The sequence below is a fragment of the Pseudomonas aphyarum genome (assembly GCF_028657055.1).
In the GTDB taxonomy this organism is placed as follows: Bacteria; Pseudomonadota; Gammaproteobacteria; order Pseudomonadales; family Pseudomonadaceae; genus Aquipseudomonas; species Aquipseudomonas aphyarum.
On sequence record NZ_JAMDGS010000017.1, the window covers coordinates 167,504 to 219,157 of the forward strand.

At 61.7% G+C, this 51,654-nt stretch carries 47 protein-coding genes (1 of these 47 running past the window's edge); 19 read left to right on the plus strand and 28 right to left on the minus strand.

Features of this window, described 5'->3' with window-relative positions; all coding sequences use genetic code 11:
• Nucleotides 1-434 carry the 3' portion of a zinc metalloprotease gene (locus tag M5G18_RS26015; RefSeq protein WP_273896377.1) on the plus strand. Its footprint begins 295 nt before the window's first position, so only the last 434 of its 729 coding nucleotides appear in the window; its start codon lies beyond the left edge, outside the window; it ends in the stop codon at nucleotides 432-434.
• A 7-nt stretch (nucleotides 435-441) separates the two neighbouring features.
• Here the strand turns inward: M5G18_RS26015 and M5G18_RS26020 are convergent, their stop codons facing one another.
• Nucleotides 442-2,073, minus strand: a complete 1,632-nt coding sequence (locus M5G18_RS26020) for a Na+/H+ antiporter (protein WP_273896376.1) — start codon at nucleotides 2,071-2,073, stop codon at nucleotides 442-444.
• A 182-nt stretch (nucleotides 2,074-2,255) separates the two neighbouring features.
• On the opposite strand from M5G18_RS26020, the gene M5G18_RS26025 reads away from it, so the two are divergent.
• From M5G18_RS26025 to M5G18_RS26040, 4 genes are all read left to right on the plus strand, one after another.
• Complete coding sequence (locus M5G18_RS26025) at nucleotides 2,256-2,618, plus strand: ArsC family reductase (protein WP_003222107.1); 363 nt, start codon at nucleotides 2,256-2,258, stop codon at nucleotides 2,616-2,618.
• 31 nt (nucleotides 2,619-2,649) lie between these two features.
• Nucleotides 2,650-3,684: a 2,3,4,5-tetrahydropyridine-2,6-dicarboxylate N-succinyltransferase gene (gene dapD, locus M5G18_RS26030; protein ID WP_007954762.1), complete on the plus strand. Its 1,035-nt coding sequence runs from the start codon at nucleotides 2,650-2,652 to the stop codon at nucleotides 3,682-3,684.
• A gap of 148 nt (nucleotides 3,685-3,832) precedes the next feature.
• Nucleotides 3,833-5,038 (plus strand): aminotransferase class V-fold PLP-dependent enzyme, encoded by a 1,206-nt coding sequence (locus M5G18_RS26035; RefSeq protein ID WP_273896375.1) that lies wholly within the window; start codon nucleotides 3,833-3,835, stop codon nucleotides 5,036-5,038.
• Nucleotides 5,035-5,439, plus strand: a complete 405-nt coding sequence (locus M5G18_RS26040) for a SufE family protein (RefSeq protein WP_273896374.1) — start codon at nucleotides 5,035-5,037, stop codon at nucleotides 5,437-5,439. Before M5G18_RS26035 ends, M5G18_RS26040 begins: the two co-directional genes overlap by 4 nt.
• 25 nt (nucleotides 5,440-5,464) lie before the next feature.
• Here the strand turns inward: M5G18_RS26040 and tcdA are convergent, their stop codons facing one another.
• Nucleotides 5,465-6,283, minus strand: a complete 819-nt coding sequence (gene tcdA, locus M5G18_RS26045) for a tRNA cyclic N6-threonylcarbamoyladenosine(37) synthase TcdA (protein WP_039769652.1) — start codon at nucleotides 6,281-6,283, stop codon at nucleotides 5,465-5,467.
• A gap of 274 nt (nucleotides 6,284-6,557) precedes the next feature.
• Between tcdA and M5G18_RS26050 the strand changes: the two genes are divergently transcribed.
• The 4 genes from M5G18_RS26050 to M5G18_RS26065 all read left to right on the plus strand — a co-directional run bounded on the left by M5G18_RS26050 (nucleotide 6,558) and on the right by M5G18_RS26065 (nucleotide 11,661).
• Nucleotides 6,558-9,149 (plus strand): glycosyltransferase, encoded by a 2,592-nt coding sequence (locus tag M5G18_RS26050; protein ID WP_273896373.1) that lies wholly within the window; start codon nucleotides 6,558-6,560, stop codon nucleotides 9,147-9,149.
• 98 nt (nucleotides 9,150-9,247) lie between these two features.
• A complete protein-coding gene (gene dapE, locus M5G18_RS26055; RefSeq protein ID WP_007954755.1) occupies nucleotides 9,248-10,399 on the plus strand; it encodes a succinyl-diaminopimelate desuccinylase in 1,152 nt (383 codons plus the stop codon).
• A complete protein-coding gene (locus M5G18_RS26060; RefSeq protein WP_007954754.1) occupies nucleotides 10,399-11,208 on the plus strand; it encodes a putative RNA methyltransferase in 810 nt (269 codons plus the stop codon). Before dapE ends, M5G18_RS26060 begins: the two co-directional genes overlap by 1 nt.
• Nucleotides 11,209-11,283: 75 nt before the next feature.
• Entirely contained in the window at nucleotides 11,284-11,661 is a 378-nt protein-coding gene (locus tag M5G18_RS26065) for a hypothetical protein (protein ID WP_085729795.1), read from the plus strand.
• Between the two features lie 137 nt (nucleotides 11,662-11,798).
• On the opposite strand, the gene M5G18_RS26070 is transcribed toward M5G18_RS26065, so the two are convergent.
• Nucleotides 11,799-12,008 carry a cold shock domain-containing protein gene (locus M5G18_RS26070; protein WP_007954750.1) on the minus strand — a complete coding sequence of 70 codons (210 nt, stop codon included), beginning with the start codon at nucleotides 12,006-12,008 and terminating at the stop codon, nucleotides 11,799-11,801.
• Nucleotides 12,009-12,245: 237 nt separating this feature from the next.
• Here M5G18_RS26070 and plsB point away from each other — a divergent pair, with 237 nt between their 5' ends.
• Genes plsB through M5G18_RS26085 form a run of 3 tightly spaced genes read left to right on the plus strand, consistent with a single transcriptional unit; the run spans nucleotide 12,246 to nucleotide 15,914 of the window.
• Complete coding sequence (gene plsB, locus M5G18_RS26075; protein WP_273896372.1) at nucleotides 12,246-14,750, plus strand: glycerol-3-phosphate 1-O-acyltransferase PlsB; 2,505 nt, start codon at nucleotides 12,246-12,248, stop codon at nucleotides 14,748-14,750.
• Between the two features lie 51 nt (nucleotides 14,751-14,801).
• Nucleotides 14,802-15,200 carry a YbaY family lipoprotein gene (locus M5G18_RS26080; RefSeq protein WP_273896371.1) on the plus strand — a complete coding sequence of 133 codons (399 nt, stop codon included), beginning with the start codon at nucleotides 14,802-14,804 and terminating at the stop codon, nucleotides 15,198-15,200.
• Nucleotides 15,201-15,224: 24 nt separating this feature from the next.
• Nucleotides 15,225-15,914: a DUF4197 domain-containing protein gene (locus tag M5G18_RS26085; RefSeq protein WP_273896370.1), complete on the plus strand. Its 690-nt coding sequence runs from the start codon at nucleotides 15,225-15,227 to the stop codon at nucleotides 15,912-15,914.
• Here the strand turns inward: M5G18_RS26085 and M5G18_RS26090 are convergent.
• The 3 genes from M5G18_RS26090 to M5G18_RS26100 all read right to left on the minus strand — a co-directional run bounded on the left by M5G18_RS26090 (nucleotide 15,911) and on the right by M5G18_RS26100 (nucleotide 21,958).
• Nucleotides 15,911-17,305: a Fic family protein gene (locus M5G18_RS26090; protein WP_273896369.1), complete on the minus strand. Its 1,395-nt coding sequence runs from the start codon at nucleotides 17,303-17,305 to the stop codon at nucleotides 15,911-15,913. The two genes, M5G18_RS26085 and M5G18_RS26090, sit on opposite strands and share 4 nt — an antisense overlap.
• A gap of 477 nt (nucleotides 17,306-17,782) precedes the next feature.
• A complete protein-coding gene (locus M5G18_RS26095) occupies nucleotides 17,783-20,851 on the minus strand; it encodes an efflux RND transporter permease subunit (protein ID WP_273896368.1) in 3,069 nt (1,022 codons plus the stop codon).
• A gap of 6 nt (nucleotides 20,852-20,857) precedes the next feature.
• Nucleotides 20,858-21,958 (minus strand): efflux RND transporter periplasmic adaptor subunit, encoded by a 1,101-nt coding sequence (locus tag M5G18_RS26100; protein ID WP_007954740.1) that lies wholly within the window; start codon nucleotides 21,956-21,958, stop codon nucleotides 20,858-20,860.
• A gap of 94 nt (nucleotides 21,959-22,052) precedes the next feature.
• On the opposite strand from M5G18_RS26100, the gene M5G18_RS26105 reads away from it, so the two are divergent.
• The gene (locus tag M5G18_RS26105) at nucleotides 22,053-22,688 is read left to right on the plus strand and encodes a TetR/AcrR family transcriptional regulator (protein WP_273896367.1); all 636 of its coding nucleotides are present in this window, start codon (nucleotides 22,053-22,055) and stop codon (nucleotides 22,686-22,688) included.
• Nucleotides 22,689-22,733: 45 nt separating this feature from the next.
• Here the strand turns inward: M5G18_RS26105 and M5G18_RS26110 are convergent, their stop codons facing one another.
• Complete coding sequence (locus M5G18_RS26110; protein WP_420793298.1) at nucleotides 22,734-23,516, minus strand: class I SAM-dependent methyltransferase; 783 nt, start codon at nucleotides 23,514-23,516, stop codon at nucleotides 22,734-22,736.
• 93 nt (nucleotides 23,517-23,609) lie between these two features.
• On the opposite strand from M5G18_RS26110, the gene M5G18_RS26115 reads away from it, so the two are divergent.
• Nucleotides 23,610-24,224 carry a hypothetical protein gene (locus M5G18_RS26115; protein ID WP_007954734.1) on the plus strand — a complete coding sequence of 205 codons (615 nt, stop codon included), beginning with the start codon at nucleotides 23,610-23,612 and terminating at the stop codon, nucleotides 24,222-24,224.
• A 4-nt stretch (nucleotides 24,225-24,228) separates the two neighbouring features.
• On the opposite strand, the gene M5G18_RS26120 is transcribed toward M5G18_RS26115, so the two are convergent.
• The 7 genes from M5G18_RS26120 to ppc all read right to left on the minus strand — a co-directional run bounded on the left by M5G18_RS26120 (nucleotide 24,229) and on the right by ppc (nucleotide 31,457).
• Complete coding sequence (locus M5G18_RS26120) at nucleotides 24,229-24,921, minus strand: extensin-like domain-containing protein (RefSeq protein ID WP_273896366.1); 693 nt, start codon at nucleotides 24,919-24,921, stop codon at nucleotides 24,229-24,231.
• A gap of 2 nt (nucleotides 24,922-24,923) precedes the next feature.
• On the minus strand, nucleotides 24,924-25,745 hold the full coding sequence (locus M5G18_RS26125) for an isocitrate lyase/PEP mutase family protein (RefSeq protein ID WP_273896365.1): 822 nt from the start codon (nucleotides 25,743-25,745) through the stop codon (nucleotides 24,924-24,926).
• A gap of 32 nt (nucleotides 25,746-25,777) precedes the next feature.
• Nucleotides 25,778-26,638 carry a DUF72 domain-containing protein gene (locus M5G18_RS26130; protein ID WP_134021768.1) on the minus strand — a complete coding sequence of 287 codons (861 nt, stop codon included), beginning with the start codon at nucleotides 26,636-26,638 and terminating at the stop codon, nucleotides 25,778-25,780.
• On the minus strand, nucleotides 26,638-26,946 hold the full coding sequence (locus M5G18_RS26135) for a hypothetical protein (RefSeq protein WP_273896362.1): 309 nt from the start codon (nucleotides 26,944-26,946) through the stop codon (nucleotides 26,638-26,640). Before M5G18_RS26135 ends, M5G18_RS26130 begins: the two co-directional genes overlap by 1 nt.
• Before the next feature lie 172 nt (nucleotides 26,947-27,118).
• Nucleotides 27,119-27,793, minus strand: a complete 675-nt coding sequence (gene tsaB / locus M5G18_RS26140; protein ID WP_273896360.1) for a tRNA (adenosine(37)-N6)-threonylcarbamoyltransferase complex dimerization subunit type 1 TsaB — start codon at nucleotides 27,791-27,793, stop codon at nucleotides 27,119-27,121.
• A gap of 94 nt (nucleotides 27,794-27,887) precedes the next feature.
• The gene (gene adk / locus M5G18_RS26145; RefSeq protein ID WP_007954716.1) at nucleotides 27,888-28,538 is read right to left on the minus strand and encodes an adenylate kinase; all 651 of its coding nucleotides are present in this window, start codon (nucleotides 28,536-28,538) and stop codon (nucleotides 27,888-27,890) included.
• 288 nt (nucleotides 28,539-28,826) lie between these two features.
• Nucleotides 28,827-31,457 carry a phosphoenolpyruvate carboxylase gene (gene ppc / locus M5G18_RS26150; RefSeq protein ID WP_273896359.1) on the minus strand — a complete coding sequence of 877 codons (2,631 nt, stop codon included), beginning with the start codon at nucleotides 31,455-31,457 and terminating at the stop codon, nucleotides 28,827-28,829.
• Nucleotides 31,458-31,671: 214 nt separating this feature from the next.
• On the opposite strand from ppc, the gene M5G18_RS26155 reads away from it, so the two are divergent.
• The 3 genes from M5G18_RS26155 to lptF all read left to right on the plus strand — a co-directional run bounded on the left by M5G18_RS26155 (nucleotide 31,672) and on the right by lptF (nucleotide 33,631).
• Nucleotides 31,672-32,016 carry a hypothetical protein gene (locus M5G18_RS26155; protein WP_011332654.1) on the plus strand — a complete coding sequence of 115 codons (345 nt, stop codon included), beginning with the start codon at nucleotides 31,672-31,674 and terminating at the stop codon, nucleotides 32,014-32,016.
• Between the two features lie 366 nt (nucleotides 32,017-32,382).
• Nucleotides 32,383-32,787 (plus strand): DUF4398 domain-containing protein, encoded by a 405-nt coding sequence (locus tag M5G18_RS26160; RefSeq protein WP_007954708.1) that lies wholly within the window; start codon nucleotides 32,383-32,385, stop codon nucleotides 32,785-32,787.
• 55 nt (nucleotides 32,788-32,842) lie between these two features.
• Nucleotides 32,843-33,631, plus strand: coding sequence for a lipotoxin F family OmpA-related lipoprotein LptF (gene lptF / locus M5G18_RS26165; RefSeq protein ID WP_273896357.1), 789 nt, complete (start codon nucleotides 32,843-32,845; stop codon nucleotides 33,629-33,631).
• A gap of 423 nt (nucleotides 33,632-34,054) precedes the next feature.
• On the opposite strand, the gene M5G18_RS26170 is transcribed toward lptF, so the two are convergent.
• The 14 genes from M5G18_RS26170 to M5G18_RS26235 all read right to left on the minus strand — a co-directional run bounded on the left by M5G18_RS26170 (nucleotide 34,055) and on the right by M5G18_RS26235 (nucleotide 49,504).
• Nucleotides 34,055-34,384, minus strand: coding sequence for a PA3694 family proteiin (locus M5G18_RS26170; RefSeq protein ID WP_007954703.1), 330 nt, complete (start codon nucleotides 34,382-34,384; stop codon nucleotides 34,055-34,057).
• Nucleotides 34,381-35,295, minus strand: coding sequence for an alpha/beta hydrolase (locus M5G18_RS26175; protein WP_273896356.1), 915 nt, complete (start codon nucleotides 35,293-35,295; stop codon nucleotides 34,381-34,383). The genes M5G18_RS26170 and M5G18_RS26175 overlap by 4 nt, the downstream gene beginning before the upstream one ends.
• Before the next feature lie 150 nt (nucleotides 35,296-35,445).
• Complete coding sequence (locus M5G18_RS26180; RefSeq protein WP_007954701.1) at nucleotides 35,446-36,723, minus strand: flavohemoglobin expression-modulating QEGLA motif protein; 1,278 nt, start codon at nucleotides 36,721-36,723, stop codon at nucleotides 35,446-35,448.
• Nucleotides 36,724-36,756: 33 nt separating this feature from the next.
• Nucleotides 36,757-37,311, minus strand: a complete 555-nt coding sequence (locus M5G18_RS26185) for a hypothetical protein (RefSeq protein WP_273896355.1) — start codon at nucleotides 37,309-37,311, stop codon at nucleotides 36,757-36,759.
• Between the two features lie 135 nt (nucleotides 37,312-37,446).
• Complete coding sequence (locus M5G18_RS26190; protein ID WP_045121751.1) at nucleotides 37,447-38,151, minus strand: TetR/AcrR family transcriptional regulator; 705 nt, start codon at nucleotides 38,149-38,151, stop codon at nucleotides 37,447-37,449.
• A 118-nt stretch (nucleotides 38,152-38,269) separates the two neighbouring features.
• Complete coding sequence (gene lysS / locus M5G18_RS26195; protein ID WP_007954693.1) at nucleotides 38,270-39,772, minus strand: lysine--tRNA ligase; 1,503 nt, start codon at nucleotides 39,770-39,772, stop codon at nucleotides 38,270-38,272.
• 69 nt (nucleotides 39,773-39,841) lie between these two features.
• Nucleotides 39,842-40,937 (minus strand): peptide chain release factor 2 gene (gene prfB, locus M5G18_RS26200; protein WP_102621447.1). Its coding sequence is split into 2 segments (ribosomal slippage): nucleotides 39,842-40,864 and nucleotides 40,866-40,937, totalling 1,095 coding nucleotides; the frame shifts between segments, so codons are not numbered across the junction.
• 106 nt (nucleotides 40,938-41,043) lie between these two features.
• Nucleotides 41,044-42,045: a response regulator gene (locus M5G18_RS26205; protein ID WP_039769610.1), complete on the minus strand. Its 1,002-nt coding sequence runs from the start codon at nucleotides 42,043-42,045 to the stop codon at nucleotides 41,044-41,046.
• Between the two features lie 48 nt (nucleotides 42,046-42,093).
• Entirely contained in the window at nucleotides 42,094-43,104 is a 1,011-nt protein-coding gene (gene cheB, locus M5G18_RS26210; protein WP_007954689.1) for a chemotaxis response regulator protein-glutamate methylesterase, read from the minus strand.
• Complete coding sequence (locus M5G18_RS26215) at nucleotides 43,101-45,395, minus strand: hybrid sensor histidine kinase/response regulator (RefSeq protein ID WP_273896354.1); 2,295 nt, start codon at nucleotides 45,393-45,395, stop codon at nucleotides 43,101-43,103. The genes cheB and M5G18_RS26215 overlap by 4 nt, the downstream gene beginning before the upstream one ends.
• Nucleotides 45,392-46,075, minus strand: a complete 684-nt coding sequence (locus tag M5G18_RS26220) for a chemotaxis protein CheW (RefSeq protein WP_007954679.1) — start codon at nucleotides 46,073-46,075, stop codon at nucleotides 45,392-45,394. The genes M5G18_RS26215 and M5G18_RS26220 overlap by 4 nt, the downstream gene beginning before the upstream one ends.
• Entirely contained in the window at nucleotides 46,072-47,349 is a 1,278-nt protein-coding gene (locus M5G18_RS26225) for a CheR family methyltransferase (protein WP_273896353.1), read from the minus strand. The genes M5G18_RS26220 and M5G18_RS26225 overlap by 4 nt, the downstream gene beginning before the upstream one ends.
• Nucleotides 47,346-47,882, minus strand: a complete 537-nt coding sequence (locus tag M5G18_RS26230; protein ID WP_273896352.1) for a chemotaxis protein CheW — start codon at nucleotides 47,880-47,882, stop codon at nucleotides 47,346-47,348. The genes M5G18_RS26225 and M5G18_RS26230 overlap by 4 nt, the downstream gene beginning before the upstream one ends.
• A complete protein-coding gene (locus M5G18_RS26235; protein WP_273896351.1) occupies nucleotides 47,882-49,504 on the minus strand; it encodes a methyl-accepting chemotaxis protein in 1,623 nt (540 codons plus the stop codon). Before M5G18_RS26235 ends, M5G18_RS26230 begins: the two co-directional genes overlap by 1 nt.
• Before the next feature lie 525 nt (nucleotides 49,505-50,029).
• Here M5G18_RS26235 and M5G18_RS26240 point away from each other — a divergent pair.
• Together M5G18_RS26240 and tssI are read left to right on the plus strand one after the other, a co-directional pair.
• The gene (locus M5G18_RS26240) at nucleotides 50,030-50,545 is read left to right on the plus strand and encodes an Hcp family type VI secretion system effector (protein WP_007949952.1); all 516 of its coding nucleotides are present in this window, start codon (nucleotides 50,030-50,032) and stop codon (nucleotides 50,543-50,545) included.
• Between the two features lie 126 nt (nucleotides 50,546-50,671).
• The coding region (gene tssI, locus M5G18_RS26245; RefSeq protein ID WP_273926200.1) for a type VI secretion system tip protein TssI/VgrG at nucleotides 50,672-51,654 on the plus strand (983 nt) is incomplete at its 3' end.

Genomic DNA, 51,654 nt, shown 5'->3' on the forward strand with positions numbered 1-51,654 from the left:
CCACTAAAAACAACGACAACAGCTCGATGCTCGGCACCGATGCGCTGCTGATTCATCCGGACTATCCGACCATGAACCTGGGCGTAAAGCCGGATCACCAGGACTTTGAAGTGATCGTGATGCACGAGTTCGGGCATGCGCTGGGCGCGCTGCATGAACATCAGCACCCACAGGCAAAAATTCCGTGGGATAAACCGAAGGTGTATGAGTTCTACAAAAATCGCGAGATGAACCCTCTGACCGAGGCGCAGGTCGACAGAAACCTGTTCGCCTCCTTCGACACGCTGGACGCGATCTACACCGCCTACGACCGCAGGTCGATCATGCACCACCCCGTGGCAAACACCTTGACGGTGGGCAACTGGGAGGTGCCGATCAACCGCAAGATCAGCAAGAAAGACAAACGCCTGATGAGACTGCTCTATCCCAAGTAGCGTTTTCCTATTTGACCTGCCCCAGGTTGGCCTCACTCAAGTCCAGCTCGCCCAAAACTTCCCTCAGCACGTCATCACCGATCTGGTGCTGACGACTGAGGCTGTACAACTCGAGGCGTTGCGCACGCAGCGCCTTGAGCCGCAGACGGCGCTCCAGCAGATCCATCTGGAACGCCAACGCCTGGGCTTCGGCCGAATCGTTGAAGACCTCAAGCTGATGACGATATTCAGACATGATCCGCGCCTTGAGCTCCGCTGCCAGTGCGGCCTGCGCGGCGTCCTGCGGGTTGACCTCTTCGGTTTCCAGCGCATGAATCGCCGCTTCGGCCGTCTTGCGCCAGGCGTCGCGTACTTCCTGGCGGCGTTTGTCGTCCGGGCTCTTTTCGATGCCGCGCAACAGCAACGGCAGCGCAATACAGGCCGCCACCAGCGACAACAGGATCACTCCGGCGGCGATGAAGATCAGCAGGTCGCGCTCGGGGAACGCCTCACTGCCCATCAGCATCGGCACCGACATCACGCCTGCCAGGGTCACCGCCCCGCGCACGCCACCGACGGTCAGCAGCCAGCAGGAACGGGCGGTCGGTACTTGCGTCAGATCACCCTTGCCGCGCAGACGGCGCAGCAACACTGACAGACGCCAGATGCTTTGCACCCAGATGAAGCGCAACAGCACCAGCGCCAGGAAGATCGCCACCACATCGAGACAGCGATAGAACAGGGTCGGCCACAACGAGGTCTCGTGGCTGACCACCGCTTTGATGATGTCCGGAAGTTGCAGCCCCAGCAGCAGGAAGATCAGGCCGTTAAAGGCAAACTCGAGCAACGACCAGACGCTGCGGTTGAGCAATCGGGTGCTGGTCTGGCGCGGCAGCAGATCGAGCCAGCTCTGCATCATCCCCGCCGCCACGGCCGAAAGAATGCCCGAGGCACCGAGCCGCTCGGCCAGTACGTAAGCGGCGAATGGCAGCAACAACATGAACACCACGTGCGTCGCCGGATCGTCCCAGCCCCGGGCGATCATCCAGGCGCGCAACCTTCCGACCAGCCAGCTCAGTGCCACACCCACCGTCAGTCCGCCGACCGCGACCAGCACGAAGGTCAGGCTCGCGTTGGCCAATGAGAATGCCCCGGTGATCGCCGCAACCAGCGCGAACTTGAACGTCACCAGACCCGACGCATCGTTCATCAGCGCCTCGCCTTGCAACATATGCATCAGCGGCGTCGGCAAACGGTTTTGCGCGATGGCCGAGACCGCCACGGCATCGGTCGGCGACAGCACCGCCGCCAGCGCAAAGGCCACCGGCAATGGAATTGTCGGCAGCAACCAATGAATGAAGTAACCGGCGCCGACCACGGTAAACAGCACCAACCCCACCGCTAGCGTCAGCACCGGCCCGCGCAGACGCCACAATTCGCGCTTGGGCATGCGCCAGCCATCGGAAAACAGCAGCGGCGGCAGGAACAAAAACAGGAACAGTTCGGGATCAAGGGCCACGTGCAGGCCGAGGGTCGGCCAGGCCAGCAAGGCGCCGGCGGCGATCTGCACCAGTGGCAATGGCAGCGGAATCACCCGTCCCACCAGGCGCGAGACACTGACCAGCATCAGCAGGATCAGGACGGTATAAGCAGTTTGCATAAAGCGGAAATCCCGGACAATCGACAGCGTTGAACTGCCATATTAGCCGCTTAGGCTGTGGCTGACCGTTGCACCTATGTCGCAGGCGTCCACCGCAAAAGCAACCTCGGCGCCGCGAAACCGTCTGGTCATGGCATAATCCGACACCATTTTTTTCCAGCACCTGTAAAGGGGGCGATTCCTTGACCGTTTCAAGCAAAACGTTGCACCTTTTCGGCATCAAAGCCTGCGACACCATGAAAAAGGCGCGCACCTGGCTCGATGAACACGCTGTCAGCTATGACTTCCACGATTACAAGACCGCCGGCATTGACCGTGAGCACCTGACCCAATGGTGCGACGAGCATGGCTGGCAAACGGTGTTGAACCGCGCAGGCACGACCTTTCGCAAACTCGACGACGAACGCAAAGCCGATCTCGACCAGTCGAAAGCCATCGAACTGATGCTCGCTCAACCCTCGATGATCAAGCGCCCGGTGCTCGATCTCGGTGACCGAACCCTGATTGGCTTCAAGCCAGATATCTACGCGGCCGCGCTCAAGTAAGCAGCCCGTCACTTTTTGTAGAGGTATTCACATGTCCAACTCCCTGTTCAGTATTGCCTTCGGCGTCGGCACCCAGAACCGTCAAGGCGCTTGGCTGGAAGTGTTTTACGCTCAGCCGCTGCTTAACCCTTCGGCCGAACTGGTCGCCGCTGTTGCACCGATCCTCGGCTACACCGAAGGCAACCAGGCCATCACCTTCACCACCGCACAGGCTGCGCAACTGGCTGAAGCCGTGAAAGGCATTGACGCGGTACAAGGCAAGCTGCTGACCCGTCTGGCTGAAAGCCACAAGCCACTGGTCGCCACCCTGCTGGCCGAAGACGCTCAGCTGACCTCGACTCCTGAGGCTTATCTGAAGCTGCATCTGCTGTCCCATCGTCTGGTCAAGCCGCACGGCGTGAGCCTGGCCGGGATCTTCCCGCTGCTGCCAAACGTGGCCTGGACCAGCCAGGGCGCGATCGACCTGAGCGAACTGGCCGAGCTGCAACTCGAAGCTCGTCTGCGCGGCGAGTTGCTGGAAGTGTTCTCGGTGGACAAGTTCCCGAAAATGACCGACTACGTGGTACCGGCCGGCGTGCGTATCGCTGACGCTGCACGTCTGCGTCTGGGCGCCTACGTGGGCGAAGGCACCACCGTGATGCACGAAGGTTTCATCAACTTCAACGCCGGCACCGAAGGCCCGGGCATGATCGAAGGCCGCGTCTCCGCTGGCGTCTTCGTCGGCAAGGGTTCGGACCTGGGCGGCGGCTGCTCGACCATGGGCACCCTGTCGGGCGGCGGCAACATCGTGATCAAGGTCGGCGAAGGCTGCCTGATCGGCGCAAACGCCGGTATCGGTATCCCGCTGGGCGACCGCAACACCGTCGAGTCGGGCCTGTACGTGACCGCCGGCACCAAAGTCGCGCTGCTGGACGAGCACAATAATCTGGTCAAAGTGGTGAAAGCCCGTGAACTGGCTGGTCAGACTGACCTGCTGTTCCGTCGCAATTCGGAAACCGGCGCTGTGGAATGCAAAACCCACAAATCGGCGATCGAACTGAACGAAGCACTGCACGCTCACAACTAAGCGCCGCTGTGACCTCCTGTGGGAGCGGGCTTGCTCGCGAAGACGGTATGTCAGTCACCCTTGATTTCGACTGACACGACGCTTTCGCGAGCAAGCCCGCTCCCACAAGGTTCGGTGTATACCCGCCCAAGTTCACAGGGCTGAACAGATGATGATTCCCTCCCCCTGGCGCGCCGATTTCCCGGCCATCGCCGCCCTGCAACGGCAAGACCAGACTTACCTGGACAACGCCGCCACCACGCAAAAACCCCAGGCCCTGCTCGACGCGCTGGCGCATTACTACGCCAATGGCGCGGCCAACGTGCATCGTGCCCAGCATCTGCCCGGCGCCCATGCCACGCAGGCGTTCGAGGACAGCCGCCTGAAGGTTGCCCAGTGGCTGAATGCCGGTGACAGCGGGCAGATCATCTTCACCCACGGCGCCACCAGTGCGCTGAATCTCCTGGCCTATGGCCTGGAACATCTTTTCCATCCGGGCGATGAAATTGTCATCAGCGCCCTGGAGCATCACGCCAACCTGCTGCCGTGGCAGCAATTGGCACAACGTCGCGACCTGAAGCTGGTAATCCTGCCGCTGGACGAGGACGGCGTGATCGACCTCGCCGCTGCCGTTCACCTGATCGGGCCGCGCACCCGTCTGCTGGCGGTCAGCCAGTTGTCCAACGTGCTTGGCGCCTGGCAACCGTTGCCGGCGTTGCTGGCGATGGCCAAGGCGCACAACGCGCTGACCGTGGTCGATGGCGCTCAAGGCGTGGTCCACGGCCGGCATGACGTGCAGGCGCTGGGTTGCGACTTTTACGTGTTTTCCAGCCACAAGCTGTACGGCCCCGATGGCCTTGGCGTGTTGTTCGGGCGCAACGCAGCGCTCGAACAGCTGCGCCCGTGGCAGTTCGGTGGTGAGATGGTGCTGGAAGCCAATTATCACGACGCGCGTTTCCGCCCTGCCCCACTGGGCTTCGAAGCCGGAACGCCGCCGATTGCCAGCGTGATCGGCCTTGGCGCGACCCTCGACTACCTCGCTGGTCTGGATCAGGACGCGGTGTCTGCCCACGAAGCGGCGCTGCACGACTATCTGTTGCGCGGCCTCGCTGCCCGCAATGGCATCCGTCTGCTGGGCAAACCGCAACTGGCGCTGGCCAGTTTTGTCGTGGAAGGTGTGCACAACGCCGATCTGGCGCACTTGCTGACCGAACAGGGCATCGCCGTACGTGCCGGTCACCACTGCGCGATGCCGCTGCTCAAGCGTTTCGAACTGGCCGGGGCGATTCGCGTGTCGCTGGCGCTGTACAACGATTCCGAGGATCTGGAACGGTTCTTTGAAGCGTTGGATCAGGCGCTGGAGTTGTTGCGATGAGCCTGCCGGTCGAGGCCGCCGAGGCGCTGCAAACGTTTCAGAACGCCGCTGGTTGGGAACAACGGGCGCGGCTGTTGATGCAGTTCGGTGATCGTCTGCCGCCGTTGAGCGATGCGGACAAATGCGACGCCAATCGGGTGCATGGCTGTGAAAGCCAGGTGTGGCTGGTTGGCGAATTGCGCGATGGCCACTGGCAATTCGCAGCCAGCAGCGATGCGCGGATGATTCGCGGGTTGGTGGCGTTGTTGCTGCTGCGGGTCAACGGCTTGACCGCTGGCGAGTTGCAGCAGGTTGATCTGCCGGACTGGTTCAATCAGCTGGGACTGTCGCGGCAATTGTCGCCTTCGCGCAGCAATGGCTTGAATGCCGTGCTCAAGCGGATGAACGAGTTGGCGCAGTAAAAGGGCTGCTGCGCAGCCCTGTACTTCAGGCCTGAGGCTTGACCCGATCCGCCGGGCGCCGGACGCCCGCCACAATCTTGTCCACGGCCTTGGTCGCCGCGACCATGCCGAACGTCGCCGTCACCATCATCACCGCGCCAAATCCACCAGCGCAGTCCAGCTTCACACCGTCGCCGACAAAACTCTTCTGCAAGCAGATGCTGCCGTCCGGTTTCGGATAGCGCAGTTGCTCAGTGGAGAACACGCACGGCACGCTGTAATGGCGAGTCACGGTACGCGAGAAGCCGTAGTCGCGGCGTAACGTAGAGCGCACTTTCGAGGCCAGTGGATCGTTGAAGGTGCGGTTGAGGTCGCAGACCTGAATCAACGTCGGATCGATCTGCCCGCCCGCCCCACCGGTGGTGATGATCTGGATCTTGCGGCGCTTGCACCAGGCGATCAGCGCGGCCTTGGCGTTGACCGCATCGATGCAGTCGATCACGCAGTCGATGTTCGGCGTGATGTATTCGGCCATGGTGTCGCGGGTGACGAAGTCCGCCACGGCGTGCACCTTGCAGTCCGGGTTGATCCCGCGCAGACGCTCGGCCATGACCTCGACCTTGGGTTTGCCGACGGTGCTGTCCAGCGCGTGCAGCTGGCGGTTGGCGTTGCTGACGCAGACGTCGTCGAGGTCGAACAGCGAAATCTCGCCCACCCCGCAACGGGCCATGGCTTCCGCCGCCCAGGAACCAACGCCGCCAACGCCGACAATCGCCACGTGGGCTGCGCGCAGGCGCTCGAGGCCCTCGATGCCATACAAACGGGCGATGCCTGCAAACCGCGGATCTTCTGTACTCATGACCATTACCCTAAAAACCGGCGCGCATTATAGGGCCGTCGGCGGCCAAGAGCATCTTTGCGCTATGAACGGCGAACGCGCCTGCTTTAATTAAAGCTGCACGTAACAAAGATTTGTCTTACACGCTGAAACGAAAGAACTTAAGTCAGGTTGGATTGCCCAACGTCCGGCATTTCCCTGTCTCTTGTAGGACTAGGCGAACTGCCGGTGTAGGATGCGCGCCCTCTTGGCGTCAACCAGCCGACCCTTCGTTCCACAGCCTTTGGAACCCGACACAGCTATGTCATCGCGTAAATTTGGACTCAACCTGGTGGTGGTTCTGGCAATCGCCGCCCTGTTCACCGGTTTCTGGGCGCTGATCAACCGCCCCGTCTCCGCGCCGAACTGGCCGGAGCAGATCTCCGGTTTCTCCTATTCACCGTTCCAGCAGGGACAGTTCCCACAGAAGGATCAGTATCCGTCCGACGATGAAATGCGCCGCGACCTGGAGATCATGAGCAAGCTGACGGACAACATCCGCATCTACTCGGTCGACGGTTCCCTGCAGGACATCCCGAAACTGGCGGAAGAATTCGGTCTTCGCGTGACCCTGGGGATCTGGATCAGCCCCGACCAGGAGCGCAACGAGCGGGAAATCACCCGCGCCATCGAACTGGCCAACACTTCGCGCAGCGTGGTTCGGGTAGTGGTCGGTAACGAAGCGATCTTCCGCAAGGAAATCACCGCCGAACAACTCAGCGTGTTGCTCGACCGCGTGCGCGCGGCCGTAAAAGTGCCGGTGACCACCTCCGAACAGTGGCACGTCTGGGAAGAGCACCCGGAACTGGCCAAGCACGTCGACCTGATCGCCGCGCACGTGCTGCCGTACTGGGAATTCATTCCGGTGGACAAGGCCGGGCAGTTCGTTTTCGACCGCGCCCGCGACCTGAAAAAGATGTTCCCGAAAAAGCCGCTGCTGCTGTCCGAAGTGGGCTGGCCGAGCAACGGTCGCATGCGTGGTGGCGCCGATGCGTCGCCGGCGGATCAGGCGATCTACCTGCGCACGCTGGTCAACAAACTCAACCGTCAGGGCTTCAACTACTTCGTGATCGAAGCGTTTGACCAGCCGTGGAAAGCCAGCGACGAAGGCTCGGTCGGCGCTTACTGGGGCGTGTTCAACGCCGCGCGCCAGCAGAAATTCAACTTCGAAGGCCCGGTGGTGGCGATCCCGCAATGGCGTGTGCTGGCCATCGGCTCGGTGGTGCTGGCGCTGTTGTCGCTGACCCTGCTGATGATCGACGGCTCGGCCCTGCGTCAGCGCGGCCGTACCTTCCTGACCTTTATCGCGTTCCTGTGCGGTTCGGTGCTGGTGTGGATCGGTTATGACTACAGCCAGCAATACAGCACGTGGTTCAGCCTGACGGTGGGTTTCCTGCTGGCGCTCGGTGCGCTCGGGGTGTTCATCGTATTGTTGACCGAGGCCCACGAACTGGCCGAAGCGGTGTGGATTCACAAGCGTCGCCGTGAATTCCTGCCGGTGGTCGGCGATTCCGACTACCGGCCGAAAGTCTCGATCCACGTGCCCTGCTACAACGAGCCGCCGGAGATGGTCAAACAGACCCTCAACGCCCTGGCCAACCTCGATTATCCGGACTTCGAAGTCCTGATCATCGACAACAACACCAAGGATCCGGCGGTCTGGGAACCGGTGCGCGACTACTGCGAAACCCTCGGCCCGCGCTTCAAGTTCTTCCACGTCTCGCCCCTGGCCGGTTTCAAGGGCGGCGCGCTGAACTACCTGATCCCGCACACCGCCAAGGACGCCGAAGTGATCGCGGTGATCGACTCCGACTACTGCGTGCACCCGAACTGGCTCAAGCACATGGTGCCGCACTTCGCCGACCCGAAAATCGCCGTGGTGCAGTCGCCGCAGGACTATCGCGACCAGAACGAAAGCACCTTCAAGAAGCTCTGCTACGCCGAATACAAAGGCTTCTTCCACATCGGCATGGTCACCCGCAACGACCGCGACGCGATCATCCAGCACGGCACCATGACCATGACCCGCCGTTCGGTTCTGGAAGAACTGGGCTGGGCCGACTGGTGCATCTGTGAAGACGCCGAACTCGGCCTGCGGGTATTCGAGAAAGGCCTGTCGGCGGCGTATTACCACGACAGTTACGGCAAGGGTCTGATGCCGGACACCTTCATCGACTTCAAGAAACAGCGTTTCCGCTGGGCCTACGGTGCGATCCAGATCATCAAGCGTCACACCCGCAGCCTGCTGCGCGGCAAGGACACCGAACTGACGCGCGGCCAGCGTTACCACTTCCTCGCGGGCTGGCTGCCGTGGGTCGCGGACGGCATGAACATCTTCTTCACCGTCGGCGCGCTGTTGTGGTCGGCGGCGATGATCATCGTGCCGCAACGGGTCGACCCACCGCTGCTGATTTTCGCGATCCCGCCGCTGGCGCTGTTCGTGTTCAAGGTCGGCAAGATCATCTTCCTCTACCGTCGCGCCGTGGGCGTGAACCTGAAGGATGCGTTCTGCGCGGCACTGGCCGGCCTGGCGTTGTCGCACACCATCGCCAAAGCGGTGCTGTACGGCTTCTTCACCAGCAGCATTCCGTTCTTCCGCACCCCGAAAAACGCCGACAACCATGGCTTCTGGGTGGCGATTTCCGAGGCCCGGGAAGAGCTGTTCATCATGCTGCTGTTGTGGGGCGCGGCGTTGGGGATCTTCCTGGTACAGGGGATTCCGAGCAACGACATGCGCTTCTGGGTGGCCATGCTGCTGGTGCAGTCGCTGCCGTACGTGGCGGCGCTGATCATGGCGTTCCTGTCGTCGCTGCCAAAACCAACGGCTGCGCCTGAACCGGCACCGGTGGTCTAAATCCTTCCGGATGCACTAAACGGCGGCCAATGGTCGCCGTTTTGCTTTAAGATAACCGCCATTTTGCGCGCCTTGCCCCCCAGCTTTCGGAGTTTTCCATGACGGCCCACGCCGACCTTTCGCCGACCCTTCAACTCGCCATCGACCTGATCCGCCGTCCGTCCGTGACGCCGGTCGACGCCGATTGCCAGAAGCAGATGATGCAGCGCCTGGGCGATGCCGGTTTCCAGCTGGAACCGATGCGCATCGAAGATGTGGATAACTTCTGGGCGACTCACGGTAAAGGCGACGGCCCGGTGCTGTGCTTCGCCGGCCACACCGACGTGGTGCCGACCGGCCCGGTGACCGCCTGGCAGATCGACCCGTTCAACGCAGTGATCGACGAGCACGGCATGCTTTGCGGCCGTGGCGCGGCGGACATGAAAGGCAGCCTGGCCTCGATGACTGTGGCAGCCGAGCGTTTTGTCGCCGACTACCCGGATCACAAGGGCAAGGTCGCGTTCCTGATCACCAGCGACGAAGAAGGCCCGGCGCATCACGGCACCAAGGCCGTGGTCGAGCGTCTGGCAGCCCGTAACGAGCGTCTGGACTGGTGCATCGTCGGCGAACCGTCGAGCACCACGCTGGTGGGCGACGTGGTGAAGAACGGTCGTCGCGGCTCCCTCGGTGCCAAACTGACCGTGCGCGGCGTGCAGGGCCACGTGGCCTATCCGCACCTGGCGAAGAACCCGATCCACCTCGCCGCCCCGGCCTTGGCCGAACTGGCCGCCGAACATTGGGATCACGGTAACGATTTCTTCCCGCCAACCAGTTTCCAGATTTCCAACGTCAACTCCGGCACCGGCGCGACCAACGTGATTCCGGGCGATCTGGTGGCGTTGTTCAACTTCCGTTTCTCCACCGAATCGACCGTTGAAGGTCTGCAGAAGCGCGTCGCCGACATCCTCGACAAGCACGGCCTGGACTGGCACATCGACTGGGCGCTGTCCGGTCTGCCGTTCCTCACCGAGCCGGGCGCGCTGCTCGACGCGGTGTCGTCGAGCATCAAGCAGATCACCGGCCGCGAGACCAAGGCGTCCACCAGCGGCGGCACCTCCGATGGCCGTTTCATCGCGACCATGGGCACCCAGGTTGTTGAACTGGGCCCGGTCAACGCGACCATCCACCAGGTCAACGAGCGCGTGCTGGCGGCCGATCTCGACGTGCTGACCGAGATCTACTACCAGACCCTGATCAAGTTGCTCGCCTGATGCTCGCGTGCCCGATCTGCAGTGAACCGCTGAACGCGGTGGACAACGGCGTGGTCTGCCCTGCCGGCCACCGCTTCGACCGCGCGCGTCAGGGTTATCTGAACCTGCTGCCGGTGCAGCACAAGAACAGCCGCGATCCCGGCGACAATCAGGCGATGGTCGAGGCCCGCCGAGACTTCCTGAACGCCGGGCATTACGCGCCAGTGGCCAAACGTCTGGCGGAACTGGCGGCGGGTTATGCGCCGGCGCGCTGGGTCGATATCGGTTGTGGCGAGGGTTACTACACCGCGCAGATCGCCGAGGCTTTGCCCGACGCTGACGGTTACGCACTGGACATCTCGAAGGAAGCGGTCAAACGCGCCTGCAAACGCAATCCGGCGCTGACGTGGTTGATTGCGAGCATGGCCCGGGTGCCACTGGCTTCCGGCAGCTGTCAGTTTCTGGCCAGCGTTTTCAGTCCACTGGACTGGGAAGAAGCCAAGCGTCTGCTCAGTGTTGGCGGCGGCCTGATGAAAGTCGGCCCGACCAGCGGCCACCTGATGGAACTGCGCGAACGTCTGTACGACGAAGTGCGCGAGTACACCGACGACAAGCACCTGGCCCTGGTGCCGGAAGGCATGGCGCTGGCGCACAGTGAAACCCTGGAATTCAAGCTGACGCTGGACAAGCCCGAGGATCGCGCCAACCTGCTGGCGATGACACCCCACGGCTGGCGCGCCAGTGCCGAGCGCCGCGCGGCGGTGATCGAACAGCCCGAGCCGTTCGTGACCACTGTCTCGATGCGCTACGATTATTTCGTTCTTCAATAACTTTTGGTCTCGGGCAACGACCCGGGGCCGGCTAAATCCGCGAATGGATTTTTCAGACCCGCAGTGAGGACATCCATGCGCCAACCGGACATCGAGATTTACCTGAAAGACGCCGACGTCGACCACAAGGCCATTTCCGCCTGGCTGGGCGCCGCCCTCGGCCCGTGCAGCGACTGGGTACAGAAAGGCCAGACTTACAAGTGCAAGGCCGGCAACATCCCGGTGACCTGGCTGCCGAAAGCCGTGGGCAAGTGGAACAGCCTGTACCTGGAAAGCGACCAGACGCCGTGGGACGACGACATCGCCTGCGCCCGCGCAGCCTTTGCCGCGCTGAACGTCGAGGTGCGCTGCGCGCCGGGGACGTGGGTTGAAGAAGAAGGCGAAGAGACGGCAGATCGCTGGATTCGCATCAGCGAAGACGGTGAAGAAGAGATCACCTGGAAAACTGCATAACAAAGCAGTACACAAAACCTGTGGGAGCGGGCTTGCCCGCGAAGGCGGCGGCACATCCAAAATAGAGATGGCTGACAAACCGCATTCGCGGGCAAGCCCGCTCCCACAGTGTTTTTTGGGGATCCGAAGAGTGCGGTTTACAACCCGACCACGTCTTCAGCCTGCAACCCCTTCTGCCCTTCCACCACCGCGTATTCAACCTGCTGACCCTCGGTCAGCGAACGGTGGCCTTCGCCGCGGATCGCGCGGTAGTGCACGAACACGTCCACCCCGTCTTCGCGCTGAATGAAGCCGTAGCCCTTGGCGTCGTTGAACCACTTCACGTTGCCGGTTTCACGTGTTGCCATCTGTTCATACTCCTTTTTTATTATTGAACAGGCTTTTCGCAGGAAAGCCTTTGAGGAACGTCAGCCTGCGTCCGACGTCCATAAAAGGGCCCCGGCGACAGATCGCCGAGTATATGACAGGCGGCAAAACTCTCAACAGGAGATTACTTCGCCGCTTTTTTGCCGATTTTCGAGTAATCCGGCAAACTGTCGACCGCCCGAGCAAACGCTCGGTTTATCCACTCACGCAGAAGCCGTATGACCCGTTCCCCGTTCCGCCGTCTTGTGTTTGGCACCTTGCGCCGACTGTTGTATCTCTGGGTTCGCTCCGAGACGATCAACCAGTCGTCGTTCACCCTCAACCTCGACCGCAGTCGTCCGGTGTTCTACGTCCTGCAAAATCCATCGCTGACTGATCTGGCGGTGGTCGACACCGAGTGCACCAAGGCCGGTCTGCCGCGCCCGGTGCTGCCGGTGTCCGTGGGTTCGCTGATCGAACCGGCGGCGTTCTTCTACCTGACGCCGGACCCGGACTGGCTCGGTCGCCAGGACAAGCGCGGTGCGCCGCCGACCCTGACCCGACTGGTCAGCGCCCTGACCCAGAATGCTGCCGAAGACGCGCAGATCATTCCGGTCAGCGTGTTCTGGGGCCAGTCGCCGGACAGCGAAAACAGCCCGTGGAAATTGCTGTTCGCCGACAGCTGGGCCGTCACCGGGCGCCTGCGTCGCCTGCTGAGCATCATGATTCTGGGGCGCAAGACTCGCGTGCAATTCTCCGCACCGATCCACCTGCGCGAACTGATCGAACACAACAAGGGCCACGAACGCACCGTGCGCATGGCCCAGCGGATCCTGCGGGTGCACTTCCGCAATCTGAAAGCTGCGGTGATCGGCCCGGACATTTCCCACCGCCGCAACCTGGTCAAAGGCCTGCTCAACCAGCCGCTGGTCAAGCAAGCGATCCTCGATGAAGCCGAGCGCGAAAACATTTCCCCGGAAAAAGCCAAGGCCCAGGCCCTGCGCTACGGCAACGAGATCGCCTCGGACTACACCTACACCGCGATCCGTTTTCTGGAAGTGGTGCTGAGCTGGTTCTGGAACAAGATCTACGACGGGATCAAGGTCAACCACATCGAAGGCGTGCAGAAGGTCGCCCAAGGTCACGAAGTGATCTACGTGCCGTGCCACCGCAGCCACATCGACTACCTGCTGCTGTCGTACTTGCTGTTTCGCAACGGCCTGACCCCGCCGCACATCGCCGCCGGCATCAACCTCAACATGCCGGTGATCGGCAGCCTGCTGCGCCGTGGCGGCGCGTTCTTCATGCGCCGCACGTTCAAGGGCAATCCACTGTACACCTCGGTGTTCAACGAATACCTGCACACCCTGTTCACCAAAGGTTTCCCGGTCGAATACTTCGTCGAAGGCGGTCGCTCGCGTACCGGGCGCATGCTGCAACCGAAAACCGGGATGCTCGCGATCACGATGCGCAGCTTCCTGCGTTCGTCGCGGATGCCGATCGTGTTCGTGCCGGTGTACATCGGTTACGAGCGCGTGCTCGAAGGCCGCACCTACCTCGGCGAACTGCGCGGTGCGAGCAAGAAGAAAGAATCGATCTTCGACATCTTCAAAGTCATCGGCGCGCTCAAGCAGCGTTTCGGCCAGGTGGCGGTGAACTTCGGCGAGCCGATCAAACTCGCCGAATTCCTCGACAGCGAACAGCCGGACTGGCGCCAGCAGGAACTCGGCCCGCAGTACAAACCGGCCTGGCTCAACGAAACCACCAACCGCCTCGGCGAGAAGGTCGCACAACACCTGAACGAAGCGGCAGCGATCAATCCGGTCAACCTGGTGGCGCTGGCGCTGCTGTCGACCACTCGCCTGGCACTCGATGATCGGGCCATGGCGCGGGTGCTGGATCTGTACCTGGCGCTGCTGCGCAAAGTCCCGTACTCGCCGCACACCACCTTGCCGGAAGGCGATGGCCGCGCGCTGATCGAACACGTGAAGGACATGGATCTGCTGTCCGAGCAGAACGATGCGCTGGGCAAGATTCTGTATCTGGACGAGCAGAACGCCGTCCTGATGACCTACTACCGCAACAACGTGCTGCATATCTTCGCGTTGCCGGCGCTGCTGGCGAGCTTCTTCCAGAGTGCCTCGCGCATGAGCCGCGAACAGATCCTGCGCTACACCCGCGCGCTGTATCCGTACCTGCAATCAGAGCTGTTCATCCGCTGGACCCTGGACGAACTGGATGCAGTGATCGATCAGTGGCTGGAAGCGTTCGTCGAACAAGGCCTGCTGCGTTTCGAGAAAGACGTTTACCTACGCCCGGCGCCAAGCTCGCGGCATTTCGTGCTGCTAACCCTGCTGTCGAAGAGCATCGCCCAGACCCTGCAACGCTTCTACATGACCGTTTCCCTGCTGCTCAACGCAGGCCAGAACACCATCAGCGCCGAAGAACTGGAAGACCTGTGCACGGTCATGGCCCAGCGCCTGTCGATCCTGCATGGCCTCAACGCCCCGGAGTTCTTCGACAAGAGCCTGTTCCGCCACTTCATTCAGACCATGCTCGACCTCGACGTGCTGCGTCGCGACGAAGCCGGCAAGTTGAGCTACCACGAACTGCTCGGCGAACTGGCCGAAGGCGCAGCCAAAAGGGTGTTGCCGGCGGAGATTCGCTTGTCGATCCGTCAGGTGGCACTGCATCGCAGCGAAGATGCAGCCGATCAGGTCGCCGCCCCTGTGCAAAGCGACTAAATTCCTACAGGCGCCAGGCTTCTTCTGGCGCCGTCGATACGGAGATCTCCGATGAAAAAACTTTCCCTTCTCGCCGCCGCCACGCTGATCAGCGCCTGCCAGTCGACCTCACCGGCCGGCAAAGTCAGCCTCGACGGCGAAGTGTTCTACCTGCAACGCATCGCCCTGCCGCCAAGCGCGACCTTGAGCGTGAGCCTGCAGGATGTTTCGCTGGCCGACGCTCCGGCCGTGGTACTCGACGAACAGAAAGGCCCGGTCAAAGGCCAGGTGCCGCTGCCGTTCCACTTGAGCTACGATCCGGCCCAGGTCAAACCCGGCCACCGCTATTCGGTCAGCGCACGCATTGAAGTCAACGGCGAGCTGATGTTCATCACCACCGAAAACCATGCCGTGCAGCTTGATGGCAAGGATCCGCAGCCACTGAAGATCCGCGTCGACGCTGCCCGCTAACTCTCTCCGAACAAGGAAGCCGCCATGCTCCGCCCTACCCTTCGCTTCGCCGGCCTGTGCGCGGGCCTGATGATCTCCGCCAATGCACTGGCCCTGTCCCTCAGCGACCTGTCGCAAGGCGACGCCACCGGCGGCCTCAAGGACGCCCTGACCCAGGGCGCACAACTGGCCGTCAAACAACTCGGCACCCCGGGCGGCTTCAGCAACAACCCGGACGTGAAAATCGAACTGCCGGGCAAACTCGGCAAAGTCGCCGGCAAGATGAAAGCCTTCGGCATGGGCGCCCAGGTCGACGAACTCGAAACCGCCATGAACAAGGCCGCGGAAACCGCCGTCACCCAGGCCCAGCCGATCCTCGTCGACGCCGTGAAGAAAATGAGCGTGGAAGACGCCAAAAGCATCCTCAGCGGCGGCAACGATTCCGCCACCCAATACCTGGACAAATCCAGCCGCGAACAGATCCGCACCAAGTTCCTGCCCATCGTCAAACAGGCGACCGACAAGGTAGGCGTAGCCCAGAAATACAACGCCTTCGCAGGCCAAGCCGCGACCTTCGGCGTGGTGGATGCGAAGAGCGCCAATATCGAAAGCTACGTGACCGAACAAGCGCTCAACGGCCTGTTCGAAATGATCGGCAAACAGGAAGAAACCATCCGCAAGAACCCGGCCGCTGCGGCGACGAGTCTGGCGAAAAAAGTGTTTGGTACGCTCTAAGCCAACACGACACGGGAGTGAGCTGTCTCACTCCCGTTGTTTAATCCGCCACCAGCAGATACACGTAAAAAGTACACCCACTCGCGCCCCATTTTCTTCTTCTCGAAAACCTGCAGCTCAACTAACCCGCTCAACGCCGACACCGCTGTGTTGTAGGCACAACCAAGGTGCTCCTTGACGTTCCCCGCCGTGAACTCCTTCGCCACCCCGCTTCTGGCCACCTGATAAATCGCTCGCTGCCGCTCTGTCAGCCGATCAAAAAAACCCGAACAGGTCAGCCAGTGCTCGAAGTCTTCGCTGTACGCCACACTCTTGCGATACACATCGGTAAACCCCTCCACCGCCCGCAGAATCACCGAGCACTGAAACTCGATGAAGTACGTCAGATCGAGCTCATCGGCTTCGCTGTGCAAATACGACCGCCCGTACTTCACCGGCGCGTTGCGCAGTAAAAGACTGATCGCGATATAACGGAACGCCGAAAACTCATGCTTGAACATGAACCAGTAAAACAGAGCCCTGGCGACCCGCCCGTTGCCGTCGCGAAACGGATGTTCGTAACCCAGGGCAAAGTGCAGCGTGATCGCCTTGATCAGCGGATGCAGGTAGTTTTTTTGCCGAGGTGAACCCTGTGGTTGATTGATCCACTGCGAGAGCAAATCCAGTCGCCTCACCAATCCGGCGGCAGGCGGTGGCGAGTGCACGGTATTCCCTTCGCCGTCCTGCACTACCACTTCATCGTTGATCCTGAAAAGCCCGGGGTCATACTGCTCGTCATCAATGCCTTCGACACCAACTCGATGGATCGACGCAATCAACTCCACGCTCAATGGCTCGTAACGCTTTTCCCAGGCGAAATTCATCATCCGGTAATTACCCATGACCATCCGCTCATCCGGCGTCCGCGGCTGACGCCGTTGCTTGAGCATGTCCTTGGCAACACGGGTAGTGGTCGCGGCGCCCTCAAGCTGACTGCTGCTGATCGCCTCATCCTCGATCAGATCGTTGAGCAAATAACTGAAATGCGCCCGCTCGCCTATCTGGCTGGTCATGTACTCCAGCGACGCCGTCGTGGTTTGCCGATCAACCACTGAAAGGGCCTTCTGCGCGGTGGGCGTCGGCACAAACTTCCCCCACTGCGCCGGTTCCCCCAGCGGCAGAAGATGAATGTACTGAGCGACCCGCGCCTTCTTGACCAACGCCCAACACAAACGCGAATCCAGCCCGCTGGCCCAGCGATACCGCAAGTCCTCAAAAGGCAGATAACGCCCCTGATCATCCAGCGGCTTGAGCAACGCAAGATAATCCGCCAGACGCTGCTTGTGAGGCGCGCGCATCAACAACTCAAAGACCGGATCGGCCCGACCCTTCAATACCGGCGGTTTCTTCATCAAAGCGGACTCAAACAAGGCTAAAAAACAGCCTCGAGTACAGCACCGCCAACACAGCGACTCAATATCGGAGGCGTCTGAAAAACTTGTAGGAGACAACACCCCCTCCTACACCAAAACCAATAATCAGTATCGGCCAACAAAAACCACGATGAGCGTTAGCTCGAGTAACGCTTTTGACGTGCCGGCCCCTTCGGCCGGCTGAGTGGAGGGATTTATCCGGGGGTAGGCGCGCAGCGCCGTTCGACGAAGTCGAACACATCGAGAGGAGGTGCAGCGAAGCAAACCGGATGAAGGAAACCCCGAGCCCCAGCGAGGGGCAGAACGCCGGGGCCCAGCGTTTTGGTTCCTTTTGGGCGTTTGCAAAAGGGACTCGCCGTAAGGGCGAAACCGCCAGCCGCAACACCCAAAGAAACGGATATTCACAAAGAACCCCCAGAGCATGGTCGGCCCGAAGGCCGCCAAGCTCAAACAGCCTCAAGCCTCCTTGCGAACCCTGAACCAAGCCGCATACAACGCCGGCAAAAACAAAAGCGTCAAAGCAGTAGCCACAATCAACCCCCCCATAATCGCCACCGCCATCGGCCCAAAAAACACACTGCGAGAAAGCGGAATCATCGCCAGCACCGCCGCCAAAGCCGTCAACACAATCGGCCTGAACCGCCGCACGGTCGCCTCGATAATCGCCTGCCAGGGCTTGAGCCCCGCCGCAATATCCTGCTCGATCTGATCCACCAGAATCACCGAGTTACGCATGATCATCCCCGACAGCGCGATCGTCCCGAGCATCGCCACAAACCCGAACGGCTGACGGAACACCAGCAGAAACAGCGTCACCCCGATCAACCCCAGCGGCGCCGTCAGAAACACCATCGCCGTGCGCGAAAAACTGCGCAACTGCACCATCAGCAACGTCAGCACCACGACAATGAACATCGGCACCCCGGCGTTCACCGACTTCTGCCCACGCTCCGAATCCTCCACCGTACCGCCGACATCCAGCAGATAGCCGTCCGGCAATTCGGCACGGATCGGATCAAGCGTCGGCATGATCTGCTTCACCAGCGTCGCCGGCTGCTCCTTGCCATAGATGTCCGCGCGTACGGTCACGTTCGGCAGACGATTGCGGTGCCAGATGATGCCTTCCTCGAAGCCATATTCCAGCGTGGCAATCTGCGACAGCGCAACGCTGCGACCGTTGTCGGTCGGCACCGCCAGACTCGGCAGCAACGACAGTTCGGTGCGCTCGTGCACGGTGCCGCGCAGGAGGATTTCGATCAGCTCGTTGTCCTCGCGGTACTGGCTGACGCTGGAGCCGGTCAGCGAACTCTGGAGGAATTTCGCCAGATTCGCCGTGCTCACGCCCAACGCCCGGGCGCGATCCTGATCAATGTTCAGGTACACGACCTTGCTCGGCTCTTCCCAGTCCAGATGCACGTTCACCACATGCGGGTTCTCACGCACCTTGGCCGCGACCTTGCGCGCCAGAGCCCGGACTTCTTCGATGTGCTCGCCAGTGACGCGGAACTGCACCGGGTAACCGACCGGAGGACCGTTCTCCAGACGCGTGACCCGCGAGCGCAGGGACGGGAACTGCTCGTTCAACGTGTCGATCAGCCACGTACGCAGCGCTTCGCGCTCCTCAATGGTTTTCGCCAGCACGACAAACTGGGCGAAACTCGCCGCCGGCAGCTGTTGATCCAGCGGCAGGTAGAAACGCGGCGAACCGGTGCCGACGTAAGCGACATAGTTGTCGATGCCGGCGTGATCCTTGAGCATCGCTTCCAGCCGTTTGACCTCACCCGTGGTATTGGCCAGCGAGGCGCCCTCGGCAAGCTTCAGATCGACCATCAGCTCCAGTCGCCCGGAGGCCGGGAAGAACTGCTGCGGCACGAACCGGAACAACGCCACTGACGCCACGAACAGCAGCACGGTGAGCACGATCACGGTTTTGCGCCGACGCACGCACCACTCCACCAGACGCCGCACCCGCTGGTAGAACGGCGTGCCATAGGGATCGGTCTGGCCGTCAGCCGTACCGTGTTTGGCTGCATGAATTTTCGCCAGATCCGGCAGGAGTTTTTCCCCCAGATACGGCACGAACACCACGGCCGCTACCCACGATGCAAGCAAGGCGATGGTCACCACCTGGAAGATCGAGCGGGTGTATTCGCCAGTGCCGGACTGCGCCGTGGCAATCGGCAGAAAGCCTGCCGCAGTGATCAGCGTACCGGTGAGCATCGGGAACGCGGTGCTGGTCCAGGCGTAACTGGCGGCCTTGATCCGGTCGAAACCCTGCTCCATTTTGATCGCCATCATTTCCACGGCGATGATCGCGTCGTCCACCAGCAAGCCCAGCGCCAGCACCAGCGCACCGAGGGAGATCTTGTGCAGGCCGATGCCGAGGTAATACATGCAGGCGAAGGTCATCGCCAGCACCAGCGGAATGGTCAGCGCCACCACCATGCCGGTGCGCACGCCGAGGGAGAAGAAGCTCACCAGCAACACGATGGCCAACGCTTCGACCAGCACCTGGACGAACTCTCCGACGCCGGTTTTCACGGCGGCGGGCTGATCGGAGACCTTGCGCAACTGCATGCCGGCCGGCAGGTTTTTCTGGATCCGGGCGAACTCGATTTCCAGGGCCTTGCCCAGCACCAGAATGTCGCCGCCATCCTTCATCGCCACCGCAAGACCGATGGCGTCTTCGGCCATAAAGCGCATGCGCGGTGCCGGAGGATCGTTGAAACCGCGCCGCACGTCGGCGACATCGGAGATGCGGAACGTACGATCACCGACCCGGATCGGGAAGTTCTTGATCTCGTCGACTGTCTGAAAATTCCCCGAAACCCGTAGCTGCAATCGCTCGCTGCCGGTTTCGAAGAAGCCGGCGGTGGACACCGCGTTCTGTTCTTCCAGCGCCTGCTGAACCGCCGCCAATGGCAAACCGAGGGTGGCGAGTTTGACGTTGGACAGTTCGACCCAGATCTTCTCGTCCTGCAAACCAAGCAGATCAACCTTGCCCACATCCTTGACCCGTTGCAGCTGGATCTGGATGCGGTCGGCGTAATCCTTGAGCACCGCGTAGTCGAAACCGTCGCCGGTCAGCGCATAGATATTGCCGAAGGTGGTGCCGAACTCATCGTTGAAAAACGGCCCCTGAATGCCCGGCGGCAGGGTCTGGCGAATGTCGCTGACCTTCTTGCGCACCTGATACCAGAGATCCGGAATCTCCACCGAATGCATGGAGTCGCGGGCAATGAACGTGACCTGGGATTCACCGGGGCGCGAGAACGAAACAATCCGCTCGTACTCGCCGGTTTCCATCAGTTTCTTTTCGATGCGCTCGGTGACCTGGCGCGAGACTTCCTGCGCCGTGGCGCCGGGCCATCGGGTCTGAATGACCATCGCCTTGAAGGTGAACGGCGGGTCTTCACTCTGGCCGAGCTTGGTGTAGGACAAGGCGCCGACGATCGCCAGCAAAAGCATCAGGAACAGTACGATCTGGCGATTGCGCAGCGCCCAGGCGGAAAGATTGAAACCCATCGGGGATTACTCCTTGTCCGCCAGATTGACCACGCGGTTGGAGCGATCCACCGGACGCACTTGCTGCCCTTCCAGCAGCACGTGAACGCCGGCGGCGACCACCCAGTCGCTGGCGTTCAGGCCTTCGAGCACCGGCACGGTTTTCTCACCGAACGGGCCGGTGCGCACCGGAGTCTTTTTCAGAGTGTTGTTGGCGCTGACGACCCAGACGTAGGTCGCGCCGTTTTCGGCCGTCAGCGCCGAGAGCGGCACCGACAGCGGGATGACATCGGCGGTCTGCACGAAGACCCGGGCGCTCTGGCCCAGTTCTGCCGGGACCTTGCCGGAGGTGAACGAAATGCGTGCGGCGAAGGTGCGGGATTTCGGGTCGGCGGCCGGCGACAGCTCGCGGATCTGCCCGGCGAAGCGCTGGTTCTGTTGCGTCCACAGCTCCACCGAGACCGGCTGGCCGACCTTGAAGCGGCCGAAGCTCTGCTCCGGCAGGCTGATCAGCACTTCCCGTTCGCCATCAGTGGCGAGGGTGAAAACGGTCTGCCCGGCGGCGACCACTTGCCCGACTTCCACCGAACGCTTGGCCACCACGCCATCCTGCGGCGCGCGCAACACGGCGTAACTGGCCTGATTGGTCGAGACGTTGAATTCGGCTTTGATCTGTTTGAGGCGCGCTTCGCCGGAGCGGTAGAGGTTCTCGGCATTGTCGTAGGCCGAGCGGCTGACCATCTGCCGTTCCATCAGGGTCTTGTAGCGGTCTCGCTCGGCGCGCACCAGATTCAGGTTGGCTTCGGCGGCCGCGACCTGGGCCCGGGTCGCTTCCAGTTGCAGGCGTACATCCTGCGGATCGAGTTCGGCCAGCGGTTGATCGGCCTTCACGCGCTGGCCTTCCTCGACCAGTCGTCGGCTGACTTTGCCGCCGATGCGGAACGCCAGATCGGGTTCGTAGCGGGCGCGAACCTCGCCCGGATAACTTTCCATCGCCTGCGCCGAAGGCTCTGGCTGCACCACCATGGCCGGTCGCACGCTGACTTGCGTCACCTCTTCCTTGCCACATGCCGACAATAAAAACGCCAGACTGACTGGCACCGCAAAGGACAACGCATGGCGGAACATGGTGAAGGACCTTTCGCTAAGGAGGCTTGGAATAATTATACTGGCCGGTATGTTATTAATAGCAAACTCACCAGTCCAGTATTAAAAGCGAAGAATGTCGAACAATCTTTCAGCTCCAAACGGCCCCGGCCGCCCGAAGGATCCGGCCAAGCGCCAGGCGATTCTCGAGGCGGCGAAAATCCTGTTTCTGAGTCATGGCTATGCCAACACCAGCATGGACGCGGTGGCCGCCGAGGCTGGCGTGTCGAAGCTGACGGTCTACAGCCATTTCAACGACAAGGAGACGCTGTTCTCTGCCGCCGTAGTAGCCAAATGCGAGGAGCAATTACCGCCGCTGTTCTTCGAATTGCCCGACGGCATCGCAGTGGAAAATGTGTTGCTGAACATTGCGCGAGGCTTTCACCACCTGATCAACAGCGATGAATCGGTGAACCTGCATCGCCTGATCATGGCGCTGGGCAGTCAGGATCCGAAGCTGTCGCTGATCTTCTTCGAGGCCGGCCCTCAACGCATGGTGCAGGGGATGGAACGTTTGCTGCGGCGGATTCACGAAACCGGCGTGCTGAGCATCGACAACCCGCACAACGCCGCCGAGCACTTCTTTTGCCTGATCAAGGGTGCAGGGAATTTCCGCCTGTTGTACGGCTGCGGTGAGCCGCTGACCGGTGAGGCGGCGGAAAGTCATGTGCAGGAAGTGGTCGGGTTGTTCATGCGGGCCTTTCGACCCTGAAAACAAAAATCCCACGCCATGCGTGGGATTTTCTTATGGGACGGCTCAGGCCTTGAGCGCTTTCTTCGGGTAGATGTCATAGCGACTGGATTTGCCATCCAGCGCATGACTCGGCTTCGGCCCTTCGATGCACGGCGCCTTGCGCGGACGCTTGACCACCACCCGGTGCGTGGCCAGTGCCAACGCCGCTTCCAGAAGGGCCGGCGCATCCGGATCATCGCCTACCAGCGGGCGGAACAGGCGCATTTCCTTCTTCACCAGTGCGGTTTTCTCACGATGCGGGAACATCGGGTCGAGGTAGATCACCTGCGGCGGCTCGCCCTCCCAGTTGCGCATCACCTCGATGGAGTTGCCCTTTAGCAGCTTCATCCGCGCCACAATCGGCGCCACATCGAAGTCTTCCGCCGCACGGGCCAGACCATCCTCCAGCAACGCGCCGATCAATGGCTGACGTTCGATCAGGCTCATCTCGCAGCCCAGACTCGCCAGCACGAACGCATCTTTCCCGAGCCCCGCCGTCGCATCCAGCACCCGAGGACGCACGCCTTGGGCGATGCCGACCGCCTTGGCGATCATCTGCCCGCTGCCACCGCCGTACAACCGGCGATGGGCCGCGCCACCCTCGACGAAGTCGACCCGCACCGGCCCCGGCGCATCCGGTCCCAGTTGTTGCAGCTGCAAACCCTGCTCGCCGACCTGCAGGGCAAACTCGCCGTCGACCACCTGCAATGGCAGATTCAGGCGCTGCGCCCACTGCTCGGCCTGCGCTTCGAACGTCGGGCCGAGGGCCTCGACATGGATGCGGCAGGCCGCGGGTTGCTCAATCATGGAAAACACGCTCAAAAAAGTTAAGGATCGGCAAAATCCGCCGATAACCCAATCAACGCGCATTTTGCCAGAGCTGAGCGTCAACCGAAAAAAATGTCAGGCATTCTTCCCACATCGATTGGCTACATTTCGCCCACAGGCGACTTCAGCCGTCATAACACTCAAGCATTGGGCGGCGTCAGCCACCTGTGGCAGGATTTCTTTGCCCAGGCACTGGCCGAACAATCGAGTGATGTGGTGCCAGCCTGCGGCACTTTCCCGCCGGTCGATCTGCAAAGCCCTGAAGAACCGACCGTCGGCAGCGAACTGCACGCGCACATCGTCAGCCAGCGTGAATGCGATGTGGTTGAAACCGAGGTGCGTCCGCCGGAGCCGCTGTTCCTGCCGATCGCCGAGATCGACATGACACTGGCCGAGCCGTACCCTCCGTTCCCGGCAGAAGAAATCAAGACTCAGCAAAAGCAGCAGGATTTCGACAGCAGCTGGGTTCGCCCGGTCGTGATCAACAACGGCCAGCCGATTCCGGAGCCAGGCCCTGCCCCGCAGAAAAAACCGCTGTACCTGCCGATTGCCGAGTTCGATCTGGACCTGCTGCAGCCTTACCCGCCGTTCCCGCCGGAAGAAATCGTCGAGCAGCAGAAAGCCCTGGACTTCGATAACGGCTGGGTGCGCCCAATCGTTCAGCAAAACCTGCGCATCGCCGCCTGATCCCTCAGCGACACACGCTCCAGCGCCCGACATCGACATGAAAGTGATTGCGATGGGCCGCGTTGTAATCCGGACTCAACACCACACTGAACGCCTCGCAGGCGCCATCGCGCACCTGACGTAGAAACTGCGCGTCCTGATTTTGCTTCGACCAGTCCTTGAGCACGTTGATCGCGCGACCATCCGCCAGGCGGAAGCCGGCGATGTCCAGCGCATCGGCGCTGGCATGGCGGCTGAGCGCGCCGTTCTCGCGGTTGTAGACGTTGCGGCAGGCGAAGCTGCCGAGGTGATCGACACGCGCCACAGGCTGACCGTAGACCTGCTGCGCCGCCGGTTGCAGCGTATGGCGCTCGAACATCGCAAACGCCACCGCCAACGGGCAACTGGCGAGAAAGCTGCTGCTGAGCCCCACCCCGCCGCCCTGCACACGCAAAGCGCCGATCAGCGGGCATTTGGCATCGGGACTGTCGGCCTGTGGCGAAACCCGCAGGCCAGAGCTGCTCAATGCCTGCTCGCACAAGAGCGGATCACTGCGCAGACGCATCAACTTGTAGCCCGTGAGCCAGTTGGGCGTCGCCTGCACGTCCAGTGGCGCCCACGGGTTCCACTGCGGCGGCACATCGAGCCAACCGCGCCAGACGCCGATCAGGCTACCACCGATGATCAGCAGCCCCGCCAACAGCAGCCAGCGCCCCATGCTCATCCCTTGAAGAATTGATTGGCCTTGGCGTACGGCATCGAACGGGAGGTAAAGGTGAACGTGCCGGACTGCTGGATTTCTTCAGCCGCGCGGAAAAACTCGCCGAACGCCGCCAGGGCCAGCGCCGAGCCGGTACTGATCCGCTTCACGCCCATTTCTTCCAGCTGCTGCACCGTCAGCTTCAATCCGCCGGACATCAACACATTGACCGGTTTCGGCGCCACCGCGCGCACCACCGCCAGGACTTCTTCGGCGGTGCGCAGGCCCGGTGCGTACAGCACGTCGGCGCCGGCTTCGGCAAAGGCCTGCAAACGGCGGATGGTGTCGTTGATATCGGGATTGCCGTGCAGGTAGTTCTCCGCACGGGCCGTCAGGGTGAAGGGAAACGGCAAGGTGCGCACCGCTGCGACGGCGGCTTCGATCCGCGCCACGGCGTGTTCGAAGCAGTAGATTGGCGAGTCTTCCCGGCCGGTGGCATCTTCGATCGAACCACCCACGGCGCCCGCCTCGGCTGCGCGGATCAAACTTTGCGCCGATTCGGTCGGGGCGTCGGCGAAGCCGTTTTCCAGATCCACCGCCACCGGCAGATCAGTGGCCGCGACAATCGCCCGGACATTGGCCAGCGTATCATCGAGGCTCAGGCCACCATCGGCTCTGCCCTGGGAAAACGCATAACCGGCGCTGGTGGTCGCCAGCGCCTGATAGCCGAGACTGGCGAGCATCTTCGCAGAACCGGTATCCCACGGATTGGGAATCACGAAAATCCCGGGGCGTTCGTGCAAGGCTTTGAAGGTTTCGGCTTTACGGGCTTGAGCGTCCATCGGCAGGCTCCTGGGCAGGAAAGAAATCCGCCTCAGAGCAGGCCAAGTTGCTCGGCGGCGGGTTCTCTGTATAGCTCAGGCAAGGATCGCAGGCCAGGCAAACGTTGCATCAGTTGTGCGTGAAAACGTTGTGCCAGCTTCGCCGCGAGAAGGTTATCGGCGGTGTGCAGGAAGATGTACGGCGTGCGGCCCTCTTCGATCCACTCGGCGATCTTCGCCACCCACGGCACCAGGAACGGATCGTTGGCCTCAAGCTCCGGATGGCCGATGAAGCGCACCTGCGGGAATTGAGTGAACGCTGCCGGACGCGTCGGGACGCGGGGCTTTTTCGATTGGGCGTGGATCACCGATGACTCGGTCGACAGGCAACTGAACAAGGCTCGCGGATCGAGACAGATGCGCTCCACGCCACGATCCAGCAACAGCCGGTTGAGCAGTCGCTCACTTTCACCCTTGGCGAAAAACTGCTCGTGCCGCACTTCCACCGCCAGCGGACAATCCAGCGCATCGATGAATGCGGCGAGTTCCGGCAAGCGGTGCGGTGTGAAGCTTTTCGACAGTTGCAGCCACATTGGCGAGACGCGCTCACCGAGCGGCTTGAGTAGCTGGAGGAAGGTTTCCGCGGCGGTCAACTGATCGCGCAAGTCGCCGCTGTGGCTGATGTCACCGGGGAACTTGGCGGTGAAACGAAAGTGCTCCGGCATCACCTCGGCCCAGCGCTGCACGGTGGCAGGCGACGGGCTGGCGTAGAAGGTCGTGTTGCCTTCAACAGCGTTGAATACTTGCGAATATAGTCCGAGGAAATCGGAGGTCTTGGCGTCTACCGGATACAGATACTCGCGCCAGGCGTTTTCGCTCCAGGACGGGCAACCGAGGTAGTAAGGCAGATCCATCAGATGTACAGATCGAGGCCCAGCACGTCTGCATCCCAATCGACAAAACCGGCGGTGCTCAGGTAGCTGGCCAGGGCCATGGCCACGCTTTTCTTCATCGCGCGGTGATAAATCATGTCTTGTTGGCGGGCGGGCAGATTGCTCAGGCGTTGCGCGGTGGCTTTGGCGGCACGGGCAGCCAATTGCTCTTCGGTCGGGAATTCCAGCTCGCCGTCGATATCGTCGACGGACTCATCCAGCGCCGGATTGCCTTTGCGAGGCTTGCGCTTGATGGGGTAGGAATGAGTGGAAACGCCGCCTATACGCATAAAGTCATGCTCGGTATCGATGATGGCAATTTAGCGGCACCTGACCGACTTAGCAAATCGCCGAGTGATAACTAGAACACATAAAAGACAAAAGGTTTAAAGCGCGGGGTTAGAAACGGACGATTGGCAGGAACGGGAGAACCCTGTGGCGAATGCCACAGGGTGAATAGCCTCAGCGGGCTTTCGGGGTGGCCACTTTGTCGCGCAGGTAAACCGGCTGGGCGTCGTCTGCCGGAATCGCTTCACCGCGCTCCCAGGCAAATCGCGCCAAGGTCAGCAGGTCTTCGGCGTGTGGGAGCATGCCAGCGTCGGACCCGCTCAGGTTCAAAGCAATGCGTTCGCCATAACCCCAGCCAGTGCCGGCACCGAACCAGTCACCCGAGGTATCGTCCGGCAATGCGGCGACTTCCGGCGGCAGCACCGCCTCGGCGCCGACCAGACGCATCTCCCCGGCCGTCTCACGGTAGCAACCCCAATACACCTCATCCATCCGCGCATCGATGGCGGCCGCGACCTGGCTCACGCCGTGTTCGCGATAAGCCCGTTGCGCCAGCACGGCCAGGTTCGACACCGGCAACACCGGGCGATCCAGCGCAAATGCCAGGCCTTGCACCACACCGATGGCGATCCGCACCCCAGTGAAAGCGCCCGGCCCACGGCCGAAAGCGATGGCGTCCACCGCTTGCAGGGTGGTGCCGGCGTCGGCCAGCAGTTGCTGGATCATCGGCAGCAGTTTCTGCGCATGCAGGCGCGGGATCACCTCGTAATGGCTCGTGACCTTGCCGTCATGCAGCAAGGCAACGGAGCAAGCTTCAGTCGCGGTGTCCAGGGCCAGCAAGGTGCTCATCGATGTGTCCGTAAATCAGGTGGGGAAAAAGTGCGCCAGTATAAACAACTACGGCCCGCAAGCGGGCCGTGGATGATGCAGCGGATCAGGTTTTTCAGCTCAGCGCTTCAAGCACCTTGGCGGTGATCGCTTCAACCGAACCGACGCCAGGGATGTGGCTGTACTTCGGCTTGCCACCGTTCTTGGCGGACAGGTTCTGGTAGAACTCCACCAGCGGCTTGGTCTGCGAGTGGTAGACCGACAGGCGATGACGCACGGTTTCTTCGGTGTCGTCCTTGCGCTGTACCAGTTCTTCACCGGTGATGTCGTCTTTACCGGCAATTTTCGGCGGGTTGTAGACGATGTGGTAAACGCGGCCGCTGGCCTCGTGAACGCGACGACCGGCGATACGCTGAACGATTTCTTCGTCTTCAACGGCGATTTCGACCACGGCGTCCAGCTCGACACCGGCAGTCACCAGCGCTTCAGCCTGAGGAATGGTGCGCGGGAAGCCATCGAACAGGAAACCCTTGGCGCAGTCGGCTTGAGCGATACGGTCCTTGACCAGCGCGATGATCAGGTCATCCGACACCAGGCCGCCGGCATCCATGATGCTCTTGGCCTTGATGCCCAGCTCGGTGCCGGCCTTGACCGCAGCACGCAGCATGTCGCCGGTGGAGATTTGCGGAATGCCGAATTTCTCGGTGATGAACTTAGCCTGAGTACCTTTACCGGCCCCGGGAGCTCCCAGCAGAATGACGCGCATCGATGTGCTCCTCAATTTTTTATATAAAAAACAACGGATTCGCCTCGTGGGGCCAATCTCATAAAACGGGTCGTGGCCGCCCAAACGGCCAAAGGCTGATCAAGATACACAGCAGGCTGCGCCCACACAAGACGCCAAAAGTCGGAGAAACCGGCGCCCGCCGCGACCTTGCGACGCGGTTCCCCAAGTCGCAACCCCATCATTAACTGTCGCCTGACCGCATTTTTCCCACGGCCAATAAACGGCGCCCGAGGTTCGCCCCGGGTGCCCCGCCCCACGCAGAAAACCTTAGCCGGTATTTCGCAAACCGGCGGCAATCCCCGCCACAGACACCAGCAGCGCCTGTTCCACCGGGCTGCCCTGCTCGACATTTTGCTGCCGCGAGCGCGCCAGCAACTCGGCCTGCAATAGATGCAGCGGGTCGAGGTAGGTGTTGCGCAGACGGATGAATTCCAGGGTGTCCGGGCTATGTGCCAGTAGCTGCGACTGACCGGTCAGGCCGAGGACTACGGAACACGCCTGCGACAATAGGTCGCGTAAGTGCGCACCCAAAGGCAGCAAGTCCGACTCCACCAGACGCTCGTCGTAGGACAGCGCAATGTCGGCGTCGGCCTTGGCCAGCACCATCTCCAGCATGTCGATGCGCGTGCGGAAGAACGGCCACTGCTCGCGCATCTGCCCGAGCAATTCGCCTTCGCCGCGTTCCAGCGCCTTGCTCAATGCGGTTTCCCAGCCGAGCCAGGCCGGCAGCATCAGGCGAGTCTGGGTCCAGCCGAAGATCCACGGAATCGCCCGCAGACTTTCGATCCCGCCGGCACGGCGCTTGGCCGGACGGCTGCCCAATGGCAAACGCCCCAACTCCTGCTCCGGTGTGGACTGGCGGAAATACTCGACGAACTGCGGATTTTCCCGCACCACCGCACGGTAAGCGGCGACACCGTCAGCGGCCAGTTCATCCATCAGATGCCGCCATTCAGGCGTCGGTGGCGGCGGTGGCAACAGGGTCGCTTCGAGTACGGCGGCCAGATACAGATTGAGGTTTTGCTCGGCGATGTCCGGCAGGCCGAATTTGAATCGAATCATTTCCCCCTGCTCGGTGGTGCGGAAACGTCCGGCCACCGAACCCGGCGGCTGCGACAGAATCGCCGCGTGCGCCGGGCCGCCGCCACGGCCCACGGTGCCACCGCGACCGTGGAACAGCAGCAGTTCGACTTGCTGCTCACGGCAGATTTCCACCAGCCGCTCCTGCGCCCGGTACTGCGCCCATGCTGCCGCGGTGGTGCCGGCGTCCTTGGCCGAGTCGGAATAGCCGATCATCACTTCCTGCGGACCTTGCAGGCGCGCGCGATAACCCGGCAGCAGCAACAGACGTTCGATCACCGGGCCGGCGTTGTCGAGGTCGGCGAGGGTTTCGAACAACGGCACCACACGCATCGGCCGCAAAACGCCGGACTCTTTCAGCAGCAATTGCACCGCCAGCACATCAGAAGCGGCGCCGGCCATCGAGATCACGTAGGAGCCCAGCGAAGCGCCCGGCGCGGCGGCGATTTCCTTGCAGGTGGCGAGCACTTCGGCGGTGTCCGCCGAGGGTTTGAAATGCGCCGGCAGCAACGGCCGACGGTTTTGCAGTTCGCGGGTCAGGAAGCTGATGCGCTGTTCTTCGTCCCAATCCTCGTACTTGCCGAGGCCGAGGTAATCGGTGATTTCGGTCATGGCCGCGCTGTGGCGGGACGAATCCTGACGCACATCGAGGCGTACCAGGAACAAGCCGAAGGTCACGGCCCGACGCAGGCAATCGAGCAACGGCCCGTCAGCGATCACGCCGATGCCGCATTCGTGCAGCGAGTTGAAACACAGCTCCAGCGGATCGAGCAGGTCGCGGTTGTTGTGCAACACATCGGCCGGTGCCGGGGTGGTTGCGGTCAGCGATGCATGGGCCCAGTTGCGCGTGGCGCGCAGGCGTTCACGCAATTGTTTGAGCACCGCACGATACGGCTCGGCACTGTCGCCGGCCCGGGCCTTGAGCGCTTCGCTGGCCTGCTGCATCGACAGTTCGGCGGCCAGGTGATCGACATCACGCAGGTACAGATCCGCCGCCATCCAGCGCGCCAGCAACAGCACTTCGCGGGTCACGGCAGCCGTCACGTTCGGGTTGCCGTCACGGTCGCCGCCCATCCACGAAGCGAAGCGGATCGGCGCAGCTTCCAGTGGCAAGCGCAAACCGGTGGCCGCAAACAGCGCCTGATCGGCCTTGCGCATGTGGTTGGGAATCGCCTGCCACAGCGAGTGTTCGATCACCGCAAAACCCCACTTGGCTTCGTCCACCGGGGTTGGCCGGGTGCGGCGGATTTCTTCGGTGTGCCAGGCTTCGGCGATCAAACGTTGCAGGGTGTTGTGGATCTGCTCGCGCTCGGCCGTGGTCAGGTCACGGTGATCCTGAGCCGCCAGTTGCGCGGCAATCGCGTCGTACTTCTGGATCAGCGTGCGGCGGGCCACTTCGGTCGGGTGCGCGGTGAGCACCAGTTCGATTTCCAGGCGCGCCAGTTGCCGGGCCAGGGATTCGGCGCTGTGCCCTTCGTTGCGCAAGCGGGCGAGCAGTTCCGGCAACACGCGGGACTCGAACGGCGCAGCCTGGGTCTCTTCGCGGCGATGGATGAGCTGGTACTGCTCGGCGATGTTCGCCAGGTTGAGAAACTGGTTGAAGGCCCGCGCCACCGGCAGCAGTTCGTCTTCGCTCAATTGATTGAGGCTGGCGCTGAGTTCGGCGTTCATCGAGCCGCGCCGGTCGGCCTTGGCGCCCTTGCGGATCTGCTCGATCTTGTCGAGAAACGCCTCGCCGTACTGGTCACGGATGGTGTTGCCCAGCAGCTCACCGAGCAGGTGAACGTCTTCGCGCAAGCGTGCATCAATATCGGTCATCAGCATCTCTCCAGCAGTAATCGGTGACGGATCGCAAGTGAGTGGATGAACAGAGAGTGCCGCTCTGGGACGCTTCTTACAAGCAGACGACGAAGGGACTTTAAACCTTGAGCGTTGAAGCTAGTCTCAAGGGTAAGCCCCACAACGGCTTGCCGCCGGCTGACGCCGGACACTCACCAAGACCTGCCATGAGCAGGTGCGACATGAGGTTTTTATGAAAATCCGTGAACTCGCCCAGCATTGGGAAGAAACCGCCAAGGGTCGCCTGACCGATACCGGCTACACGATTCATCTGGATGTGGAAGCTGCCGCACGGCTGGCGGCAATTGCCGAGATGTACCCCAAACGTCACGCCGAAGAACTGCTCGGCGAGCTGATCGGCGCCGCCCTCGAAGAGTTCGAAGCGAGCCTGCCGTATGTGAAAGGTTCGACCGTGGTCGCCACCGACGAGGAAGGCGATCCGCTCTATGAAGATGTCGGCCCGACCCCGCGTTTTCTCGCGTTGTCGCGGCGTCATCTGCACGACTTGTCGGCTGCTGCCGGCAAGCAAAAACACTGATCCCTGACCCTTCAAAACTGTGGGAAACGGTTTGCCCTCGATGGCGTCAGTTCAGCCGCAAACGCGTTGAATTTGATGGCCTCATCGCTGGCAAGCCAGCTCCCACAGGGACTGTATTTCCCCTCCGCTTTTACGCCGTTTTTCGCCCGCGCGTACCACTCTCCCCCGCCAAAGTTCCCGGTTTAGAGCCTTGTCCAATTGGTCAGAATATTTTTTGGCGATGAGCCATCTTTTCTGAACTTTTGAAAAATGCCTTCGGTCGGAACAGGTAACCACGCCTGGAACGAGCGTTTCAAAACGCACTTGCACATGACGGTTGCGGCTCCGCTACCAGGATGGATTTCGAAGCTTTCAAGGAGTTAACCAATGGAGTTGAAGACCATGAAGACCCAAACCTCGTTCTCCCACCTGCGCGGTCTGAAACTGGCCGCTCTCGCCATCGGCACCAGCTTCGTGCTGGCCGGTTGCGCCGGCAATCCACCGACCGAGCAGTACGCCGTGACTCAATCGGCGGTCAACAGCGCGGTCAGCGCCGGCGGTACCGAATTCGCCGCCGTCGAGATGAAGCAGGCGCAGGACAAACTCAAACAAGCCGAAATCGCCATGCACGACAAGAAGTATGACGAGGCTCGCACATTGTCCGAACAGGCCGAGTGGGATGCCCGCGTCGCAGAACGCAAGGCTCAGGCGATGAAAGCCGAACAAGCTGTGAAGGATTCCCAGAAAGGTGTTCAGGAACTGCGTCAGGAAAGTCAGCGCACCGTGCAGTAAGCGCGCATCCCGACCGCAAGGCTGAAACTCTTATCGATAGAAAGGACGAATGATTATGCGTAAACAACTGATGATCCCCGCTCTCCTGGCCGCAAGCGTTGCCTTGGCTGCCTGCTCGACGCCGCCGAACCCGAACCTGGAACAGGCGCGCACCAACTACGCCGGCCTGCAAGCCAACCCGCAAGCCAGCAAAGTCGCGGCGCTGGAAACCAAGGATGCCAGTGATTACCTGGACAAGGCCGACAAGGCTTATCTGGACAAGGAAGACCAGCACAAGGTCGACCAACTGGCCTACCTGACCAACCAGCGCGTGGAAGTGGCCAAGCAGACCATCGCCCTGCGTACCGCTGAAAACAACCTGAAGAACGCCGCCGCCCAACGTGCCCAGGCCCGTCTGGACGCTCGCGATCAGCAGATCAAGCAGCTGCAGGACAGCCTCAACGCCAAGCAGACCGATCGCGGTACTTTGGTGACCTTCGGTGACGTGCTGTTCGCCACCAACAAGGCCGACCTGAAATCCAGCGGTCTGGTGAACATCAACAAACTGGCGCAATTCCTCCAGGAAAACCCTGATCGCAAAGTGATCGTCGAGGGCTACACCGACAGCACCGGTGCGGCGAATTACAACCAGTCGCTGTCCGAGCGTCGCGCGACTTCGGTGCAGGTTGCACTGATCAAGATGGGCGTCGATCCGTCGCGCATCGTTGCCCAGGGTTACGGCAAGGAATACCCGGTAGCGGATAACACTTCCGTTTCGGGCCGTGCCATGAACCGTCGGGTGGAAGTGACCATTTCCAACGACAACCAGCCGGTGATTCCACGTTCGGCTGTCAGCTCGAACTAAGCGTCACGCTGAAATGTGAAAGCCCCGCCTGAGTGATCAGGCGGGGCTTTTTCTGTTTGAGGTGTTCGGCCTGAAATGGGTGGGGTAGCTGAGATCGCACCCCCTCACCCCAGCCCTCTCCCCGAGGGAGAGGGAGCCGATTGGGGGATATTTGATAATGCACCGACCTGAGATTTCTTTACCGAATCCATAATCGACGCGATCTTTCAGGTCGATGTATGGCGTCAGACAACTCGGTCAGTTCCCTCTCCCTCTGGGAGAGGGAGCCGATCAAGAGATGCCCCAGAAATACGTCGACCTGACAGCGTTTTTACCGAATCCACAATCGACGCGATCTTTCAGGTCGATGTATAGCGTCAGACAACTCGGTCAGTCCCCTCTCCCTCTGGGAGAGGGTTAGGGTGAGGGGCTGGCCCTGCAGAATCACTCCTCCAGCTTCTGCGGCGTCTCTTCGCCCATGCAGCGCACCGCTTTTTTCTGTGCATTGACCAGCACCCCGGTCAGGCCTTTCTGTTCGGTGTCGAACAGCACCAGCACGCCATCGATGCACTGCGCCACTTGCGGCGCCGGGGTCAGGGAGACTTTGTAGTCTTCGCCGGGAATGGTCTTGAGCATGGTGAATTCGTTGAGCAGCAACGCATCCTCGGGTTTGGCGAAGTGCAGGTAGCCGTAGTACCACAGGGCGCCGACGGTGCCGAGGATGCTGCAGATGCCGGTGATGATCAGCGGGATGGCGTTACGTTCTTCACTCATTGCGGACTCTCTGGTGGTTCGTCTTCAGAATTCGGGGGTGTCGGATAATTCGGGATCTCGCCGAGGCGGCGCAGGCCGTTGAAGTGCTCGGGATCGTCGAGGTAGCGCAGCATCACCTGACGCCAGACCGGATCGCCGAAGGTCTGCACATGCCCGCCCCGGGTCAGTTGCAGTACGCGCGGTGGCGGCGCAGCTTGATACAGACGGATGCCGTTGGAAAGGGGCACCAGCGGATCGTCGAGGCTGTGGAAGATCAGTTTCGGCACGCCTTTTAGCTGCGGCATGGCGTTGATCGCACTGTCGCCATCGGGCACCAGCCACGACAGCGGCACCTGAAACGACCAGGTCAGCCACGAAGTGCTGAGGGCGTATTGGCCGACGCTGCGGTAACTGGCGGGCACGCCGTCGAGCACCAGGGCCTTGAGCTGTTTTTGTCTTTCCGGATGTTGCACCAGCCAATGCACGGCCATTGCACCACCCAAGCTCTGGCCGAGCAGGATCAGCGGTTTTCCTTTGACCTCAGGCGCCTTGTCCAGCCAGGCGAAGGCGGCATCGATGTCCTGATAGATCGCCGGCAGGCTCGGTTCGCCTTCGGACAAGCCGTAACCGCGATAGTCCACCAGCAGCACTTGATAGCCGTTTTTCGGCAACCACCAGCTCCCGCCCAAGTGCATCGGCAGGTTGCCGCCGTTGCCGTGCAGATGCAGGACCGTGCCCTTGACCTCGACACCGGGCTTGGCCGGCAGCCACCAGGCGTTCAGTTTGAGGCCGTCGGCGGTGGTCAGGGTGACAGTGCGGTATTCGAGTTTGGCCTTTTCCGGCGTGAATATCTGCCCCGGTTCGGGGTAGAACAGCAAGGAGCTGCAACCGCCGAGGGTCAGGAGCAGGCAAAGGATGCCGAGGATTCTCATCCGGTGAAACCTCGCAAAATTTCGGGTTGGAATTAGATCGTTCCCACGCTCCGCGTGGGAATGCCGCCATGGACGCTCCGCGTCCACTGTGACGCGGAGCGTCACGGGATGTATTCCCATGCAGAGCGTGGGAACGATCAATCGGTGTGGTTACAGGATATTCGAGTAATCCGCCTCGATCCGGTCCAGGCTCAAGTGATTGAGGAAGTTGGAGAAGCACATCCACGCCGACAACGCGTTCATGTCGCGGAACTGGTCCGGCAGGTACTTGGGCGGCACCACCAGGCCTTCGTCCACCAGCTGACGCAGGGTTCGCATGTCCTCAAGCGTAGTCTTGCCGCAGAACAGCAACGGGATCTGCTCGAGCTTGCCCTTGCGCACGGCCAACTGAATATAGTTGTAAACCATGATGAAGCCCTTGAGGTAGGACAAGTCTTTGGTGAATGGCAGACCGGTCGGCGTCGATCCACGGAAAACCCGACTGGCGTTGCCGTAGCTTTCCGCCATCTCGAAACCCTGCTCGCGGAAGAACTCGAACACCTGCAGGAAGTCCGCGCCCTCCTCGACCATGTGAATGGCGCGGGTGCGGTTGGTCAGTTTGCGCAAACGGCTCGGATAGGAGGCAAAGGTGATGATTTCCATCAGGATCGCCAGGCCTTCCTGAGTCACCGTCGACGAGGGCGGGCCCTTGGACAGGAAGGTGCAGATCGGCTGGTTCAAACCGTTGAGCGTGGTGCCGACGTGCACCAGGCCCTCGTGGACCTCCAGCGCGCGCACGTCGCGGTCGTTGAACATCGCGTCGGTGCGGATCTTTATGTAGTCGGCGCCTGCCGCCGCGTCGGCGACGATGCCGTCGGACTCGAACACGCGGATGGTTTCCTCGGCCTCGCCGAACACCTTGTTCAGCCGGGTTTGCAGCAGGTGCACGGCGTCCTTGGCGGTGAGGATCTTCGGTTCGTCCTTCAGGTCGCCACGGCCGTCGATGTTGTTCAGGTAGTCGGACATCATCAGGCCGAGGTCGGCCAGGGTCGGGTCACCGGCGTGGAACGCATCGGACGCGGCGCCGTACAGTTCCTGGGAAATCAGGCCGAAATCCTCGGTGCCGCGCGCTTCGAGCATGCGCACCACCATCCGGTATTCCTTGCACATGCGACGCATGATCTGGCCGACCGGGTTGAACTGGCCGAGCTGACGGGTGATGTCGCGCTCGATGTTCTGGAACTCCAGTTTGACCTTGCTCGAATCAAAGGACAGCGGCCGGTTGAGGTAGTAGTCGCGATCCACCGCCGGCAATTCCTTGCCCTTGGCCTTGAGGAAACCCTTGCGGATGTTCTCGTCCCACTTGACCGCGTCGAGCACGCGGATCGGCGTCTGCGCCAGCACTATGCGATCGGACAGAATGCGTATCGTCTGCTGGTAATCGTCCACCCGAAACTCCTGTAGAAAACGTGACGAACTGAATTATTTGGCTTTGGCCTGATGCTGATAGCGCGCCGCTTCGACGAAAACGTCGGAATTGGCCGGGTCGTCGAGGTAAGCAAAGACCTTTTCAAGCGGGCTGTCGACCTGCACGCCTTCGCCGTCATCGGTCTGGAAGCCCTGGCCGTCGAGGGCTTTCTGGGCGATGGCCTGGTTGATCTGTTCGAGGTCGAGGTTGTAGATCACCAGTTCGCGCTTGTCGGTGATCTCGAAGCCGGCGATGGTGAAGTGCCCGCCGTATTGCGCCGGCACCTTCGCCGACAGGTACCAGCGGTTGCCGTGGCGCGACACCGTGAACGGATAGGCTTCACGCTCGCGGGGTTTGGCTTTGAAGTACGCAACCGCCTGATAGCGATCGTTGCCAAGGCGCGTCAGCTCCAGATTCATCGGCTCGCCCCAGGCATTGGTGCTCGACCATTGGCCGAGCAGGCCCTTGGGCGCCGGTTCACTGGCGGGCAGCGGCTCGCGGAAGGTCACCAGACAACCGCTGAGCAGCAGGAACGACAAGGCGATCAGCACGCCACGCCAGGCTTTCATTCGACACTCCCTAGACCCGAACTCACCAGCGAACCTGTGGGAGCGAGCTTGCTCGCGATGGCGGAGTGTCAGCCAATGAAGACTTTGAATGACAGATCGCAATCGCGAGCAAGCTCGCTCCCACAGGGGATTGCGTTACACCGACGCGAGTACCAGGTGCATATAGCGCGTCAGAATGCCGAGCATGTCCTCTTCGGCCAAAGGCTCGGCGTCGTTGAGCAGGCCCTGATATTCCATCCGTCCGATAATCGCCGTCAACACCTTGGCATCCTGCTGCGGCTCGCGCGAGCCCAATACCTGGAACAACTGGCAGGTGCCCTGCAACAGAATCTGCTGATGGGAGCGCACCAATACCGCCAGACGCGGGTTGAGCAGTGCTTCCTGACGGAACGCCTGTTCAGCCATCAAATGCTCGCGACGGTTGACCAGTTGCCGGTGCACGTAGTCGGCCATCAGCCGGGCGATGTCGTCGGCCAGTTGCGAACGCGATTCCGGGCTGCCGTCACCGCTGACCACCATTTCGCGCAGCAGGCCTTCGTTGTTGATCCACAGCTTGGCCATGTAGGCCGCACTGCGTTCGACGTACTGGGCGAAGGTATCGGTGAGCAGGTCATCGATGTCCTTGAAGTAATACGTGGTGGCCGACAGTGGCACACCGGCCTCGGCCGCCACCGCCCGGTGACGCACGGCCCGCACGCCGTCGCGCACGACAATGCGCATCGCCGCATCGAGAATGTCCTGTCGACGCTGTTCACTGCCCTGCCGGCTGGCCTTGCGGCCCTGGTACTGAACACTTTCAGCGACCGCAGTGGCGATTCCCGCTGCACCCTCTTGAGCCATTGCACCGATCACGACAGGCATACCTCTGTTGTTTTCTTCAAAATTAACCATTTGATACGTTTGTACCAGACAGGCAATAAAAAGCCGCCCATTTCAGGCGGCTTTTTTATTGAAACACTTACGCTTGTGGCCGCATGTGCGGGAACAGGATCACGTCGCGGATCGACGGGGAGTTGGTCAGCAGCATCACCAGACGGTCGATGCCGATACCTTCGCCGGCCGTTGGCGGCATGCCGTACTCCAGCGCGCGAACGAAGTCGGCGTCGTAGTGCATGGCTTCGTCGTCGCCGGCGTCCTTGTCGGCCACCTGCGCCATGAAGCGCTCGGCCTGGTCTTCCGCGTCGTTCAACTCGGAGTAGGCGTTGGCGATTTCACGGCCGCCGATGAACAGCTCGAAGCGGTCGGTGACGTTCGGGTTGTCGTCGTTGCGACGGGCCAGCGGCGACACTTCGAACGGGTACTGGGTAATGAAGTGCGGCTGTTCCAGCTTGTGCTCGACCAGCTCCTCGAAAATCATCACCTGCAGCTTGCCCAGACCTTCGAAGCCCAGCACCTTGGCGCCGGCCTTCTTGGCGATGGCGCGCGCCTTGTCGATGTCGTTCAGGTCATCGGCGGTCAGCTCGGGGTTGTACTTGAGGATCGAGTCGAACACCGACAGGCGCACGAACGGCTCGCCGAAGTGGAACACCTTGTCGCCGTACGGCACGTCGGTGCTGCCCAGAACCAGCTGCGCCAGTTCGCGGAACAGTTCTTCGGTCAGGTCCATGTTGTCTTCGTAGTCGGCGTACGCCTGGTAGAACTCCAACATGGTGAATTCAGGGTTGTGACGAGTCGAAACGCCTTCGTTACGGAAGTTGCGGTTGATCTCGAACACTTTTTCGAAGCCGCCAACCACCAGACGCTTGAGGTACAGCTCCGGCGCGATACGCAGGAACATTTCCATGTCCAGCGCGTTGTGGTGGGTTTCGAACGGCTTGGCCGCGGCGCCGCCAGGAATGGTCTGCAGCATCGGCGTTTCGACTTCGAGGAAGTCGCGCTTCATCAGGAAGCTGCGGATGTGCGCGATCACTTGCGAACGGACGCGGAAGGTCTGACGCACGTCTTCGTTGACGATCAGGTCAACGTAGCGCTGACGGTAGCGCTGTTCGGTGTCGGTCAGGCCGTGGTGCTTGTCCGGCAGCGGGCGCAGGGATTTGGTCAGCAGGCGCACGCTGGTCATCTCGACGTACAGGTCGCCCTTGCCGGAACGGGCCAGGGTGCCTTCGGCGGCGATGATGTCGCCCATGTCCCAGGTTTTCACCGCGGCCAGGGTTTCTTCGGACAGGGTCTTGCGGTTGACGTAGACCTGGATGCGACCGGTCATGTCCTGGATCACCATGAACGAGCCACGGTTGAGCATGATGCGACCTGCAACCTTGACCGGGATCGCAGCCTCTGCCAGCTCTTCCTTGGTCTTGTCCGCGTACTGTTTCTGCAGTGCTTCGCAGTAGTTTTCGCGGCGGAAGTCGTTCGGGAAGGCATTGCCCTTGGCGCGCTCGGCAGCAAGCTTTTCCTTGCGCAGGGCGATCAGGGAGTTTTCTTCCTGTTGCAGGGCTTGCGGGTCGAGTTGTTGGTCGCTCATGTCTTTAAATATTCCATCACAGGTTCGTTGCCCCCGCCGATGGCGGGGGACTTGAGGTCGGGTGAAAGCTTACAGGCCCGATTTCAGGCTGGCTTCCAGGTATTCGTCGATGTCGCCGTCGAGCACCTTGTCGCAGTCGCTGCGTTCGATGTTGGTGCGCAGATCCTTGATCCGCGACGCATCGAGCACGTACGAACGGATCTGGTGACCCCAGCCGATATCCGACTTGGTGTCTTCCAGCGCCTGGGACGCCGCGTTGCGCTTCTGCATTTCCTGCTCGTACAACTTGGCCCGCAGCATTTTCATGGCGGTGTCCTTGTTGGCGTGCTGGGAACGTTCGTTCTGGCAGCTCACCACGGTGTTGGTCGGTACGTGGGTGATACGTACGGCCGAGTCGGTGGTGTTTACGTGCTGACCACCGGCACCGGAGGAACGATAGGTGTCGATCCGCAGGTCTGCCGGGTTGATTTCGATTTCCACCTTGTCGTCGATCTCTGGCGAGACGAAAACCGCGGAGAACGAGGTGTGGCGACGGTTGCCGGAGTCGAACGGGCTCTTGCGCACCAGACGGTGCACGCCGATCTCGGTACGCAGCCAGCCAAAGGCGTATTCGCCCTTGATGTGCACGGTCGCACCCTTGATCCCGGCGACTTCACCGGCCGACAGCTCCATGATGGTCGCGTCGAAACCGCGTTTGTCGGCCCAGCGCAAGTACATGCGCAGCAGGATGTTGGCCCAGTCCTGGGCTTCGGTGCCGCCGGAACCGGCCTGGATGTCCAGGTAGGCGTTGTTCGGGTCCATCTCGTGGCTGAACATACGGCGGAATTCGAGCTTGGACAGGGACTCTTCGAGACCTTGAAGGACTTCGACGACGTCGTTGACCGCGCCCTCGTCGTTCTCTTCAACGGCCATGTCCAGCAGCTCGCGGCAATCGGCCAGGCCACCGTTCAGTTCGTCGAGGGTGTCGACGATCTGCGCCAGCGCAGCGCGCTCGCGGCCCAGTTCCTGGGCGTATTCAGGTTTGTTCCAGACTGCAGGATCTTCAAGCTCGCGATTGACTTCGATCAGACGCTCATGCTTTTGATCGTAGTCAAAGATACCCCCGAATAGTTTCGGAGCGCTCGGACAGGTCCTTGATAGTGTTCAGGATCGGGTTGATTTCCATGACGGGCAGCACTCGTTGGCGAACTTTTGAAAGCCGGCGAGTATAACGTAATCAAGCTGTCACGGCAGCCCGTCTGGCGGCTCTTGAGGCGAATGAACCCAATGGTTCATTCGATCCCCACCTGATTGCGCCCGTTGTTCTTGGCCAGGTACAGGCCACGGTCCGCCGCCGAGATCAGCAACCGGCAGTCGCTGCCCGACTCCGGCACCATGGTCGCCAGGCCGATACTGATGGTCAGGCTCGAGCCTTCGGCGGGGGCATTGTGCGGAATCTTCAGCGCCGCAACCGTCTGGCGCAGCTTTTCCGCCACCAGTCGGGCCCCGCCCGGCGAGGTGTTGGGCAGCACCAGCGCAAACTCTTCGCCGCCATAACGCGCCGGCAGATCGGACGGCCGGGCACTGGCTTCGCGAATCGCCGTGGCGACCTTGCGCAAGGCTTCGTCGCCTTCGACGTGGCCGAAGGTGTCGTTGTAGGACTTGAAGTAATCGACGTCGATCATCAGCAGCGACAACTGGCTCTGGTCGCGCAGCGAGCGGCGCCATTCCAGTTCCAGGTATTCGTCGAAGTGCCGGCGGTTGGACAGCCCGGTCAGGCCGTCGGAGTTCATCAGGCGTTGCAACACCAGGTTGGTGTCGAGCAATTGCTGCTGGCTGACCCGCAACGCGCGGTAGGCCGCGTCCCGTTGCAGCAACGTCATGTAGGAGCGCGAGTGATAGCGGATGCGCGCCACCAGCTCGATGTTGTCCGGCAGTTTCACCAGGTAATCGTTGGCCCCGGCGGAGAACGCCGCGCTCTTGATCAGCGGGTCTTCCTTGGTCGACAGGACGATGATCGGAATGTCCTTGGTCGCCGGGTGATTGCGGTACTCGCGCACCAGGCTCAGGCCGTCGAGGCCGGGCATCACCAGATCCTGCAGGATCACGGTCGGCTTGATCCGCACCGCGTGCGCCACGGCCTGATGCGGGTCGGAGCAGAAGTGGAAGTCGATGTTCTCTTCATTCGACAGCCCACGGCGCACGGCTTCGCCGATCATCGCCTGATCGTCCACCAACAACACCATGGCGGCGTTCTCGTCGGTTTTGATGTCATCGATCTGTAAGTCATTCATGGGCGGTCACCTGAGTGCTGCGGGGGCCAGGATTGCGGATGGATGTGTTCATTTGGGGAAAATCTCCAGCAATCGTGGCGCTATCTTTTCCAGTGGACGGATTTCTACGGCCGCGTCGATGGCTGCGGCAGCCTTGGGCATGCCGTACACCGCACTGCTCTGCTGATCCTGCGCGATGGTCAGGTAACCCTGTTGGCGCATGAGCTTAAGCCCTTGAGCCCCGTCGCGTCCCATCCCTGTCAATAAAACCCCTACTGCGTCACCGTTCCAGTAATTGGCGACGCTTTCGAAAAACACGTCGATCGAGGGGCGGTAGATCTCGTTGACCGGCTCGGCGGTGTAGGCCAGCGTGCCGTTCTTGAGCAAACGAATATGGTGGTTGGTGCCGGCCAGCAGCACCGCGCCGGCCTGCGGCGGTTCGCCTTCGCGGGCCAGACGCACGTCCAGGCCGCTGGCGCTGGCAAGCCATTCGGCCATGCCGGCGGCAAACACCTGGTCGACATGCTGCACCAGCACGATGGCCGCCGAAAAGTGGCGCGGCAGACCTTTGAGCAAGACTTCCAGCGCCGCCGGGCCACCGGCCGAAGAACCGATCGCCACCAGCCGCTGGCGCGAGGCGGTACTGCGTGGTGTCGCAGGTGCCGGGCGCGAGCGGGCGGTTTTCTCGCCGATCAGCCAGCCGATGTTGAGGATTTTGCGCAGCAGCGGTGCTGCCGCTTCCTGAGGATTGCCACCGCCGATGGCCGGGGTGTCGACCACATCCAACGCGCCGTGGCCCATGGCCTCGAACACCCGGTGCACGTTCTGCTGGCGGTCCACGGTGACGATGACGATCGCGCACGGGCTCTCGGCCATGATCCGCCGAGTGGCCTCGACGCCATCCATCACCGGCATGATCAGGTCCATCAGGATCAGGTCCGGGGTGTTTTCCGCGCACAGGCGCACCGCTTCGGCGCCGTTGCTGGCGACCCACACCACCTGATGCGCCGGCTCGAAGGCCAGCGCACGGCGCAGGGCCTCCACCGCCAGAGGCATGTCGTTGACGATTGCGATCTTCATGCCCGCGCTCCTCCGATGAGCTCAACCACCGCGTCGAGCAGGGCGTCGTCATGAAAACTGGCCTTGGCTAGATAATAGTCGGCGCCGGCGTCCAGTCCACGGCGGCGGTCTTCCTCGCGATCCTTGTACGACACCACCATCACCGGCAGCGATTGCAGACGGTTGTCGCGGCGCAGCAGCGAGACCAGCTCGATGCCGTCCATGCGCGGCATGTCGATGTCGGTGATCAGCAGATCGAAATCCTCGGAGCGCAGGGCGTTCCAGCCGTCCATGCCGTCCACCGCGACGGCCACGTCATAGCCGCGATTGAGCAGCAACTTGCGTTGCAATTCGCGCACGGTCAGCGAGTCATCGACCACCAGAATCCGCTTGCGCGCCGCTTCTGCGGCCTGATGGCCGTGGCGCGCAATGCGCTCCAGACGCCCGGTGTTGAGCAGCTTGTCCACCGACCGCAGCATGTCTTCGACGTCAACGATCAGCACCACCGAGCCATCGTCGAGCAAGGCCCCGGCGGAAATGTCCTGCACCTTGCCCAGCCGTTCGTCCAGCGGCAGCACCACCAGCGTGCGCTCGCCGATGAAGCGCTCGACCGCCACGCCGTAGATCGCGTCGCGCTCGCGGATCACCACGACTTTCAGGGTGTCGCCGCTGTTCTGGCTGGCCGGACGTTGCAACAACTGACTGGCCGCGACCAGACCGACGTGCCGGCCTTCGTGCCAGAAATGCTGGCGCCCTTCGACCTGCACAATGTCGTCCGGCGCCAGATCGCACATGCGTTCGATGTGCGCCAGCGGGAAGGCGTAGGCCTCGTCGCCGACTTCCACCACCAGGCTGCGCACCACCGACAGGGTCAGCGGCACTTCCAGATGGAAGCGACTGCCCTCGCCCGCCGTCTGCTCCAGCACCACCGCACCGCGCAACTGGCGAACCATGTGCTGAACGGCGTCGAGACCGACACCACGGCCGGACACTTCGGTGACCTTGTCGCGCAGGCTGAAACCCGGCAGGAACAGGAAGGTCAGCAGTTCTTCTTCACTCAATTGCGCGGCGGTTTCCGCGGGCGACAACTGGCGTTCGACGATGCTGCGGCGGACCTTTTCCAGATCCACTCCATTGCCATCGTCGCTCAATTCCAGCACCAGCAGACCGGCCTGATGCGAGGCACGCAGACGGATCAGACCTTCTTCGGACTTGCCTTTGAGCAGGCGTTCTTCCGGGGTTTCGATGCCGTGATCGACCGCGTTGCGCAGCAGGTGCGTCAGCGGTGCTTCGAGTTTTTCCAGCACATCACGGTCGACCTGAGTCTTCTCGCCCTCGATCTCCAGCCGCACCTGTTTGCCGAGGCTGCGACCGAGGTCCCGCACCATCCGCACTTGCCCGGACAGCACATCGGCGAACGGCCGCATGCGGCAGGCCAGCGCGGTGTCGTAGAGCACTTGCGCGCGCTGACTCGCTTGCCAGGCAAACTCGTCGAGCTCTGCGTTTTTCTCGGCCAGCAGTTGCTGGGATTCGGCGAGCAAACGTCGCGCGCCTTCCAGCGCCTCTTGAGCCTCAAGGCTCAGGGCGTGCTCCTTGAGATGAACGTTGAGACTTTCCAGCGCCCGCAGGCCGTTGTTCTGCATGCGCTTGAGGCGCTGCATCGTGGCCAGATGCGGCTTGAGGCGCTGGGTTTCCACCAGGGATTTGCTCGACAGATCGAGCAGGCTGTTCAGGCGCTCGGCGGTGACCCGCAGCACCCGCTCGCCGCCTTCAGTGGTGCGCTTGCTTTTGCGCGGTGCGGGCTCTGGCTCGGCAACCTCGACCGGGATTTCAGCGGGCGCGGGCTCAACCACCGGCGGTGGCTGAAGCTGCAACTCGGCCATCGGTGGCGCACTCGGAGCGGCGGTGACCACGGCGGGTGCCGTCGGGTCGAGCAAACCGCCCATCAACGCCACGTAAGCCTCAATGTCCGCAGGCTGCGGGCCATTGGCCGGAGTGGCGATGCGCATCAGCAAGTCGGTGCCCTGCAACAGCGCGTCGATATGTTCCGGGCGCAGGAACAACCGCCCTTCCTGGGCGCTGACCAGACAATCTTCCATCACGTGGGCGACGCTGACGCCGCTGTCGATGCCGACGATCCGCGCCGCGCCTTTCAACGAGTGCGCCGCACGCATGCACGATTCGAGCTGATCGGCCTGGGTCGGGTTGCGCTCCAGCGCCAGCAGCCCGGCGCTGAGCACCTGGGTCTGGGCTTCGGCTTCGAGGCTGAACAGCTCGAGCAAGGAGGCGTCGCGCATTTGCTCGGGGGTCATGTGAGGCTCCGGGACACGGCGGACAACAGCTGTTCTTCATCCAGCCAACGCAGGCTGCGACCTTTGAAAGGCAGCACGCCTCGGGTGTATTTGGCGCTGGCCTGCGCGCCGGATCGTGAGGCGGCGTCGAGGATTCGCTCGTCGATGGCGTGAATCCCGTCGACTTCGTCCACCGGCACCACCACTGGCCCGCCCTGGGCCGAGATGATCAGCATGCGCGGCATGATTCGCGCGCCGGTCGCCGGGGCCGCGTTGCTGTCGAGGTCGAGCAGTTCGACCAGCGACAGGCACGCCACCAACGCCCCGCGCACGTTCGCCACGCCAAGCAAAGCCCGGGAGCGCTGGTGCGGCAGCGAGTGAATCGCCTGCAACGGCGCGACCTCCACCAGACTGCGCGTGGCCAGGCCAAGCCATTCTTCGCCGAGGCGGAACATCAGCAGCGAACGGGTCTTCAGCTCGGTTTCGACCTGGGTCGCCACCGGATCGCGCTCGTCCTGCTGCAACGCATAGCGGTCGAGCAGACGCGTGGCGGCGGCGGAGTACACCGAGCAATTGCGGCAATGGATGTGCTCGTCCAGCAGCGGACAGGACTTGTCGCCGTGGATGCCGATGCGGTTCCAGCAATCGTCGATGGCCCGGGCGTCTTCGTGGGTGACGTTCAAGGTGTCGGACGGGATCATCGTTTACGCTCACTGTCGGCGGTGCGGTCGCTGCGGGCGGCGCGCTCCTGCAATCGTCTGGCGCCGGCCGTGTCGCCCTGGGCTTGCAGCAGCGCGGCCAGGTGCATCAAGGCTTCGGGGTGTTGCGGTTCGAGGTACAGCGCCTTGCGGTAAAAGCCCTGGGCTTCGAGGGCGCTGCCGGCGACATCGCTCAGCAGGCCGAGCCAGTAAAACACCTGGGCCACCGGCTCATGACTGCGCAAATACTGTTCGCACGCGGCCCGGGCCTCGGCACTTTTGCCTTCGTTGGCCAGGGCGGCAATGTTGGCCAGCAACGTCGCGGCGTCGGGGTTGGTGCTTTTAGCCGTCGCCGGCAAGGGCGTCACGCCAGCAAACGGGCGATTGCGCACCGGTGGCGGTGGTGTGCTGCGCATCGGTTGGCGCACAGGCAACGGCACCGGAATCGCGGTCGGCATCGGCAACGGTTCGGGCTGCGGTTCGCTGTGACGACTGAAGGCAAAGGACTGCGGAATCCCGATCGAGCGCATGCCGAGCCTCCCGAGCAGACTGCCCTCGGCCGGGCCGATAAACAGCACGCCATCGACATGGGTCAGGCGCTTGAGCACGGCGAACACCTGCTGCTGGGTCGGCTGATCGAAATAGATCAGCAGGTTGCGGCAGAACACGAAATCGAACGGCGGCTCGTTGACCAGCAAGGAGGGATCGAGCACGTTGCCGACATGCAGGCGCACCTGCTCGCGGACAATTTCATTCACTCGATAGCCCTCGTTCTCGGCAAAAAAATGCCGCTCGCGAAAGTCCAGTTCCTGACCGCGAAACGAGTTCTTGCCGTACAGCGCCCGCCGAGCCTTGTCCACCGACAAGGGGCTGACGTCCATGCCATCGACCTTGAACTGATGGGGCTTGAGGCCGGCATCGAGCAACGCCATGGCAATCGAATAGGGTTCTTCACCGGTGGAGCACGGCAGGCTGAGGATGCGCAGCGCACGCATGTTGTTCAGTTCGCCCAGGCGTTTGCGCGCCAGTTTGCCAAGGGTGGCGAAGGATTCCGGGTAACGGAAAAACCAGGTCTCGGGGACGATCACCGCTTCGATCAGCGCTTGCTGTTCATCCCGCGAGCCTTGCAGCGTCTGCCAGTACTCATCGGCATTCACCGTTTGCGACAGGGTGATGCGCTGGCGCACGGCCCGCTCGATGATCGCCGGCCCGACCGAGGCGACGTCGAGGCCGATGCGTTCCTTGAGGAAATCGAAGAAGCGCTGGTCGCTGCTCATGGCTGCTCCTCAAGCCGCGCCGGGTCCAGCGGTGGCGACGGGAACAGCAGCGTACGCACCGACTCGTCCAGCAAGTCGTTGACCCGCACCCACTGCACCAGCCCTTGGGCGTCTTCACGTACCGGGCCCAGGTACGGCGCCTGACGATTGTCGAGGCCGTACGGCCGGAAATCCTCCGGGTTGCAGCGCAGGGTATCGGTGGCCTGTTCAAGGATCAGACCCAGCCATTGCGAGGGTTGCGAGTCATCCGCGCGGTAATGCACCAGCACCAGTCGCGTGCTGGTGCGCGCTTCGGCAGGATGGCCGAACGTCAGGGCACTGAGGTCGATCACCGGCACCACCGTGCCGCGATAGGCAAACACCCCCGCCACCCAGTGCGGCGCCCGGGCAATCGGCTTCAACGGCAGGCGCGGCAGCACTTCGGCCACTTCCGTGGCGCGCAAGGCATAGCGTTCGCTGCCGATGCGAAACAGCAGGAACAACGCCTGCTTCGCCACCGGTGCAGCGCTGCGTTTGGCGGTAATTTCGCTCATCAGACTTTGAATCGCGAAACGCCGCTGCGCAGGCCCACGGCCACCTGGCTCAGTTCGTCGATGGCGAAACTGGCCTGACGCAACGACTCGACCGTCTGGCTGCTGGCATCACCCAGCTGCACCAGCGCGTGGTTGATCTGTTCGGCACCGGTAGCCTGGGCCTGCATGCCCTCGTTGACCATCAACACCCGCGGCGCCAGCGCCTGCACTTGATGGATGATCTGCGACAGCTGCTCGCCGACCTGCTGCACCTCAGCCATGCCGCGACGCACTTCCTCGGAGAACTTGTCCATGCCCATCACCCCGGCGGACACCGCCGACTGGATCTCGCGGACCATCTGTTCGATGTCATACGTGGCGACGGCGGTCTGATCCGCCAGACGCCGCACTTCAGTTGCGACCACGGCGAAACCACGGCCGTATTCGCCGGCCTTCTCCGCTTCGATCGCGGCGTTCAGCGACAACAGATTGGTCTGGTCGGCAACCTTGACGATGGTCACGACCACCTGATTGATGTTGCCGGCCTTCTCGTTGAGGATCGCCAGTTTGGCGTTCACCAGATCCGCCGCGCCCATCACCGAGTGCATGGTGTCTTCCATCCGCGCCAAACCTTGCTGCCCGGAGCCGGCCAGCACCGAGGCCTGATCGGCAGCGGTGGAGACTTCGGTCATGGTGCGTACGAGGTCGCGGGAGGTCGCCGCGATTTCTCGGGATGTCGCGCCGATTTCGGTCGTGGTCGCAGCGGTTTCGGTGGCGGTGGCCTGCTGTTGTTTGGAAGTAGCGGCGATCTCGGTCACCGAGGTGGTGACCTGCACCGACGAGCGCTGGGCCTGGGACACCAGCGAGGTGAGCTCGGTCATCATGTCATTGAAGCCGGTTTCCACCGCGCCGAACTCATCCTTGCGGTCGAGGTTCAAGCGGCTGCTCAGATCGCCCGTGCGCATGATGTCGAGGATCTGCACGATGCGGTTCATCGGCGCCATGATCGCGCGCATCAGCAACAGACCACAGAAACCGGCAGCCAGCACGGCCACCAGCAGCGAGACGAACATGCTGACCTTGGCCGCCGCCACGGCCTCGTCGATGTTGGACATGGCCTGGTCCGCGACTTTCTTGTTCTCGCCGATGATGTCGTTGAGTTTCATCCGGCCCGAGTACCAGGTCGGCGTCAGCTGTTCGTGGAACAGCTTGACGGCTTCGGCTTCAAGATTGCGCTTGTGCAGATCCAGCACGGTGTCCTGAATCTTCATGTAGGTGTCGTGATACTTCTCGAAAGACGCGAATTCGAGCTTGTCCTCGTCCGTCACGACCGTGTTGCGGTAATTGGTCATCTGCTCCTGAAGACGGGATTCGAAGGCTTTGTAGTCCGCCGCATCTTCGCTGCTGACGCCCTGCCCTTCCTTGAGGCCCAGCAGTTCCTGGGTCTGCAGGTAACTGTCGACCCACGCGCCACGAATCATCGAGCTGTAATAGACACCGGGAATCGCGTCGTCACGGACGCTGTTTTCACTGGCTTCGATCTTCAGCAGCCGCGAATACGAGACGACCACCATCAGCAGCATGATGGCGATAATCACCGCAAAGCTCGCCAAAATGCGTTGGCGCAACGTCCAGTTCTTCACAGTCAGTCCTCGGGGCGGGTCGAAATGCGGGGGAGTATAGCTGAGGGCGGTGTTTCATTTATAAGACGGTTTGCCGCGCTCTGGCCGTCCGGTATTAAACGGGGTGGGCTCTGGATAGGGACTTTCAAGGAATCGGAGGGTGGCGTGCCAGTGACGCAATGGCAAAAAGGGGCGATGGATTGGCCATTTCGGTTTTAGATGATCTGAAGAAGCAATAGCCATGTGCCATGGTGCGCAACTTCTTGCGCACTTGATTCGCGAAATCGTCGCCTGATTTCGCTACAGCCCCCGGTTACCGTCGCCTGTAGCCGAGTGCGCAACTTCTTGCGCAGTACTGCGCAAGAAGTTGCGCACTTTTGCTTTCATCGCTGTGCAAAAAACGCTCAAACCCGCGAGCCAGAGCGGTGAAGTCCCCGGCTCCCGGGGACGCACCAAAAGGTGGCACGGTCTTTGATAACAGTCAGCCACCCACCGGGCGATTTCGCCTCCCGGGCACCCTAACTTTATCCGCAAGGAGAGCATCCCATGGCAACACCAGCGTACATGTCGGTTACCGGCGAAAAACAAGGCCTGATCACTGCCGGCGCCTTCACCGCCGACTCCGTTGGCAACACCTACCAGGAAGGCCACGAAGACCAGGTTATGGTTCAGGCTTTCACCCACGACGTGATCATCCCGCGTGACCCGCAATCCGGTCAGCCAACCGGTCAGCGCGTTCACAAGCCAGTTGTGATCACCAAGGTCTACGACAAGGCTTCGCCTCTGCTGCAAGCGGCTCTGACCTCCGGCGAGCGCATGAGCGAAATCGTTATCCAGTGGTACCGCACTTCGGCTCAAGGTACCCAAGAGCACTACTACACCACCAAACTGGAAGACGCGATCATCGTCGCCATCAACAACAAAATGCACAACTGCCAGGATCCAGGCAACGCGCACTTCACCCACCTGGAAGAAGTGCAGTTCACCTACCGCAAAATCACCTGGACCCACGAAGTATCCGGTACTTCGGGTTCCGATGACTGGCGTGCTCCAGTCGTTTAATTACGGCTGATCGTTTCAAGCATCGGCCAGCTCTGCTGGTCGATGTTGTTTACGCCCTCCAGAATTTCGCGTGCGTTGATCGTTCAGCGGTCGACGAACGCCGCTGTACAGCACGAGGAACAAGGGATGTTCGCGCCGGCCAATGAAACCCACTTTGCCCTGACCATCGAAGGTCTTTCCGCCGATTTCCAGGTGTTTACCCTCACCGGTCGGGAAGCCGTCAGCCAGCCTTTCGTATTCGAGGTGGAGCTGGTCAGTGAGCAGCCGTCGCTGGACCTCGAAACCCTGCTGCACAAACCGGCCTTCCTGCAACTGTCGCCCGACGGCAGCGGCATCCACGGCCTGATCTATCGCGCCGCGCAAGGCGATTCCGGCAAGCGCCTGACGCGCTATTCCGTGACCCTGCGCCCGCAACTGGCGTACCTGGCGCACCGGATCAACCAGCGGATCTTCCAGAACCACAGCGTGCCGAAAATCATCGGCAAGGTCCTCGAAGAACACGGTATCCAGGGCAATGCCTATGCGTTTCAGACCGGTTCGATCTACCCCGATCGCCTCTACTGCGTGCAGTACGACGAATCGGACCTGCATTTCATCCAGCGTCTGTGCGAAGAAGAAGGCATTCACTACCACTTCCAGCACAGCGCCACGGGCCACAAACTGGTGTTCGGCGATGACCAGACGGTGTTTAAGAAACTGGCGCCGGTGGCCTATCAGCAGGACTCCGGCATGGTCGCCAGCGACCCGGTGATCAAGCGCTTCGACCTGCGCCTGGAAACCCGTACCAGCCGCACCACCCGCCGCGACTACGACTTCGAAAAACCGCGGATCACCCTCGAAAGCGAAAACCGCGGCGACGCCCTGCCCGACCTCGAGGACTACGACTACCCGGGCCGCTTCGTCGACCGCGAACGCGGCAAGCACCTGGCCAAACGCGCCCTCGAACGCCATCGCAGCGACTTCCAGCTCGCCGAAGGCAAGAGTGATCAGCCGTTGCTGGTCAGCGGCCATTTCCTCGCGCTGAAAGAACACCCGAAGGCCAAGTGGAACGACCTGTGGCTGCTCACCGAAGTCCACCACGAAGGCAAGCAGCCGCAAGTGCTGGAAGA

Bases quoted from the DNA above. Each gene is read 5' to 3' on its own strand.
- M5G18_RS26020 (WP_273896376.1), bottom strand. From the start codon at position 2,073: ATGCAAACTGCTTATACCGTCCTGATCCTGCTGATGCTGGTCAGTGTC.
- dapD (WP_007954762.1), top strand. From the start codon at position 2,650: ATGTCCAACTCCCTGTTCAGTATTGCCTTCGGCGTCGGCACCCAGAAC.
- M5G18_RS26035 (WP_273896375.1), top strand. From the start codon at position 3,833: ATGATGATTCCCTCCCCCTGGCGCGCCGATTTCCCGGCCATCGCCGCC.
- M5G18_RS26040 (WP_273896374.1), top strand. From the start codon at position 5,035: ATGAGCCTGCCGGTCGAGGCCGCCGAGGCGCTGCAAACGTTTCAGAAC.
- tcdA (WP_039769652.1), bottom strand. From the start codon at position 6,283: ATGGTCATGAGTACAGAAGATCCGCGGTTTGCAGGCATCGCCCGTTTG.
- M5G18_RS26050 (WP_273896373.1), top strand. From the start codon at position 6,558: ATGTCATCGCGTAAATTTGGACTCAACCTGGTGGTGGTTCTGGCAATC.
- dapE (WP_007954755.1), top strand. From the start codon at position 9,248: ATGACGGCCCACGCCGACCTTTCGCCGACCCTTCAACTCGCCATCGAC.
- M5G18_RS26060 (WP_007954754.1), top strand. From the start codon at position 10,399: ATGCTCGCGTGCCCGATCTGCAGTGAACCGCTGAACGCGGTGGACAAC.
- M5G18_RS26065 (WP_085729795.1), top strand. From the start codon at position 11,284: ATGCGCCAACCGGACATCGAGATTTACCTGAAAGACGCCGACGTCGAC.
- M5G18_RS26070 (WP_007954750.1), bottom strand. From the start codon at position 12,008: ATGGCAACACGTGAAACCGGCAACGTGAAGTGGTTCAACGACGCCAAG.
- plsB (WP_273896372.1), top strand. From the start codon at position 12,246: ATGACCCGTTCCCCGTTCCGCCGTCTTGTGTTTGGCACCTTGCGCCGA.
- M5G18_RS26080 (WP_273896371.1), top strand. From the start codon at position 14,802: ATGAAAAAACTTTCCCTTCTCGCCGCCGCCACGCTGATCAGCGCCTGC.
- M5G18_RS26085 (WP_273896370.1), top strand. From the start codon at position 15,225: ATGCTCCGCCCTACCCTTCGCTTCGCCGGCCTGTGCGCGGGCCTGATG.
- M5G18_RS26090 (WP_273896369.1), bottom strand. From the start codon at position 17,305: ATGAAGAAACCGCCGGTATTGAAGGGTCGGGCCGATCCGGTCTTTGAG.
- M5G18_RS26095 (WP_273896368.1), bottom strand. From the start codon at position 20,851: ATGGGTTTCAATCTTTCCGCCTGGGCGCTGCGCAATCGCCAGATCGTA.
- M5G18_RS26100 (WP_007954740.1), bottom strand. From the start codon at position 21,958: ATGTTCCGCCATGCGTTGTCCTTTGCGGTGCCAGTCAGTCTGGCGTTT.
- M5G18_RS26105 (WP_273896367.1), top strand. From the start codon at position 22,053: ATGTCGAACAATCTTTCAGCTCCAAACGGCCCCGGCCGCCCGAAGGAT.
- M5G18_RS26110 (WP_420793298.1), bottom strand. From the start codon at position 23,516: ATGATTGAGCAACCCGCGGCCTGCCGCATCCATGTCGAGGCCCTCGGC.
- M5G18_RS26115 (WP_007954734.1), top strand. From the start codon at position 23,610: ATGTCAGGCATTCTTCCCACATCGATTGGCTACATTTCGCCCACAGGC.
- M5G18_RS26120 (WP_273896366.1), bottom strand. From the start codon at position 24,921: ATGGGGCGCTGGCTGCTGTTGGCGGGGCTGCTGATCATCGGTGGTAGC.
- M5G18_RS26125 (WP_273896365.1), bottom strand. From the start codon at position 25,745: ATGGACGCTCAAGCCCGTAAAGCCGAAACCTTCAAAGCCTTGCACGAA.
- M5G18_RS26130 (WP_134021768.1), bottom strand. From the start codon at position 26,638: ATGGATCTGCCTTACTACCTCGGTTGCCCGTCCTGGAGCGAAAACGCC.
- M5G18_RS26135 (WP_273896362.1), bottom strand. From the start codon at position 26,946: ATGCGTATAGGCGGCGTTTCCACTCATTCCTACCCCATCAAGCGCAAG.
- tsaB (WP_273896360.1), bottom strand. From the start codon at position 27,793: ATGAGCACCTTGCTGGCCCTGGACACCGCGACTGAAGCTTGCTCCGTT.
- adk (WP_007954716.1), bottom strand. From the start codon at position 28,538: ATGCGCGTCATTCTGCTGGGAGCTCCCGGGGCCGGTAAAGGTACTCAG.
- ppc (WP_273896359.1), bottom strand. From the start codon at position 31,457: ATGACCGATATTGATGCACGCTTGCGCGAAGACGTTCACCTGCTCGGT.
- M5G18_RS26155 (WP_011332654.1), top strand. From the start codon at position 31,672: ATGAAAATCCGTGAACTCGCCCAGCATTGGGAAGAAACCGCCAAGGGT.
- M5G18_RS26160 (WP_007954708.1), top strand. From the start codon at position 32,383: ATGGAGTTGAAGACCATGAAGACCCAAACCTCGTTCTCCCACCTGCGC.
- lptF (WP_273896357.1), top strand. From the start codon at position 32,843: ATGCGTAAACAACTGATGATCCCCGCTCTCCTGGCCGCAAGCGTTGCC.
- M5G18_RS26170 (WP_007954703.1), bottom strand. From the start codon at position 34,384: ATGAGTGAAGAACGTAACGCCATCCCGCTGATCATCACCGGCATCTGC.
- M5G18_RS26175 (WP_273896356.1), bottom strand. From the start codon at position 35,295: ATGAGAATCCTCGGCATCCTTTGCCTGCTCCTGACCCTCGGCGGTTGC.
- M5G18_RS26185 (WP_273896355.1), bottom strand. From the start codon at position 37,311: ATGAAAGCCTGGCGTGGCGTGCTGATCGCCTTGTCGTTCCTGCTGCTC.
- M5G18_RS26190 (WP_045121751.1), bottom strand. From the start codon at position 38,151: ATGGCTCAAGAGGGTGCAGCGGGAATCGCCACTGCGGTCGCTGAAAGT.
- lysS (WP_007954693.1), bottom strand. From the start codon at position 39,772: ATGAGCGACCAACAACTCGACCCGCAAGCCCTGCAACAGGAAGAAAAC.
- M5G18_RS26205 (WP_039769610.1), bottom strand. From the start codon at position 42,045: ATGAATGACTTACAGATCGATGACATCAAAACCGACGAGAACGCCGCC.
- cheB (WP_007954689.1), bottom strand. From the start codon at position 43,104: ATGAAGATCGCAATCGTCAACGACATGCCTCTGGCGGTGGAGGCCCTG.
- M5G18_RS26215 (WP_273896354.1), bottom strand. From the start codon at position 45,395: ATGACCCCCGAGCAAATGCGCGACGCCTCCTTGCTCGAGCTGTTCAGC.
- M5G18_RS26220 (WP_007954679.1), bottom strand. From the start codon at position 46,075: ATGATCCCGTCCGACACCTTGAACGTCACCCACGAAGACGCCCGGGCC.
- M5G18_RS26225 (WP_273896353.1), bottom strand. From the start codon at position 47,349: ATGAGCAGCGACCAGCGCTTCTTCGATTTCCTCAAGGAACGCATCGGC.
- M5G18_RS26230 (WP_273896352.1), bottom strand. From the start codon at position 47,882: ATGAGCGAAATTACCGCCAAACGCAGCGCTGCACCGGTGGCGAAGCAG.
- M5G18_RS26240 (WP_007949952.1), top strand. From the start codon at position 50,030: ATGGCAACACCAGCGTACATGTCGGTTACCGGCGAAAAACAAGGCCTG.